The 55,851-nt window shown below is 63.9% G+C and carries 59 protein-coding genes and 1 tRNA gene (1 of these 60 only partly in view); 21 read left to right on the top strand and 39 right to left on the bottom strand.

The genetic code is table 11. The features are described from left to right. From ispE to hisC, 6 genes are all read left to right on the top strand, one after another. Positions 1-169 carry the end of a 4-(cytidine 5'-diphospho)-2-C-methyl-D-erythritol kinase gene (gene ispE / locus F3J17_RS28865; protein ID WP_167067379.1) on the top strand. 734 nt of this gene lie to the left of the window's left edge, so 169 of the gene's 903 nt are visible here — the last part of the coding sequence; the start codon falls outside the window, past its left edge; its stop codon occupies positions 167-169. A gap of 51 nt (positions 170-220) precedes the next feature. Beyond that, positions 221-297: transfer RNA gene (locus tag F3J17_RS28860), tRNA-Gln, on the top strand. A 64-nt stretch (positions 298-361) separates the two neighbouring features. Then, positions 362-1,318, top strand: a complete 957-nt coding sequence (locus F3J17_RS28855) for a ribose-phosphate pyrophosphokinase (RefSeq protein ID WP_167067566.1) — start codon at positions 362-364, stop codon at positions 1,316-1,318. A 175-nt stretch (positions 1,319-1,493) separates the two neighbouring features. After that, positions 1,494-2,099, top strand: a complete 606-nt coding sequence (locus tag F3J17_RS28850) for a 50S ribosomal protein L25/general stress protein Ctc (protein WP_167067376.1) — start codon at positions 1,494-1,496, stop codon at positions 2,097-2,099. A 163-nt stretch (positions 2,100-2,262) separates the two neighbouring features. Continuing rightward, positions 2,263-2,865: an aminoacyl-tRNA hydrolase gene (gene pth, locus F3J17_RS28845; RefSeq protein WP_167067373.1), complete on the top strand. Its 603-nt coding sequence runs from the start codon at positions 2,263-2,265 to the stop codon at positions 2,863-2,865. A 69-nt stretch (positions 2,866-2,934) separates the two neighbouring features. Further along, positions 2,935-4,020 carry a histidinol-phosphate transaminase gene (hisC, locus tag F3J17_RS28840; RefSeq protein WP_167067371.1) on the top strand — a complete coding sequence of 362 codons (1,086 nt, stop codon included), beginning with the start codon at positions 2,935-2,937 and terminating at the stop codon, positions 4,018-4,020. A gap of 80 nt (positions 4,021-4,100) precedes the next feature. Here the strand turns inward: hisC and F3J17_RS28835 are convergent, their stop codons facing one another. The 3 genes from F3J17_RS28835 to rsmD form a co-directional block, all read right to left on the bottom strand. Beyond that, complete coding sequence (locus F3J17_RS28835) at positions 4,101-4,358, bottom strand: YfhL family 4Fe-4S dicluster ferredoxin (RefSeq protein WP_167067368.1); 258 nt, start codon at positions 4,356-4,358, stop codon at positions 4,101-4,103. A gap of 76 nt (positions 4,359-4,434) precedes the next feature. Continuing rightward, a complete protein-coding gene (gene coaD / locus F3J17_RS28830) occupies positions 4,435-4,935 on the bottom strand; it encodes a pantetheine-phosphate adenylyltransferase (protein ID WP_167067365.1) in 501 nt (166 codons plus the stop codon). A 120-nt stretch (positions 4,936-5,055) separates the two neighbouring features. Next, on the bottom strand, positions 5,056-5,721 hold the full coding sequence (rsmD, locus tag F3J17_RS28825) for a 16S rRNA (guanine(966)-N(2))-methyltransferase RsmD (RefSeq protein ID WP_167067362.1): 666 nt from the start codon (positions 5,719-5,721) through the stop codon (positions 5,056-5,058). Between the two features lie 223 nt (positions 5,722-5,944). On the opposite strand from rsmD, the gene ftsY reads away from it, so the two are divergent. Beyond that, complete coding sequence (ftsY, locus tag F3J17_RS28820) at positions 5,945-7,087, top strand: signal recognition particle-docking protein FtsY (RefSeq protein ID WP_167067360.1); 1,143 nt, start codon at positions 5,945-5,947, stop codon at positions 7,085-7,087. A 90-nt stretch (positions 7,088-7,177) separates the two neighbouring features. Here ftsY and maiA read toward each other — a convergent pair whose 3' ends face one another. Together maiA and F3J17_RS28810 are read right to left on the bottom strand one after the other, a co-directional pair. Further along, positions 7,178-7,825: a maleylacetoacetate isomerase gene (gene maiA, locus F3J17_RS28815; protein ID WP_167067357.1), complete on the bottom strand. Its 648-nt coding sequence runs from the start codon at positions 7,823-7,825 to the stop codon at positions 7,178-7,180. Positions 7,826-7,855: 30 nt separating this feature from the next. Beyond that, positions 7,856-8,554, bottom strand: a complete 699-nt coding sequence (locus F3J17_RS28810) for a fumarylacetoacetate hydrolase family protein (protein ID WP_167067355.1) — start codon at positions 8,552-8,554, stop codon at positions 7,856-7,858. Positions 8,555-8,828: 274 nt separating this feature from the next. Between F3J17_RS28810 and ybiB the strand changes: the two genes are divergently transcribed. The 3 genes from ybiB (at position 8,829) to leuA (ending at position 12,045) form a co-directional block, all read left to right on the top strand. Continuing rightward, positions 8,829-9,809 carry a DNA-binding protein YbiB gene (gene ybiB, locus F3J17_RS28805; protein WP_167067352.1) on the top strand — a complete coding sequence of 327 codons (981 nt, stop codon included), beginning with the start codon at positions 8,829-8,831 and terminating at the stop codon, positions 9,807-9,809. 390 nt (positions 9,810-10,199) lie between these two features. Continuing rightward, the gene (locus F3J17_RS28800; RefSeq protein WP_167067350.1) at positions 10,200-10,403 is read left to right on the top strand and encodes a hypothetical protein; all 204 of its coding nucleotides are present in this window, start codon (positions 10,200-10,202) and stop codon (positions 10,401-10,403) included. Then, the gene (leuA, locus tag F3J17_RS28795; protein ID WP_167067347.1) at positions 10,393-12,045 is read left to right on the top strand and encodes a 2-isopropylmalate synthase; all 1,653 of its coding nucleotides are present in this window, start codon (positions 10,393-10,395) and stop codon (positions 12,043-12,045) included. Before F3J17_RS28800 ends, leuA begins: the two co-directional genes overlap by 11 nt. A gap of 192 nt (positions 12,046-12,237) precedes the next feature. On the opposite strand, the gene F3J17_RS28790 is transcribed toward leuA, so the two are convergent. Next, positions 12,238-12,621: a nuclear transport factor 2 family protein gene (locus tag F3J17_RS28790; RefSeq protein WP_167067344.1), complete on the bottom strand. Its 384-nt coding sequence runs from the start codon at positions 12,619-12,621 to the stop codon at positions 12,238-12,240. Between the two features lie 616 nt (positions 12,622-13,237). Here F3J17_RS28790 and rpoH point away from each other — a divergent pair. The 4 genes from rpoH to cydB all read left to right on the top strand — a co-directional run bounded on the left by rpoH (position 13,238) and on the right by cydB (position 17,577). Continuing rightward, the gene (gene rpoH, locus F3J17_RS28785; RefSeq protein ID WP_167067342.1) at positions 13,238-14,179 is read left to right on the top strand and encodes an RNA polymerase sigma factor RpoH; all 942 of its coding nucleotides are present in this window, start codon (positions 13,238-13,240) and stop codon (positions 14,177-14,179) included. A gap of 355 nt (positions 14,180-14,534) precedes the next feature. Continuing rightward, the gene (gene cydP / locus F3J17_RS28780) at positions 14,535-14,804 is read left to right on the top strand and encodes a cytochrome oxidase putative small subunit CydP (RefSeq protein ID WP_167067339.1); all 270 of its coding nucleotides are present in this window, start codon (positions 14,535-14,537) and stop codon (positions 14,802-14,804) included. Further along, entirely contained in the window at positions 14,794-16,380 is a 1,587-nt protein-coding gene (locus F3J17_RS28775; RefSeq protein WP_167067337.1) for a cytochrome ubiquinol oxidase subunit I, read from the top strand. Before cydP ends, F3J17_RS28775 begins: the two co-directional genes overlap by 11 nt. Before the next feature lie 60 nt (positions 16,381-16,440). Further along, entirely contained in the window at positions 16,441-17,577 is a 1,137-nt protein-coding gene (cydB, locus tag F3J17_RS28770; protein ID WP_167067334.1) for a cytochrome d ubiquinol oxidase subunit II, read from the top strand. An 8-nt stretch (positions 17,578-17,585) separates the two neighbouring features. Here the strand turns inward: cydB and F3J17_RS28765 are convergent, their stop codons facing one another. The 8 genes from F3J17_RS28765 to F3J17_RS28730 form a co-directional block, all read right to left on the bottom strand. Then, entirely contained in the window at positions 17,586-18,161 is a 576-nt protein-coding gene (locus tag F3J17_RS28765; protein ID WP_167067332.1) for a hypothetical protein, read from the bottom strand. Positions 18,162-18,389: 228 nt separating this feature from the next. Continuing rightward, complete coding sequence (gene nagE, locus F3J17_RS28760; protein WP_167067330.1) at positions 18,390-20,153, bottom strand: N-acetylglucosamine-specific PTS transporter subunit IIBC; 1,764 nt, start codon at positions 20,151-20,153, stop codon at positions 18,390-18,392. Positions 20,154-20,275: 122 nt separating this feature from the next. Further along, complete coding sequence (gene ptsP, locus F3J17_RS28755) at positions 20,276-22,900, bottom strand: phosphoenolpyruvate--protein phosphotransferase (RefSeq protein WP_240161195.1); 2,625 nt, start codon at positions 22,898-22,900, stop codon at positions 20,276-20,278. Between the two features lie 39 nt (positions 22,901-22,939). Beyond that, positions 22,940-23,947, bottom strand: coding sequence for an SIS domain-containing protein (locus F3J17_RS28750; RefSeq protein ID WP_167067563.1), 1,008 nt, complete (start codon positions 23,945-23,947; stop codon positions 22,940-22,942). Further along, positions 23,940-25,043, bottom strand: a complete 1,104-nt coding sequence (gene nagA, locus F3J17_RS28745; protein ID WP_167067324.1) for an N-acetylglucosamine-6-phosphate deacetylase — start codon at positions 25,041-25,043, stop codon at positions 23,940-23,942. The genes F3J17_RS28750 and nagA overlap by 8 nt, the downstream gene beginning before the upstream one ends. Then, positions 25,037-25,177, bottom strand: coding sequence for a hypothetical protein (locus F3J17_RS28740; protein ID WP_167067321.1), 141 nt, complete (start codon positions 25,175-25,177; stop codon positions 25,037-25,039). The genes nagA and F3J17_RS28740 overlap by 7 nt, the downstream gene beginning before the upstream one ends. Next, positions 25,174-25,908, bottom strand: coding sequence for a GntR family transcriptional regulator (locus tag F3J17_RS28735; protein ID WP_167067318.1), 735 nt, complete (start codon positions 25,906-25,908; stop codon positions 25,174-25,176). The genes F3J17_RS28740 and F3J17_RS28735 overlap by 4 nt, the downstream gene beginning before the upstream one ends. Before the next feature lie 104 nt (positions 25,909-26,012). Further along, positions 26,013-26,351 carry a hypothetical protein gene (locus F3J17_RS28730; RefSeq protein ID WP_167067315.1) on the bottom strand — a complete coding sequence of 113 codons (339 nt, stop codon included), beginning with the start codon at positions 26,349-26,351 and terminating at the stop codon, positions 26,013-26,015. Between F3J17_RS28730 and F3J17_RS28725 the strand changes: the two genes are divergently transcribed. After that, positions 26,332-26,769: a MarR family winged helix-turn-helix transcriptional regulator gene (locus F3J17_RS28725; RefSeq protein ID WP_275692930.1), complete on the top strand. Its 438-nt coding sequence runs from the start codon at positions 26,332-26,334 to the stop codon at positions 26,767-26,769. The two genes, F3J17_RS28730 and F3J17_RS28725, sit on opposite strands and share 20 nt — an antisense overlap. Positions 26,770-26,892: 123 nt before the next feature. On the opposite strand, the gene F3J17_RS28720 is transcribed toward F3J17_RS28725, so the two are convergent. The 6 genes from F3J17_RS28720 to F3J17_RS28695 form a co-directional block, all read right to left on the bottom strand. Then, entirely contained in the window at positions 26,893-27,705 is an 813-nt protein-coding gene (locus tag F3J17_RS28720) for a MetQ/NlpA family ABC transporter substrate-binding protein (protein ID WP_167067309.1), read from the bottom strand. A 183-nt stretch (positions 27,706-27,888) separates the two neighbouring features. After that, entirely contained in the window at positions 27,889-28,533 is a 645-nt protein-coding gene (locus F3J17_RS28715) for an SCO family protein (RefSeq protein ID WP_167067306.1), read from the bottom strand. A 4-nt stretch (positions 28,534-28,537) separates the two neighbouring features. Continuing rightward, positions 28,538-29,443 carry a heme o synthase gene (cyoE, locus tag F3J17_RS28710; RefSeq protein WP_167067303.1) on the bottom strand — a complete coding sequence of 302 codons (906 nt, stop codon included), beginning with the start codon at positions 29,441-29,443 and terminating at the stop codon, positions 28,538-28,540. Between the two features lie 9 nt (positions 29,444-29,452). Continuing rightward, a complete protein-coding gene (locus F3J17_RS28705) occupies positions 29,453-30,562 on the bottom strand; it encodes a COX15/CtaA family protein (RefSeq protein WP_167067300.1) in 1,110 nt (369 codons plus the stop codon). Between the two features lie 39 nt (positions 30,563-30,601). Further along, positions 30,602-31,159, bottom strand: coding sequence for a cytochrome C oxidase subunit I (locus tag F3J17_RS28700; protein ID WP_167067561.1), 558 nt, complete (start codon positions 31,157-31,159; stop codon positions 30,602-30,604). A 191-nt stretch (positions 31,160-31,350) separates the two neighbouring features. Beyond that, a complete protein-coding gene (locus F3J17_RS28695; RefSeq protein WP_167067297.1) occupies positions 31,351-32,139 on the bottom strand; it encodes an SURF1 family protein in 789 nt (262 codons plus the stop codon). 135 nt (positions 32,140-32,274) lie between these two features. Between F3J17_RS28695 and F3J17_RS28690 the strand changes: the two genes are divergently transcribed. Then, positions 32,275-32,484, top strand: coding sequence for a twin transmembrane helix small protein (locus F3J17_RS28690; protein WP_167067557.1), 210 nt, complete (start codon positions 32,275-32,277; stop codon positions 32,482-32,484). Positions 32,485-32,633: 149 nt separating this feature from the next. Here F3J17_RS28690 and F3J17_RS28685 read toward each other — a convergent pair whose 3' ends face one another. The 8 genes from F3J17_RS28685 to F3J17_RS28650 all read right to left on the bottom strand — a co-directional run bounded on the left by F3J17_RS28685 (position 32,634) and on the right by F3J17_RS28650 (position 39,947). Continuing rightward, a complete protein-coding gene (locus tag F3J17_RS28685; RefSeq protein WP_167067295.1) occupies positions 32,634-33,491 on the bottom strand; it encodes a cytochrome c oxidase subunit 3 in 858 nt (285 codons plus the stop codon). 64 nt (positions 33,492-33,555) lie between these two features. Then, on the bottom strand, positions 33,556-33,780 hold the full coding sequence (locus F3J17_RS28680) for a DUF2970 domain-containing protein (RefSeq protein WP_167067292.1): 225 nt from the start codon (positions 33,778-33,780) through the stop codon (positions 33,556-33,558). A gap of 28 nt (positions 33,781-33,808) precedes the next feature. Then, complete coding sequence (locus F3J17_RS28675) at positions 33,809-34,402, bottom strand: cytochrome c oxidase assembly protein (protein WP_167067289.1); 594 nt, start codon at positions 34,400-34,402, stop codon at positions 33,809-33,811. Between the two features lie 46 nt (positions 34,403-34,448). Beyond that, a complete protein-coding gene (locus F3J17_RS28670; protein WP_240161199.1) occupies positions 34,449-34,589 on the bottom strand; it encodes a cytochrome oxidase small assembly protein in 141 nt (46 codons plus the stop codon). A 109-nt stretch (positions 34,590-34,698) separates the two neighbouring features. Next, positions 34,699-36,312, bottom strand: coding sequence for a cytochrome c oxidase subunit I (ctaD, locus tag F3J17_RS28665; RefSeq protein ID WP_167067286.1), 1,614 nt, complete (start codon positions 36,310-36,312; stop codon positions 34,699-34,701). 165 nt (positions 36,313-36,477) lie between these two features. Further along, positions 36,478-38,115: a cytochrome c oxidase subunit II gene (gene coxB / locus F3J17_RS28660; protein ID WP_167067283.1), complete on the bottom strand. Its 1,638-nt coding sequence runs from the start codon at positions 38,113-38,115 to the stop codon at positions 36,478-36,480. Between the two features lie 94 nt (positions 38,116-38,209). Next, complete coding sequence (locus F3J17_RS28655) at positions 38,210-38,686, bottom strand: DUF2244 domain-containing protein (RefSeq protein WP_103702465.1); 477 nt, start codon at positions 38,684-38,686, stop codon at positions 38,210-38,212. Positions 38,687-38,960: 274 nt separating this feature from the next. Beyond that, positions 38,961-39,947: a methyltransferase domain-containing protein gene (locus tag F3J17_RS28650; protein WP_167067280.1), complete on the bottom strand. Its 987-nt coding sequence runs from the start codon at positions 39,945-39,947 to the stop codon at positions 38,961-38,963. A gap of 183 nt (positions 39,948-40,130) precedes the next feature. Here F3J17_RS28650 and F3J17_RS28645 point away from each other — a divergent pair, with 183 nt between their 5' ends. Beyond that, entirely contained in the window at positions 40,131-40,991 is an 861-nt protein-coding gene (locus F3J17_RS28645; protein WP_167067277.1) for a ComF family protein, read from the top strand. A gap of 44 nt (positions 40,992-41,035) precedes the next feature. After that, a complete protein-coding gene (trmL, locus tag F3J17_RS28640; RefSeq protein ID WP_167067274.1) occupies positions 41,036-41,506 on the top strand; it encodes a tRNA (uridine(34)/cytosine(34)/5-carboxymethylaminomethyluridine(34)-2'-O)-methyltransferase TrmL in 471 nt (156 codons plus the stop codon). A gap of 15 nt (positions 41,507-41,521) precedes the next feature. Here trmL and F3J17_RS28635 read toward each other — a convergent pair whose 3' ends face one another. From F3J17_RS28635 to F3J17_RS28615, 5 genes are all read right to left on the bottom strand, one after another. Continuing rightward, entirely contained in the window at positions 41,522-42,046 is a 525-nt protein-coding gene (locus tag F3J17_RS28635; RefSeq protein WP_167067271.1) for an O-acetyl-ADP-ribose deacetylase, read from the bottom strand. 45 nt (positions 42,047-42,091) lie between these two features. Then, complete coding sequence (locus F3J17_RS28630; RefSeq protein ID WP_167067268.1) at positions 42,092-43,090, bottom strand: NAD(P)H-dependent glycerol-3-phosphate dehydrogenase; 999 nt, start codon at positions 43,088-43,090, stop codon at positions 42,092-42,094. 50 nt (positions 43,091-43,140) lie between these two features. Next, a complete protein-coding gene (gene secB / locus F3J17_RS28625; protein ID WP_167067265.1) occupies positions 43,141-43,605 on the bottom strand; it encodes a protein-export chaperone SecB in 465 nt (154 codons plus the stop codon). Between the two features lie 206 nt (positions 43,606-43,811). Then, positions 43,812-44,075: a glutaredoxin 3 gene (gene grxC, locus F3J17_RS28620; protein ID WP_027815727.1), complete on the bottom strand. Its 264-nt coding sequence runs from the start codon at positions 44,073-44,075 to the stop codon at positions 43,812-43,814. Further along, on the bottom strand, positions 44,072-44,497 hold the full coding sequence (locus F3J17_RS28615; protein WP_167067262.1) for a rhodanese-like domain-containing protein: 426 nt from the start codon (positions 44,495-44,497) through the stop codon (positions 44,072-44,074). The genes grxC and F3J17_RS28615 overlap by 4 nt, the downstream gene beginning before the upstream one ends. Positions 44,498-44,712: 215 nt before the next feature. Here F3J17_RS28615 and gpmA point away from each other — a divergent pair, with 215 nt between their 5' ends. The 3 genes from gpmA to moeB all read left to right on the top strand — a co-directional run bounded on the left by gpmA (position 44,713) and on the right by moeB (position 48,276). Next, on the top strand, positions 44,713-45,459 hold the full coding sequence (gene gpmA / locus F3J17_RS28610; RefSeq protein WP_167067259.1) for a 2,3-diphosphoglycerate-dependent phosphoglycerate mutase: 747 nt from the start codon (positions 44,713-44,715) through the stop codon (positions 45,457-45,459). 362 nt (positions 45,460-45,821) lie between these two features. After that, positions 45,822-47,393, top strand: coding sequence for a S41 family peptidase (locus F3J17_RS28605; RefSeq protein ID WP_167067256.1), 1,572 nt, complete (start codon positions 45,822-45,824; stop codon positions 47,391-47,393). A gap of 115 nt (positions 47,394-47,508) precedes the next feature. After that, positions 47,509-48,276 carry a molybdopterin-synthase adenylyltransferase MoeB gene (gene moeB / locus F3J17_RS28600; protein ID WP_167067253.1) on the top strand — a complete coding sequence of 256 codons (768 nt, stop codon included), beginning with the start codon at positions 47,509-47,511 and terminating at the stop codon, positions 48,274-48,276. 57 nt (positions 48,277-48,333) lie between these two features. On the opposite strand, the gene ptsP (F3J17_RS28595) is transcribed toward moeB, so the two are convergent. The 6 genes from ptsP (F3J17_RS28595) to F3J17_RS28570 form a co-directional block, all read right to left on the bottom strand. After that, the gene (gene ptsP, locus F3J17_RS28595) at positions 48,334-50,073 is read right to left on the bottom strand and encodes a phosphoenolpyruvate--protein phosphotransferase (RefSeq protein WP_167067250.1); all 1,740 of its coding nucleotides are present in this window, start codon (positions 50,071-50,073) and stop codon (positions 48,334-48,336) included. 272 nt (positions 50,074-50,345) lie between these two features. Next, positions 50,346-50,615 (bottom strand): HPr family phosphocarrier protein, encoded by a 270-nt coding sequence (locus F3J17_RS28590; protein WP_167067247.1) that lies wholly within the window; start codon positions 50,613-50,615, stop codon positions 50,346-50,348. Positions 50,616-50,762: 147 nt separating this feature from the next. Beyond that, positions 50,763-51,350 (bottom strand): PTS sugar transporter subunit IIA, encoded by a 588-nt coding sequence (locus tag F3J17_RS28585; RefSeq protein WP_167067244.1) that lies wholly within the window; start codon positions 51,348-51,350, stop codon positions 50,763-50,765. Between the two features lie 407 nt (positions 51,351-51,757). Continuing rightward, complete coding sequence (gene gshB / locus F3J17_RS28580; RefSeq protein WP_167067241.1) at positions 51,758-52,711, bottom strand: glutathione synthase; 954 nt, start codon at positions 52,709-52,711, stop codon at positions 51,758-51,760. Between the two features lie 119 nt (positions 52,712-52,830). Continuing rightward, positions 52,831-54,120, bottom strand: coding sequence for a glutamate--cysteine ligase (gshA, locus tag F3J17_RS28575; RefSeq protein ID WP_167067238.1), 1,290 nt, complete (start codon positions 54,118-54,120; stop codon positions 52,831-52,833). Positions 54,121-54,579: 459 nt separating this feature from the next. Beyond that, the coding region (locus F3J17_RS28570) for an ammonium transporter (protein ID WP_167067235.1) at positions 54,580-55,851 on the bottom strand (1,272 nt) is incomplete at its 5' end.

Raw genomic sequence — 55,851 nt, 5'->3', positions numbered from 1 at the left:
TGTCGCGCCGGCGCGGATGACCGGATCGGGTGCAAGCGTATTTGCAGCATTCGCCAGTCGGAACGAAGCAGAATCGGCTCAGACCCGACTGCTTGCGGAACAGCCGAACTGGAGAAGCGCAGTCACCTCGAGTCTGGACAAGCATCCACTCTTCGCTTTCGCGTCATAAGTTTTGCATGGCTGATCGTCCTACCGGTCAGTCAGGCTAGAAGTTGAGTGTAGGGGAGTCGCCAAGTTGGTTAAGGCACCGGATTTTGATTCCGGCATGCGAGGGTTCGAGTCCTTCCTCCCCTGCCAAAAATTCTAAAGTAGTTCGCCCAAGTAGTTCCTCTCGCCCCCCCAAGTCCGCAGCAGGTGCATGATGAGCAGCCATGACGGCCTGATGGTTTTTACTGGCAACGCAAATCCCGCGCTTGCACAGGAAGTCGTCAAGATCCTCGGTATTCCCCTCGGTAAGGCTATGGTTAGCCGCTTCTCCGACGGTGAAATCCAGGTCGAAATCCAGGAAAACGTGCGCGGTAAGGACGTCTTCGTCCTTCAGTCGACTTGCGCACCGACCAACGACAACCTGATGGAACTGATGATCATGGTCGATGCGCTCAAGCGCGCATCCGCCGGCCGGATCACCGCAGCCATCCCCTACTTCGGCTATGCCCGTCAAGACCGCCGCCCCCGTTCGGCGCGCGTCGCCATCTCGGCGAAGGTCGTGGCGAACATGCTGGAAATCGCGGGCGTCGAGCGGATCATCACGATGGATCTGCACGCTGACCAGATCCAGGGCTTCTTCGATATTCCCGTCGACAACATCTACGCTACGCCCGTGCTGCTCGGCGATCTGCGCAAGCAGAATCACGAGAACCTGCTGGTCGTTTCGCCGGACGTCGGCGGCGTGGTGCGCGCCCGTGCGCTCGCCAAGCAACTGAATTGCGATCTCGCGATCATCGACAAGCGTCGTCCGAAGGCGAACGTCGCCGAAGTGATGAACATCATCGGTGAAGTCGAAGGCCGCACCTGCGTGATCATGGACGACATGGTCGACACCGCCGGCACGCTCTGCAAGGCAGCGCAAGTGCTCAAGCAACGCGGCGCGAAGAAGGTGTTCGCTTACGCTACGCACCCGGTTCTCTCGGGTGGCGCGGGCGAGCGCATCGCAGCCTCGGAGCTCGACGAACTGGTTGTGACCGACACGATTCCGCTGGGCGCAGAAGCCCGTGCCTGCTCGAAGATCCGCGCGCTCACCAGCGCCGGTCTGCTGGCAGAAACGTTCTCGCGCATCCGTCGCGGCGACTCGGTGATGTCGCTGTTCGCGGACAGCTAAAAAGATTCGCGCGAAAGGCGCGGCATTCGCAAGGATGCCGCGCCTTCGTGTAATCAGCGCAGGCGGACGAAGGTCTGCGCTGTTATCGTCGGGGGCCTTCTGGCAAGTGTTTGCCGAAAGGACCCCGTTTTACTTACTGCCTGGTCGCGGGCAGTGCATTGAAAAAGAGAACACCATGAAAGTCATCGCTTTCGAGCGTAACCTGCAAGGTACGGGTGCGAGCCGCCGCCTGCGCATCGCTGGCAAGACCCCTGGCATCGTTTACGGTGTCGGCGCTGAGCCGCAACTGATCGAAGTCGATCACAACGCGCTGTGGCACGCCCTGAAGAAAGAATCCTTCCACTCGTCGATCCTCGAGCTCGAAGTGGCAGGCAAGTCGCAACAGGTTCTGCTGCGCGACGTGCAATACCACCCGTTCCGTCAGCTCGTGCTGCACGTGGACTTCCAGCGCGTTGACTCGAGCAAGAAGATCCACACGAAGGTGCCCCTGCACTTCATGAACCAGGAAACGAACCCGGCTGTGAAGACGGGCGGCGCGATCATCTCGCACGTTCTGGCTGAACTCGAAGTCCAGTGCCTGCCGGGCCAACTGCCGGAATTCATCGAAGTCGACCTCGCAAAGATCGAAGCCGGTCAATCCGTGCACGCCAAGGACATCACCCTGCCCGCAGGCGTGACGCTGGTTCAGCACGTTGAAGTCGAAAACCCGGTCGTCGCTTCGGCACCGGTTCCGGCTGGCGCGCAAGCTGCTGCTGAAGGCGAAGAAGCCGCTGCTGAGTAATCAGCCGGCAAGAGCCGATCCTCTCGATCCGTTTGAATAAAACGGAACGACGTGACCCGCCGCGGTTCGCCCGGCGGGTTTTTTTTCGCACTCTTTTCTACTCTTCCGTACACTTGCGGATCGATCCAGCAATTCATCGATTCACGCAGGCGGAACACCCAACATGATCAGGTTGATCGTCGGGCTCGGCAATCCGGGCGCCGAATACACGGCGACGCGCCACAACGCGGGCTTCTGGCTCGTGGACCAGCTCGCGCGCGAAGCCGGCACCACGCTGCGCGACGAGCGCCGCTTCCACGGCCATTACGCGAAGGCGCGCCTCTACGGCGAGGAAGTGCATCTGCTCGAACCGCAGACGTATATGAACCGCTCGGGCCAGTCGGTCGTCGCGGTGGCGAACTTCTTCAAGATCCTGCCCGACGAGATCCTCGTCGCGCACGACGAACTCGATCTGTCGCCCGGCACCGTCAAGCTCAAGCTCGGCGGCGGCAGCGGCGGCCATAACGGTCTGAAGGACATTTCCGCGCATCTGTCGACGCAGAATTACTGGCGTCTGCGCATCGGCATCGGCCATCCGCGCGATCTGATTCCCGAAGGCGCGCGCGCCGGCGCCAAGCCGGATGTGGCGAACTTCGTGCTCAAACCGCCGCGCCGCGAAGAGCAGGATGTGATCGACGCGTCGATCGAACGCTCGCTCGCCATCATGCCCACCTTCGTCAAGGGCGAAACCGAACGCGCCGTGATGCTGCTGCACCGCAACGGCTGAAATCCGCGCGCGCTGCGTTGGGACTCGCGGCCGCGCGCCGCAAGTCTTATCGAAGCCAAGGAGAGCGTCTTGAGTCGTTTCTGGAGTGACATCGTCCACCGCCTCGTGCCCTACGTGCCCGGCGAACAGCCGGCGCTCGCGCACCCGGTGAAGCTGAACACCAACGAGAACCCCTACCCGCCCTCGCCGCGCGTGCTCGACGCGATCCGCGCGGAACTGGCCGGCACGGACGGCTCCGGCGAATCGTTGCGCCGCTATCCGGACCCGCTCGCCAAGGGCTTGCGCGCCACGGTGGCCGCGCATCATGGCCTGCGCCCGGAGCAGGTGTTCGTCGGCAACGGTTCCGATGAAGTGCTCGCGCACGCCTTCCAGGCGCTGCTCAAGCACGACAAGCCGATTCTCTTTCCGGACATCAGCTACAGCTTCTATCCGACCTACGCGCGCCTGTACGAAGTCGAATTCAACACGGTGCCGCTCGACGAGCGTTTCGAGATTCGCGCCGACGACTACCTCGCGCAGAACACGCCCAATGGCGGCGTGATTTTCCCGAATCCGAACGCGCCCACGGGCCACGTGCTGCCGCTCGCCGAAGTCGAGCGCATCGTCGCGGGCAATCCGGATTCGGTGGTGATCGTCGATGAAGCGTATGTGGATTTCGGCGCGCAATCGGCCATTGCGCTGATCGAGCGCTTCCCGAACCTGCTGGTCGTACACACCACGTCCAAGTCGCGCTCGCTTGCGGGCATGCGCGTGGGCTTCGCGTTCGGCCACGCCGATCTGATCCAGGCGCTCAATCGCGTGAAGGACAGCTTCAACTCGTACCCGCTCGACCGGCTCGCGCAGGCGGCCGCCACGGCGGCATATGAAGACAACGCGTATTTCGAGTCGACCTGCCAGCGCGTGATCGCAAGCCGCACGCGCCTGATCGCCTCGCTCGAAGCGCTGGGCTTCGAAGTCGTGCCGTCGGCGGCTAACTTCGTGTTCGCGAAACATCCGGCCCACGACGCGGCAGAGATGTCGGCGAAACTGCGCGCGCAGGAGATCTTCTTGCGCCACTTCAACGCGCCGCGCATCAACCAGCATCTGCGTATCTCGATCGGTACGGACGCCGAATGCGACACGCTCATCGCCGCGCTCAAGGCCATCGTCGCCTGACGCTCTCAGTAACCAGCGTCGAGCCATAAAAAAACGCGCCCTCGGGCGCGTTTTTTCTTTGTGCAGCAGGACAAATCGCTTCAGGCGTTCTTCGCCGCCGTCAGCGTCTCGTACTTCTGCATCAGTTGCTCTTGCGATTCGAGGTGCTCGGGATTCTTCGGGATGCACTCCACCGGACACACCTGGATGCACTGAGGCTCGTCGAAATGGCCGACGCACTCCGTGCACTTGTTCGGGTCGATCACGTAGATTTCCGGGCCCATCGAGATCGCGTCGTTCGGGCACTCGGGCTCGCAGACGTCGCAATTGATGCACTCGTCGGTAATCATCAGGGCCATACTTCTCTCGCTTTTCCCTTCAAAAACAACACATTATAGCGCCGCGGCCCTGCGATTTGCCTGACCCGCGAAGACGTCAGGGCTTTGCCGCACTGTTGAGCGCCGCCACCTTGTCCTGCAGGCGCTTTTCCACCGAAGGAAACACGAACTTGCTGACATCGCCGCCCAACTGGGCAATTTCGCGCACGATGGTGCCCGAAATGAACTGGTATTGATCCGACGGCGTCATGAACATCGTTTCGACGTCCGGCAGCAGGTAGCGGTTCATGCCCGCCATCTGGAACTCATACTCGAAGTCCGACACTGCGCGCAGGCCGCGCACGATCACGCGCGCGTTGTTGCTGCGCACAAAATCCTTCAGCAGGCCCTTGAAACTCATCACCTGCACATTCGGATAATGGCCGAGCACCTCGTGGGCAATTTCGAGCCGCTCGTCGAGCGTGAAGAACGGCTTCTTGTTGCGGCTGTCGGCCACGCCGACCACCAGCGTGTCGAAAATGCTCGATGCGCGTCGCACGAGATCTTCGTGACCGCGCGTGAGCGGATCGAACGTACCGGGGTACACGGCGACTACCATGAGGCTTCTCCTCTCAACAGAAATGGGGCGCATTGCCACGCCACTTTATGATCTGCGCGGCATGCGCGAGTGCCTGCGTGACGCCGGATGACGCCCGCCCGCTTCATTATCGAACGCGCATTATTCCTCATTTTCGCGCTGCAGCAAATGATAGCGGACCGCTCCCGCCTTGCCCTCGCGCACCACGCTCCAGCCCGCCAGCGCGGGCTGCGAAGCCGGATCAACCGGCTCACCGGATTCGACATAGAGCCAGCCGTCGGCGGCCACGAGCGGCGCGGCCAGTTCGAGCGAGCGAGTGAGCAGCGCCTCATCGCCAAACGGCGGATCGAGGAACACCACATCGAACGAGCCCGGCGCGAGATTGGCGGCCAGACGCAGCGCATCGGCTTCGGCGATTTCGATCGTCTTGGCGCCCAGACGCGCCTGATTGGCGCGCAATTGGGCGGCGGCGCGCGCGCTGCGCTCGACCATCACGACGCGCGCCGCGCCGCGCGAGGCGGCCTCGAAGCCCAGCGCGCCGCTGCCCGCGAACAGATCGAGACAGCGCTGGCCATCGAGTTGCTGGCCGAGCCAGTTGAACAGCGTCTCACGTACGCGATCGGGCGTGGGACGCAGGCCTTCGAGATTGAGCACCGGCAGCGGCGTGCGCTTCCACTCGCCGCCGATGATGCGGATCGAATGCGGCGCGTTGACGGGCGCCTTGACAGCAGGCTTCGCGGCGGGCTTCGCCTCGAGCCTTGCGGCGGCTTTGGCGCTTTGCGGGCGCAGGATAGATGAACGGGCCATACGGGTTCTACTGGATGAATGAGTACGATTGTCCGCGCGTGAGCGCGCCGACGTGCTATTGCGCGAACGTTACCACAGGGGCGCGCGCACGCTGCAGGCCCGTCGCGGCGACGCGCCCGGAGCCGCCTGATAAAATGCTGTGTTTTCCACGCGTTGCCCGCATCTTCGACGTCGATGACCGTCCCTCGGTCAGACCCGCAACGCGATCCCACCACACCAGATCATGTTCAGTTTCTTCAAACGACTCCGGGGCTCGAAGGGCGCCGGGAACGATGCAGCCGAAGCCGCACAGGACGAAGCGCACGAGGCCAACGAGGCGCTAGAAACGCCTGAAGCGCCCGCCGCAATCGAGCCGCATGCGCCGCAAGCCGCCGAAGCCAACGAAATCATCGCGGACGATGAAAGCAGCGAAGCCGAATTCGACGCCGTCGAAATCGTGCCGCCGCCCGCGCCTGACGCCGTCGCCAAGCAATCCTGGCTGTCGCGCCTGCGCTCGGGTCTGTCCAAGACCGGCTCGAACATCCAGAGCATCTTCGTCAACGCGAAGATCGACGACGATCTCTACGAAGAGCTCGAAACCGCGCTGCTGATGTCAGACGCGGGCGTGGACGCCACCGAATATCTGCTCGAAGCGCTGCGCCAGAAAGTGCGCGCCGAACGCCTGACCGAAGCGCAACAGGTGAAAACCGCGCTGCGCCAGTTGCTGATCGACCTGCTCAAGCCGCTCGAACGCTCGCTCATGCTGGGCCGCGCGCAACCGCTCGTGATGATGATCGCGGGCGTGAACGGCGCGGGTAAGACCACCAGCATCGGCAAGCTGGCCAAGCATCTGCAGAGCTTCGACCAGAGCGTGCTGCTGGCCGCCGGCGACACCTTCCGCGCCGCCGCGCGCGAGCAGCTGACGATCTGGGGCGAGCGCAACAACGTTACGGTCGTGCAGCAGGAAAGCGGCGACCCGGCCGCGGTGATCTTCGACGCCGTGAACGCGGCGCGCGCACGCGGCATCAATGTCGTGATGGCGGATACCGCCGGCCGTCTGCCGACGCAGCTGCACCTGATGGACGAGCTGAAGAAGGTCAAGCGCGTGATCGGCAAGGCTTTCGACGGCGCGCCGCACGAAGTGCTGCTCGTGATCGACGCCAACACGGGTCAGAACGCGCTCACGCAGGTGAAGGTTTTCGATGACGCGTTGGGCCTCACGGGCCTGATCGTGACCAAGCTCGACGGCACGGCCAAGGGCGGCATTCTGGCGGCGATTGCTCGCCAGCGCCCGGTGCCGGTGTATTTCATCGGCGTGGGCGAGAAGGTCGAAGATCTGCAGCCATTCGTGGCCGAGGAATTCGCGGACGCGCTGCTGGGTAGCTGATCCGCTTGCAGCCGCAGATGTGCTGAAAGTAAAAGGGCGCCGCTCTCACGAACGGCGCCCTTTTTGCATCTATCGACGCTTATCTTCGCGTCATTCCGCGTCCGGCTGCGCACCCGGCGCAGCGCGCACGAAGGCATCGAGTTGCCCGGCGTAGTCGCAGATGCGCTGGATCGTCGGATAGCGCGTCGTGTCGATCTTGAAGCGATGCGCGTTGAACACCTGCGGCACGAGGCACAGGTCGGCGATGGTCGGCGTATCGCCAAAGCAAAGCTTGCCCGTGCGCGGGTCGTTCGCGAGCCGTTCTTCCAGCGTCGCGAAACCGCTTTCGATCCAATGGCGATACCACGCGTCCTTGGCCGCATCGTCGACGCCCAGCGTGTGCTTGAGGTACTTCAGCACGCGCAGGTTGTCGATCGGATGGATTTCGCACGCCACCTGCAACGCGAGCGAGCGCACGTGTGCGCGGTCGGCAGGCGACTTCGGCAGCAGCGGCGGCTCAGGATGCGTTTCCTCGATGTATTCGATAATCGCGAGCGATTGCTGGATCGCGTGATTGTCGTCGTCGACGAGAGTCGGCACGATCGCATCGGGATTGATCTTGCGGTACTCGGGCTTGAGTTGTTCGCCGCCGTCGCGCACCAGATGCACCGGCACGTACTCGTAGGGCAGATTCTTCAGGTTAAGCGCAATACGCACGCGATACGACGCCGAACTGCGGAAATAGCTGTAAAGCTTCATGCTCCTCTCACGCTCCTCTTCTTAGTTCGTTCAGACCACGCGCACGGCGAATTCGCCCAGACCGTCTACGCCGCCCGTCATGACGTCGCCACGCTTGACCGCGCCCACGCCTTCGGGCGTGCCGGTGTAGATCAGATCGCCGGCCTTCAACTCGAATAGCGTCGAAAGGAATGCGATCGTGTCGGCAACTGGCCAGATCAGCTGCGAAATATCCGAACGCTGCTTTTCCTCACCGTTCACGTTCAGCCAGATCGCACCTTTGCCGATCTGCCCAACCTGCGCCACCGGATGAATCGGGCCGATGGGCGCCGAATGATCGAAGCCTTTCGCCGTATCCCACGGACGGCCGAGCTTTTTCGCTTCGGCTTGCAGGTCGCGGCGCGTCATATCGAGGCCCAGTGCATAGCCGAACACGTGATCCAGCGCGCTTTCGACGGGAATGTTCTTGCCGCCCTTGCCGATCGCCGCGACGAGTTCCATCTCGAAATGCACGTTCTGCGATTGATCGGGATACGGGAATTCGGCCTCAGCGCCCGGCGCAACATAGAGCACGGCATCGGCAGGCTTGGCGAAGAAGAACGGCGGCTCGCGGTTCGGATCGTGGCCCATCTCGCGTGCATGTGCCTCGTAATTGCGGCCAACACAGTAGATGCGGCGCACCGGAAAGCGCGCATCGCTGCCAGCGACCGGCACAGCGGCGAGCGGCGCCGGATCGAATACGTAAGTCATCGAAATCTCCGTCTTTTGGATGATGCCAGGACGCCGACACAGCAGTCGCGCGAGCGGCGAGGCCTGACGAACATAACGCACGAGTGTAACGCGCAGGGGCATGAGGGCGTCATCACGTTACGGCAACCGCGTATTACAGCGCACCCGCTGCGTCCATGGTTCCCGCCCCCACTGCGTCCGGTCTGGCTGCGCGGGTCGTGCGATACTTCCTGCATCCCCGATATCCCAAATTGAACGGAGCGGCGTGCGTCGCCGCTTCCGCACCCACGCCGCCATGAACGCCCCCGAATCCGCCGGTTCCACTGATTCCACCGACACTTTCTCCTGCGCCCGCTTCATCAAGGAGATTGGCCGCGGGCCGCACGGCGCGCGCTCGCTCTCGTCCGAAGACACGCACGCGCTGTATGCGGCCATGCTTGACGGCCGCGTCTCCGATCTCGAACTGGGCGCGGTGCTGCTCGCCTACCGCCTGAAGGGCGAAACCGCCGAGGAACTGGCCGCGATGCTTGCCGCCGCGCATGCGTCCTTTGCGCCGCTGGTGGTGGCCGAAGGCGACTATCGGCCGGTGTCGATCCCGAGCTACAACGGCGCGCGCAAGCAGCCGAATCTCGTGCCGCTGCTCGCGCTGCTGCTCGCGCGCGAAGGGGTGCCGACGCTCGTGCATGGCGTCGTCACCGATCCGGGTCGCGTCACCAGCGCGGAAATCTTCACTGCGCTGAACCGCCCCGCCGCGCAGGATCACGCGGAAATCGAGGCGCAGCTTGCCGAACGCAAAGTCGCATTTGCGCCGATCGAAACGCTCGCGCCGCAACTCGCGCGGCTGCTCTCGCTGCGTCGGCGTATGGGCGTGCGCAACTCCACGCATACGCTGGTGAAACTGCTGCAGCCGTTCGCGCAACCGGGCTTGCGACTGGTGAACTACACGCATCCGCCTTATCGCGAAAGCCTGAGCGCGCTGTTCGCGGCGCATCCCGATGCGGCTATCGGCGGCGCCCTGCTCGCGCGCGGCACCGAAGGCGAGGCTGTCGCCGATACGCGCCGCCAGGTGCAGGTGGACTGGCTGCACGACGGCATCTGCGAAACGCTGATCGAGCCGGAGCGCTCGTCGCCCGACGCGCCCGAAGTCGATCTTCCGGAAGGCCGCGACGCCGCGACCACGTCCGCATGGATCGAAGCGGTGCTGCGCGGCGAAGCACCGGTGCCCGACGCAATCGCGCGTCAGATCGAAACGATCAAGCGCATCGCCAGGCGTTAAGTCAGCCGCAACGAAGACATCGCCCGATCCGCCGAAAGCCACGCGGCGCGGGCGATGCGCGAAATACACACCATCGCTTCAGCGCGCTTCGTCGCCCATCTTCGCGCATCTTCCTGCGCGCAATCTGCAAATTCCCTGTTGACACACGCAAGCGCCCTGATTTACATTGGACGAATGCGTTCCTTCCCGAACACCCTCCGCATTGCCCACGGCCTACTATCGGCCCTATCGCTACGCCTAGCCTAAAGCTGGTGTAGCGCCGCAACGACCACCTCTCCGGTCACCGCGGTCCTCCCAAAGCAGTTCTCGCAGTACCCCAAATCCGCTGTATCTCTACAACCTGTCGTCTGCATTCGTCCGTCTACCGTCCGGACGAGTCGCGAGGTCAAAATGCACGTTGCATGGGCATCGTTCACGTCCGCTTTCGCCGCGCCGGCTACCGCCGTCACCGTGGCCGTCTTCCTTGCGTCCGCGGTTGCCGCCCGTACGCATGAAGTTTCGCGCATCGTGCTCCGTCGCCAGCCCGCCAGCCGCCCGCTGCCGACCGCCATCGCAAACGACACCATGAAGAACGAGGCTCGTCATGTTGCGTAATCCCGCTGAGAAGTACCGCCCCTTCCCCGCCATCCGTTTGAACGGCCGCAAATGGCCGACGCGCACCGTCGAGCGCGCGCCGATCTGGATGAGCACCGACCTGCGCGACGGCAACCAGTCGCTGATCGAGCCGATGAGCATCGAGCAGAAGACCGAATTCTTCGAAATGCTCGTCGCAATCGGCTTCAAGGAAATCGAAGTGGGCTTTCCGTCCGCCTCGCAGACCGACTTCGATTTCGTGCGCAAGCTGATCGACGAAAAGCGCATTCCCGACGACGTGACCATCGAAGTGCTCGTGCAATCGCGTGAAGAGCTGATCGCGCGCACATTCGAAGCACTCGAAGGCGTGCCGCGCGCCATCGTCCACCTCTACAACGCGATCTGCCCGTCGTTCCGCAAGATCGTGTTCAACCAGTCGAAGGACGAAGTGAAGGCGCTCGCGGTCGAAGGCACGCGCATCATCCGCGAACACGCCGACAAAAACCCGCAAACGCACTGGACTTACCAGTATTCGCCAGAAACCTTCAGCATGACCGAGCTGACGTTTGCACGCGAAGTCTGCGATGCGGTGGCCCAGACGTGGCGCCCGACGCGCGATCACAAGATGATCGTGAATCTTCCGGCGACCGTCGAGGCGGCCATGCCCAACGTCTTCGCCGACCAGATCGAGTGGATGGACCGCAACCTCGCGTATCGCGACAGCATCGTGCTTTCCGTGCATCCGCATAACGACCGCGGCACCGCCGTGGCCGCCGCCGAAATGGCGCTGCTCGCGGGCGCGGATCGCATCGAAGGCTGCCTGTTCGGCAATGGCGAGCGCACCGGCAATGTCGATATCGTCACGCTCGCGATGAACCTCTACACCCAGGGCATCGACCCGGGCCTCGATTTTTCGGATATCGATGCGGTGCGCCGCGTGGTCGAGCGCTGCAACCAGCTCCCCGTGCATCCGCGTCATCCGTATGCGGGCGATCTCGTCTTCACGGCGTTTTCGGGTTCGCATCAGGACGCGATCCGCAAGGGCTTCGCCGTGCAGCAGCCGGACGCCGTCTGGGAAGTGCCGTATCTCCCGATCGATCCCGCCGATCTCGGCCGCAGCTATGACGCCGTGATCCGCGTGAACAGCCAGTCGGGCAAGGGCGGCGCGACGTATCTGCTCGAACGCGGCATGGGTTTCACGCCGCCGCGCCGTGTGCAGATCGAGTTCAGCCACGCCGTGCAGACGGTCACCGACGCTTCCGGCGAAGAAATCACCGGCGACGCCATCTGCGCATTGTTCGCCAGCGAGTACTTCGAGACGCAAGGCCCGGCGGAACATGCAGGCGCGAACCGCGTGCGCTTCGAAGGCCGCGACGTGGCAATTCCCGCTGCGGCGGCAGCGTCGATTGACGGCACGCACGCCCAGGCAGTCGCCACGGCGATTGCGGCAGCGGCCGGTCAAGGCATTGAAATCACCTCGTTTGACTCGACGCGTACGGCGCAAGGCGGCACGGCGGTATTCGTCGGCGCGCGGGTGCGCGGTCAGTCGCTGCGCCACGGCGTGGGTGTCGCGGACGATGCAGCGCAGGCAGTCGTGGCGGCGGTGGTGAGCGCGGTCAATCGCTCGGCGTGGACGCAGATCGATCGCCGCGCGGCGGCCTGAGCGCGACGCTCAAGACCGATTATCGGAACAGGTTTGTAGAAGCAGTAAAGAAGGCGGCGCCGTTGAGCGCCGGCGGCATAACGGGCCGCTGGCGTGCGCCCGATCCGCTTACGCTCTGCGTGGGGCCAGAGTAAGCGCTGAAGCGCTAACTCTGGGCCGACATGCGGAATCGGCGAGTGGACTTACCGGTCGTCACTCGATTGCGCAACGCGTCGCCTGCCACGCAACCAGACGCCAGTGGCCATCCTCCTGAGTCTGGATTGCCGTGTAGGCAATGGGATAGAGCAGCGCGCCGTTGTTCGCTTCCATTTCGATCAGCGCGCGGCCCGAGATCAGACAGGTCTCGCGGCCGACGGGCAGCACGTCCTGCGACTGGATCTCGATCTGGCGATAGCGGCGACGCCCTGCCGTGATCGCATCGATGAACTGCTGCTTGGTCTCGCGCTTGCCGTTCGTATGCACGAAGGTCGCGCTATCCGAAAGCAGTTGATCCAGCGACGAGCCGTCGCCGTCCACCATCGCGCGGAAGCGCTCTCGCTCCAGCCCGCGAATCGCATCGATTACTTTTGCCGCCATTGCTCGAGCCCCTTGCGCACGAGCCGACGGCCATCCGCCTACCCGCACCGAAGATTTACCCCACGCGTCTCGCTGAAATTTATACCAGGATTTCGCGCAAGGATACTTGCGATCAAAGCGAGCGCCCCAATATGAGTTGGCAAACGCACACGCGCAAAACGAAAGCGCGCCCCAGTGTCGCAGCGCTGCACCTTCAGACGGCGCCAATGTCTCTGGGATACGTCTCTCGGCAACAATTCGGGTCGGATTATTCTCAAATTCAGGCCTGGATTTAAGTCCAGATTAAGACCGCCTGGCTACGATGAGAATCGTGGCAAACATCATCTTCAAGCGCTGTTATTCCAGCCCTTTTTCTGCATCGCTTCCTGCCGGAAGCGGCCTCGTTCTAGAGTATTTCTTCGGCCCGCCGGTGTGTGCGGGCTCGTCCGGGCCGCAAGCCCCGTCCAGCTTGCCTGCCGGCTTTTCACTGAAATCTATTGAAACAAGTTTTCGATAGGGTAGCCGGAACCATGAAGCCCCTACAGACTCCAAGTATTAGCACTCACTGATTCAGAGTGCTAACATCCACCGTGGAGTCGCAGTCTGACTTTTGCAAGATTCCTGAGGAGTTCGCTACGTGAGCAACGCAATGACCATGACCCTTCCGAATATGCTTAGCCCGTCGTCGGCCAAGGCCGGGGGTTCGGGTGTACTGGCGCTCGCGAACGCTTCCATGCTGCCCGGTCAGCTGGGCAACATCGACGCCTACATTCAGGCCGTGAACCGGATCCCGATGTTGACGCCGCAAGAGGAGCGCCAGTTCGCGACCGAGTTCCGCGAGCAAAACAATCTTGAAGGCGCGCGCCGCCTGGTGCTGTCGCACCTGCGTCTCGTTGTCTCGATTGCGCGCAATTACCTTGGCTACGGTCTGCCGCACGCCGACCTGATCCAGGAAGGCAACATCGGCCTGATGAAGGCCGTCAAGCGCTTCGACCCGGAGCAAAACGTTCGACTCGTGTCGTACGCCATGCACTGGATCAAGGCCGAAATCCATGAATACATCCTGCGCAACTGGCGCATGGTGAAGGTCGCGACGACCAAGGCGCAACGCAAGCTGTTCTTCAACCTGCGCAGCCACAAGCAAGGGTTGCAATCGTTCACGCCGGAAGAGATCGAAGGCCTGGCGCAAGAACTGAACGTCAAGCGCGAAGAAGTCGTCGAGATGGAAACGCGTCTGTCGGGTGCCGACATCGCGCTCGAAAGCCAGAATGACGACGGCGAAGAATCGTTCGCGCCGATCGCCTGGCTGGCCGACTCGCACAACGAGCCGAGCGCCGTGCTGGCCGCACGTTCGCGCGACCGTCTGCAGTCCGACGGCATCGCTAGCGCACTTGAAGCGCTCGACGCACGCAGCCGCCGCATCATCGAGGCGCGCTGGCTGAACGTCGAAGACGACGGTTCGGGCGGCTCGACGCTGCACGAACTGGCTGACGAATTTGGCGTGTCCGCCGAGCGTATCCGTCAGATCGAAGCCAGCGCGATGAAGAAAATGCGCACTGCGCTGGCCGAATATGCCTAATCGCGCCTGATCGCCGATCGGCTAAGCCATGCCCCGAAAGCCCCGCTCTTACAAGCGGGGCTTTTTCTTTTAGCGCGCACATTCGCGTCGCTCATTTCCGTTCCCTCATAAGATAAGTCCTACCCCGATATCGCCCGTCTGCCGCGCTGCTACGGGAAAGCGATCGGGGGAATCGACACATTTCCTGGCATTCGACCCTGTAAATCTGACCTATAACAATAGGGTTGCGATGCCTTCGTACTGCAAAATAATTATCAAAATAGTGCCTGATTAAAGGGAGCAACGGGTGTGGCGGAATTTGCCGTCGCATCCACGGAAACACGACCACGGACCAGCAAGGAGCCGCCTCGTCGCCATGATTTCCACTTCCGGACAGCCTGCACACGCGCCTCCTCACTTGCGTTCGCGCATGCGCCGCTGGGTGCGCGGCCCGACTTTCGCGCGCGACATCGTGCTCGTCCTCGTCATCAAGCTCGTGCTGCTGATGGCGCTGAAGTACGCATTCTTCAATCATCCGCAAGCCGAAAACATGTCCATGCGGCCCGCGGACGTCGCGCGGGCGATTCTTTCCGTGCCCGAAACGACTGCGCCGAAAGTGAATCAAGGGGACCACCATGCCCATTAGCGAAACCGTCGATCTGTCGCGCCTGCAGTTCGGCGTCACGGCGCTGTATCACTTTCTGTTTGTGCCGCTCACGCTCGGGCTGTCGTGGCTGCTCGTCATCATGGAGTCGGTCTACGTGATGACCGGCAAACCGATCTACAAGGACATGACGCAGTTCTGGGGCAAGCTCTTCGCGATCAACTTCGTGATGGGCGTCACCACGGGCCTGACGATGGAGTTCCAGTTCGGCACCAACTGGTCGTACTACTCGCACTACGTTGGCGATATTTTCGGCGTGCCGCTCGCCGTGGAAGGACTCGCGGCCTTCTTCCTCGAATCGACCTTCGTGGGGCTTTTCTTCTTCGGCTGGAACCGCATGACGAAGGGCGGCCATCTGATCACCACGTTCTTCGTCGCGCTCGGCTCGAATCTGTCAGCGCTGTGGATTTTGATCGCCAATGGATGGATGCAGAATCCCGTCGGCGCGTCGTTCAACTACGAAACCATGCGCATGGAGCTGACGAGCCTGTTCCAGGTGATCTTCAATCCGGTCGCGCAGGTGAAGTTCGTGCACACGGTGTCGGCGGGTTATGTGACGGCGTCGATGTTCGTGCTCGGCATTTCTTCGTGGTACATCCTGCGCCGCCGCGACACCGAATTCGCCCTGCGCTCGTTTGCCATCGCCGCAGGCTTCGGCCTGGCGTCCACGCTTTGCGTGATCGTGCTGGGCGACGAATCGGGCTATCGCACCGGCGAAGTGCAGCAGATCAAGCTCGCCGCCATCGAAGCCGAATGGGATACCGCGCCCGCCCCCGCGCCTTTCACACTATTCGGCATCCCTAACCAGCAGGAGGAGCGCACCGACTACGCGATCCGCATTCCGTATCTCATGGGCATCATCGCGACGCGCTCGATCGACGAGCCCGTCATCGGCCTGCGCGATCTGATGGGCCGCGCCGAGGTGCGCATCCAGAACGGCATGCTGGCCTACGCCGCGCTGCAAAAGATGAAACAGGGCGATGCCGACGACGACACCCGCGCCGTCTTCGAAGCGCACAAGGCGGACCTCGGCTACGGCCTGCTCGTGAAGCAGTTCGCCCCCCGGGTCGTGGACGCCACGCCCGAGCAGATCAAGGCCGCCGCAAAGCACTCGATTCCCCCCGTCGCGCCCGTGTTCTGGTCGTTCCGCGTGATGGTGGGGCTGGGCATGCTGTTCCTGCTGACCTTCGTGCTGGCGTTCTGGTTCTGCGCGCAGCGCTCGCTGCTGCAGGACAACCGTCGCTGGTTCCTGCGCTGGGTCGTATGGGCCATTCCGCTGCCGTGGCTGGCCGCCGAATTCGGCTGGGTCGTTGCTGAGGTGGGCCGCCAGCCGTGGACCATCGCCGAGGTGCTTCCGACCCACCTCTCCGCGTCGAGCCTCGCGCCCGGCGACGTCATGCTGAGCATCGCGGGCTTCGTCATTTTCTACACGGCGCTCTTCATCATCGAGATCACGCTGATGTTCAAGTACGCGCGCCTCGGGCCGTCCGCGCTGCATACGGGCCGCTATTTCCACGAGCAGACAGCGACGGTGACGAGCGGCAACCGCGTCGCCTGACTCGCGCGCTACAGAGACCCGGCAGAAACCCAGCAAAGACCCACGGCAAGGAACCGCACCATGGACTACGCAACGCTCAAAGTGATCTGGTGGGTGCTGATCGGCGGGCTGTTGATCGGCTTCTCGCTCACCGACGGCTTCGACATGGGCGCGGCCGTGCTGCTGCCCTTCATCGGCAAGACCGATGCCGAGCGCCGCATCGTCATCAATACCGTCGGCGCGACGTGGGAAGGCAATCAGGTCTGGCTCATCACGGCGGGCGGCGCGATGTTCGCCGCCTGGCCGCTCGTGTATGCGGCGTCGTTCTCGGGCTTTTACTTCGCGATGTTGCTGGTGCTGTTCGCGCTGTTCTTCCGGCCCGTGGGATTCGACTATCGCGGCAAACGCGACAATCCGACATGGCGCGGCGCATGGGACTGGGCGCTCTTTATCGGCGGCTTCGTGCCCGCGCTGGTGTTTGGCGTGGCGTTCGGCAATCTGCTGCAGGGCGTGCCGTTCCAGTACGACAGCGATCTACGCGTGACCTACTACGGCAGCTTCTGGGCGCTGCTCAATCCCTTCGCGCTGATCTGCGGCCTCGTGAGTCTGTCGATGCTCACCGCGCACGGCGCGGCGTTCGTCAAACTGAAAAGCGACGGCATCGTGGCCGCGCGCGCCTCGAAGGCGCTGCGACTCACGGCGGGCGTGGCGGTCGTGCTCTTCATCGTGGCGGGCGCGCTGGTGGCGACGCTGATCGGCGGCTTCGCGATCACCAATCCCGCGCCCTACGACGCCGTCGCCAATCCGCTGCTCAAGAGCGTCGAGCCGGGCGTGGGCCTGTGGATCGGCAATTACGTGCAGTATCCGTGGATGATGATCGCGCCGATTGTCGGCATTGCCGGCGGCGTGCTGGCGTTCGCGGTGGCTGGGTCGCGGCTGGAAAAGACCGCGTTTTTCGGCACCTCGTTGTTGATTATCGGCGTGATTCTGACGGCGGGATTTTCAATGTTTCCGTTCATCATGCCGTCGTCGCTCGACCCGCGTTCCAGCCTGACGGTGTGGGACGCCACCTCCAGCAAGATGACGCTCGAAATCATGCTGGTCGCCGTCGTCATCTTCCTGCCAATCGTGCTCGCCTATACGACATGGGCGTACCGCATCATGCGCGGCAAGGTGACGGTGGAAGCGGTCGAGGACAAACGCAATTCGTTGTACTGACCGCGTACTCACGCAGGCGGCGGAATCGCGACATCGACGAACACGAAACAAAGCGTGAGCGCGAAACTCAGCAGCGTTGCGATGGCGCACAGGCGTCGCCGGGCGAAGAAAGCGATGAGCGGCAGGACAATCAGCGCGACGTTGATCGCCATCCAGAAGCTTTCCGGCGACTCCCGCCAGAAGTACACGGTTTGCAGCAAGGACTGCAGATAGTAGACGCTGATTACAATCAGCGCCCAGCGGCCGTTGCGTCGAAAAAGGTCGATCTGACACTCGCTGACGTTGGCTTCGTGCAACGGCAACACGAGCGCCGCAGCGAAGAACAGCAGCAGCGGCGAAAACGTGAATAGCAGGAACAGGTTGAAGGTCCAGTCCTTGATGATGCTGCGCAGGTCGGCGATTGCCCACCAGAGTTCGAGTTGCAGCAGGAAGACGCACGCGGCCCAGACGAGCGGCACCCAGTCGGGCCGGGTGTTGTGCCGCGAGCGAAACGCAGCGACGACGCTGGTGAGAATGCGCGTGACGCTCAGGCCGAGAATCATGCCGAAAACGACCACGGCCCACTGGAATTGACTGGCGTTCATGTTGCCCCTTGCTTCGCACTCGCCGCCACGGCGACGGGTGTTACCGCGCGAATAAAGGGAAGAATTCTAGGGAGAGACCGCGCGTATTCGGTCGGCCAAAACAGCGTTTCTTGCGCGACACCCAAGCTGATTCGCAATATCGCAGGAACTCAGAGAACTCCGATTGCATAAAAAAAACCGGCCCGAAGGCCGGTTTTTTCGTTTCTGGCAGACGAAAGGCAGATGCGCTCAAGCGGACTGCAGCGAGAGCGTATCGGCGTAGCGCTGTGCGGCGCTGCCGACGACGATATGCAGCGTGTCGGTTGCCACCCACACCACATCCAGCGAGCCCAGACGCGCACGATCGACCGCCGACGGATCGCGCACGATCACGCGCAGGCGCGTGGCGGCAACGGCGTCGAGCGAGACGATGTTCGCCGAACCGCCCAGCACGGAGAGCCAGCGCGAAGGATCGGGGTCGAGCGGGCCGCTTTCGCCTGCCGTTGCCGCAGATGCCGCAGATGCCGCCGTGCTTGCGACAGCCGGCTGGGCAGCCGCCGACTGAGCGACCGGCGCAGCAGCAGCAGCCGCAGCCGGACGACCACTCGCCATCTCGCGACGGATTTCGTCGGCGATGATGTCCGCTTCCGGCCCGATGATGACCTGCACGCTTTCCCCGCCGCGCTTGAGCACGCCGCGCGCGCCAATCGCCTTGAGCGCCGGTTCCGAGACATGCGCCGGATCCACCACGTTCAGACGCAGACGCGTCGTGCAGGCATCGACCACCTTGAGATTGGCCGCGCCGCCAAGCGCATCGATATAACGCGTCGCGCGCGTCGCCGTTGCCGCACCGGCCACCGCCACGCCCGACATCGTCGAAGCGATTTCCGTGTCGCCCGCCGAAGCTTCACGGCCCGGCGTCGGCAGATTGAAGCGACGGATAAAGAAGCGGAACAGCCCGTAGTACACGACCGCGTAGACCAGACCCAGCGGAATCGCTTCCCAGCCGTGCGTCGACAGACCGTAATTCAGGAAGTAGTCGATCGCCCCCGCCGAGAACGTGAAGCCGAGCTTGATATTCAGCAGCGAGCAGATCGCCAGCGACAGGCCCGTGAGCACCGCGTGGATGCCATACAGCACCGGCGCGAGGAACATGAAGGTGAATTCGATCGGCTCGGTCACGCCCGTGAGGAAGGACGTGAGCGCCATCGACAACAGCAGGCCGCCCACCATCGCGCGCTTTTCCTTCGGCGCTTCGTGCAGCATCGCCAGACACGCGGCGGGCAGGCCGAACATCATCACCGGGAAGAAGCCGGCCATGAAGCCACCCGCGGTGGGGTCGCCCGCGAAGAAGCGGTGCAGATCGCCCGTCACCGGCGCGCCGCCTGCGGGCGTGAAGGTGCCGAACACGAACCACACGAGCGAGTTGAGGATGTGATGCAGGCCCGTCACGAGCAGCAGACGGTTCAGCAGACCATAGACGAAGGTGCCGATCGCGCCCGCCGTGGTGAGCCAATGGCCGGCCGAATCGATCACGGCCTGCACGGGTCCCCACGCGTAGCCGAATATCACCCCGAGCAACAGACACACGAGCCCGGTGATGATCGGCACGAAACGCTTGCCGCCGAAGAACGCGAGGAACTCGGGCAGCTTGATGTCCTTGAAGCGGTTGTACAGCATCCCCGCCACCACGCCGGCCACCACGCCCGACAGCACGCCCATGTTGAGCTTGTCGTTGATGTCCTTCATCACGGCGATTTCGACCAGATAGCCGAGCGCGCCCGCGAGCGCCGCCACACCGTTGTTGTCCTTCGCGAAACCCACGGCAATGCCGATCGCGAACAGCAGCGGAAGGTTGTCGAAGATCGCGCCACCCGCATCGGCGATGATCTTGATATTGAGCATGTCGCTCTGGCCGAAGCGCAGCAGAATGCCCGCAACGGGCAGCACTGCGATCGGGAGCATCAGCGCGCGGCCGAGGCTCTGAATTTTAAGAAACGGATTGCCATCCATCGAACTGCCTCCAGTCCCTGTCTCTAGCGTGACGTATTAAGGTGAGAGAAACCGGCGCACGATCGCTGCGCACGCCGGCGTGTTGACGACTTTTAATGAGGATATTTAACGATCGGTTGTGCTCAATCGAGCGGCCAGTGCGCGCGGCTCGCAGCGCGCACGGCTTGCGCCGACTCAAGCGCGAGAATGTCGAACACTCGCTCGCGGCACTGGTTGTAGTCGAGATTGCGCACACGCGCCTTGATCGACGGCACGGAAACCGGATCCACCGAAAGCTCGGTGATGCCCAGGCCCACGAGCAGCGGCACCGCAAGCGGATCGCCCGCCAGCGCACCGCACACGCCCACCCATTTGCCATGCTTGCTCGCACCTTCCACTGCCACGGCGATCAGGCGCAGCACGGCCGGATGCAGGCCATCCGCCTGAGCGGCGAGATCGGGCTGGCAGCGGTCCATCGCCAGCGTGTACTGCGTGAGATCGTTGGTGCCCACCGAAAGGAAATCGGCGTGGCGCGCAAGTTGATCCGCCAGCAGCGCGGCAGACGGTACCTCGATCATCACACCCACTTCGACGCGGCCCGTGCGGCCCGCTTCTTTCGCGAACAGATCGATGCGCTCGCGCAGGCGGATCAGTTCGCCGACGTCGGTGACCATCGGCAGCAGGATGCGGATCGCGCTCAACGGTTCGACCGCGAGCAGGCCGCGCAACTGGTCGTCGAGCAGATCCGGACGCACCTGCGCAAGGCGGATGCCACGCAGACCCAGCGCGGGATTCGGCTCGGGCGGCAGCGTGAGGTAATCGACTTCCTTGTCCGCGCCCACGTCGAGCGTACGGATGATCGCCGTGCGGCCATCCAGCGCCTCGGCAATCGCCTGATAGCTTTGACGGTGCTCTTCGACCGTCGGTGCGGCCTGACGGTGGATGAACATCAGTTCGGTGCGCAGCAGGCCGACGGCGTCCGCGCCGTTCTCGACCGCAGTGCGCGCATCGTCGAGCGTCGCGATATTCGCGGCGACTTCGATGGCGTGGCCGTCACGCGTGGCAGCGGCCTGTTGCGAGGTCAGACGGTTCGCTTCACGCACGCCAGCGAGGCGCTGCTTTTCGGCGCGCGCGCGTTCGATGTCCTGCGCGCTGGGCGCATGCAACAGGCGGCCCGCGCCTGCGTCCACCACCACTTCCGTGCCTTCGGCAATCTTGTGCAGCGAATCGCCGAGCGCGACGATCGCCGGAATACCGGCCTGGCGCGCAATGATCGCGGCGTGCGAGGTCGCACCGCCGCGCGCCATCACGAGCGCGGTGACGCGCTTGCGATCGAGCGTGGCGAGGTCGGACGGCGTGAATTCGTCGGCGGCCAGCACGGCTTCGTCGGGCAGTTCGCGCGGCGCGCTGTTGGCGGCGCCACTGGTGAGCGCGAGCGCACGCAGCACGCGCTTTTCGAGATCGCGCAGATCGGCGGCGCGCTCCGCAAGCAGCGGATCGTCAACCTTGCCGAGCACGGCAATCTGCGCACGGATCGACTCGCGCCACGCAAAGCCGGCGCTCTTGCCAAGGCTGATGAGGTCGCGCGCCGCGTCGATCAGCGTCGGATCTTCGAGCAGCACGCGATGCATCTGGAAGATGCCCGCTTCGCCGATCGCACCGCGCTGCGACGCCGCCCGCACTGACGTATCGAGTTCCGCATCGACGGCTGCGACCGCCTTGTCGAGCAGACGGCTTTCCGCTGCCGAAGGGCCGCTCGCGAGTTCCACCGGCGCGATTTCGGCATCGTCCCAGCGCACCAGTTTGCCGACTGCCACGCCAGGCGCTGCGCACACGCCCGAAAGCGTGCCCTGCGGGGCGTTCGCAGCAGCGGGTGCACTTGCAGCCGTCGCAGGCGCAGCCACCGGCGCAGGCGACAACGCGCGCGCGGGCGCTTCGTGACCCTCACCGGGCGCTTCGCGCTGCAGTTCATTGGCGACCGCATCCACGGCCTTCTGCGCCTCGCGTCCCATGCCGACGAGTTCGATGGTCGCGCCCTCGCCCGCCCCCAGCGCCAGCAGGCCGACCACGCTTTCGATCGCCGCCTTGCGCTCGCCGAAGCGCACTTCCACGCGCGCCTCGATGCCGCGCACCGCTTCGCGCGCCCGCGCGGCGGGGCGTGCATGCAGACCGCCCGCATGCGTGAGCTTCACGCTGCGGCGCACTTCATCCATCACCAGATTCGCGCTGCCAGCCGCCCCCACCGTGTGGGCCGCGCCTTCACGCGCGCGCAGCACCAGCAGCGGCGTCTTGCCCGCCTCGACGTTGCCCGCGCCGGCGCGCTGGATCACTTCGAACGCATCGGAGTTCGCCACCGCGATCACCGAAACGAGGCTCGGCGCCTCGCACGCCACGACATCGAGATCGAATTCGATCAGCAGGTCGCCGCGACGCACCTTTGCGCCCTGCTCGACCTTGGGCGAAAAACCCTTGCCATTCAGTTCGACCGTATCGATGCCGATGTGCACGAGCACCTGTGCGCCCTCGGCGGTCTCAAGCGTGACGGCGTGGCCGGTGCGCGCAAGGTGCATGACGGTGCCGTCGCAAGGCGAGAGCAGTTTGCCCGCGAGCGGATCGATACCGATGCCGTCGCCGAACATGCCTTCCGAAAACACCGGATCGGGCACTGCCGAAAGCGGCACGACCGGGCCGGTGAGCGGCGCGACCAGCGTGAAGTTGCCCACGCTCGTGCGGCCTTCGCCCTGATCGGCGGAATTTTCCGGGTTCATCAGGCGGGACTCCTGGATGCGTTCCATCAGCTTTCCAATCTAGTGGGTTTCGGTGACTTTGTTCAGGTAACGCGGCTCATCCGGATTGCGGCCGCGCGCGGCCGCAAGACCTGCCGCCATCACGTAGAACGAAAGAATCGCGGCGATTGGATCGAGCGCCGCATCGGCGGCTTCGACCAGCGGCAGCGTCGCCTCCGGCACGTTCGCGGGCGCGGCCAGCAGCACGCGCGCGCCGCGCTTTTGCATGTCGCGCGCGAGTTCGATCAGGCCGGCCTGTTCCGGACCGCGCGGCGCGAACACCAGCAGCGGGTAGTCGTTGCCGATCAATTCCATCGGGCCGTGACGCACTTCGGCGCTCGAAAACGCTTCGGCCTGGATGCCCGAGGTTTCCTTGAGCTTGAGCGCCGCTTCCTGGGCGATGGCCAGACCCGCGCCGCGGCCGATCACGATCATCTGCTTGACGTCGCGCAGCTCATCAACGGCCTTCGACCAGTCGAGCTGGCCTGCGCGCTCCAGCGCATCGGGCAACGCGCGCACGGCGTCGAGGAACGCGGCGTCGCGCTGCCAGAACGCGACCAGTTGCGCCGACATCGCCAGCATCGCGATATAGCTCTTGGTGGCGGCCACGCTCAGTTCGGGACCGGCGAGCAGCGGCAGTTCCGTGCCCGCGGCCTCGGCCAGCGGCGAATCGGCCACGTTGACCATCGCGGCGGTCAGCGCGCCTGCGTCGCGCAGCGCCTTGATGGTCGCCACGAGATCAGGACTCCTGCCTGATTGGGAGAAAGCAAGGGCAAACTGGCCGCTTACACGTAAGGGCGCCTGTTGCAGCGTGGCGATCGACATCGGCAGCGAAGCGACTGGCACGCCCAGGCGGCTCATGGTGAGCGCGGCAAAATAGCTCGCGGCGTGGTCGGAACTGCCGCGCGCGACGGTGAGCGCGACGTGGCGCGGCGACGCTTCGAGGGCGCTGGCAAGCGCCTCGACGCGCGAGGTGTCCGCGAGCTGCGCGGCGACGACGCTGGCCGAGGCCAGCGCTTCTTTAAGCATATTCGACAAGCGATTCTCCTTCGACATAGGTCGCGGTAAGCGCCAGATCGCGGTCGAACACGTTGACATCGGCCCAGGCGCCGCGCTGCAGGCGGCCCCGGTCTTCGATGCCGAGGTAGTCGGCCGCGTAGCGCGACAGGCGAGCGGACACGTCCGCGATCGGCAAGCCGAGCGAGACGAGATTGCGCAAGGCCTGATCCATGGTGAGCGTGCTGCCCGCGAGCGTGCCGTCCGCGAGACGCACGCCGCCGAGGCATTTGGTGACGTGCTGGCTGCCGAGGCGGTATTCGCCGTCGGGCATGCCGGTCGCCGAGGTGCTGTCCGTCACCACGTAGAGGCGCGGAATCGCGCGCAGTGCGGCGCGGATCGCGCCCGGGTGGACGTGCAGCAGGTCGGGGATGATTTCGGCGTATTCGGCATGCGCGAGCGCTGCGCCGACTACGCCGGGATTGCGGTGATGCAACGGCGACATCGCGTTGAACAGGTGCGTGAAACCGCATGCGCCGTGCTTGAGCGCGTTCACCGCGTCGTCGTAAGTGGCGAGCGTATGGCCGATCTGCACGCGCACGCCGCGCGCCGCCATCTCGCCGATGATCTCGATATGCCCCGCGATTTCGGGCGCGACGGTGACCACGCGGATCGGCGCGATCGACAGGTACTTGAGCACTTCGTCGAGCACGGCGGACACCGCTGCGTCGGGCTGCGCGCCCAGTTTGCCCGGGTTGATGTACGGCCCTTCCAGATGCACGCCCAGCACGCGCGCGCCGCCTGGCGTGCGCTTGCGCGCGACGTCGCCCAGACCCGTGACGACGTTCATCAGCTCGTCGCGCGGCGCGGTCATGGTGGTCGCCAGCAGGCTCGTGGTGCCGAAGCGCGCATGCGTGCGGGCGATGGTTTCGATTGCGTTGCCGGCTTCCATCACGTCCGCGCCGCCGCCGCCGTGCACATGCAGGTCGATGAAGCCCGGCAGGATGTAGGGCGCGTCGTTCTTCGCCGGATCGGCGGCCTCGCCCTCGATCGACGTGATGCGTCCGTTTTCGAACGTCAGCGTGCCGTTGATCCAGCCATCAGGGGTGAGAATATTTCCGCTCAGCATGAGATTTTTCCGATATTGCGCGCGGCAACGGCCTGCGCGCGGTCAGTCTTGACGGTGACGTGCATGAGAGAGTCGTGGCGCGCGCGAGTGTTCCCGTGCGCGGTGAAGGGGGTCGCCTGCACTGCGAGTTTCATTGGCGCAGCTCCGCGACGAAGTCGTAGTAACCATCGCGGCAATACGTGTCGGTCAGCTCGATGGCGTGCTGGTCGCGCGAGAACCCCACACGCGTAATCACCAGCAGCGCCGCACGCGGCTCCACGCCCATCAGTTCGGCGATCTCGCCGGTCGCATTCACGGCGCGAAAGTGTTGCAGCGCGCGCACCACCGGCATGTCGCGCGCTTCCAGATACGCATAGAGCGAGCCGTCGAAGCCTTGCGGGTCCGGCACGATCGACACCGGCAGCGCCGAGTGCTCGACCGCCATCACGATGCCGTCCGCGCGGCGCAAGCGCCGCAGGCTCGACACCGAAGCGCCCGGCGACAGGCCAAGCTGGACAATCTCTTCGCGATGCGCGGGGCGCACGCCCCGTTCGAGCCACACTGAATCGGCGGTGAAACCGCGCTGCTCCATCTTCTTCGTGAAGCCGGTCAAACGCGAAAGCGGATCTTCCACGCGCGGCGTGATGAAGCTGCCCGCGCCGCGCGCGCGCCGGATCAGGCCCTGTTCGACGAGCAGTTCGATCGCCTTACGCGCCGTGATGCGCGATACGCCGATCGCATCCGACAGCGTGCGCTCCGAAGGCAGCGCCTCGCCCGCCGACCAGACGCCGCAATGGATGGCCGTGGCAAGGTTGCGCGCCAGCTGCAGATAGAGCGGCGTGACGTTGCGCGCATCGGGCATCAGGGCAGACCAACGGGTTTCCATGGAACTCCGGCCAGCGGTTTGACGGATCGTGGGGCGCCCGGACAGATCGTGAAATAAACGCGACAAAAACAGCGTGGCGTCGGTCCGGTGCGAAAGCGAGCCCATTATATAACCACAATAATACCAGTCAACATAGGCGAAACCGCTTGCTCACGCAAGATAAATTCCTTATAAATCAATGCATTGAGATTTTTTATAAGGCTTGATGGGCGACCCAGGATGCATTGGTATTTTCCCTGGCGTAGCCCATTTTGGCTCTTTGGTCGCAACCACTCGCGTTCCAGCGATCCCGCTTTGGAATCCCAGCTTGATACCGGCGTAGAACCAATGCGAAGATTCAGAAAGTGAACGATATCGCGCGCCTCTGACATCCCATATAGTGGCATCTGACCAATATCAACGAACTGACCACGGGTACCCAGTTTGTCGAATGATTCCGACACGAGACGGCGTGCAGAAGCCGTCCTGCAGTTCAATCGCTTTTATCGAACGTTCCTCGGGGCACAACAGGACGATCAGCCCAGTTCGCCGTTTTCGCTGACCGAAATCCGCGTGCTGCGCGAGCTGGACAGCGGAGGCACGCAGACCTCCGCAACGCTCGCCCGCACCCTGGCGCTCGATTCAGGCTACTTGAGCCGCATTCTTGCGAGCTTTGCTCGCCGTCATCTGATTGCGCGCGCCGCCTCGCAGGCCGACGCACGCCGCACCTTTATCTATCTGACCGACACCGGCCACAGCACCTATGCAACGCTCAGGGACGCCGCGATCGGCGGCCTGGCCGACCGGCTCGGCAAGCTTTCCATCGCAGAACAGGAAGAACTGATCAAGGCGATGGAAGTCGTCCAGCGCCTGCTCGGCTAGACGCCGGCAATCTGGAGCGCAAACGAAAAAAGCCGCTGCACGTGGATCGTGCAGCGGCTTTTTTACTTGCGAGGACAACTAACGCGGCGCTGAGGTAGCACTCAGGCCGCGCATCGTCAGCGCTTAGAACGACGGGATCATCGAACCCTTGAACTGGTTCTTGATGTACACGCGCACGTCTTCCGACTGGTACGCGGCCACCAGCTTCTTCACCCACGGCTTGTCCTTGTCCTGGGCGCGCACGGCGATCAGGTTGGCGTACGGGCTGTGCGTGTCTTCCAGGGCGATGGCGTCCTTGGTCGGCTGCAGGCCGGCGGCCAGCGCGTAGTTGGTGTTGATGACGGCGGCGTCGACGTCGCCCAGCGCGCGCGGCAGTTGCGCGGCGTCGAGTTCGACCAGCTTCACCTTCTTCGGGTTTTCTGCGACGTCGAGCGGCGTAGCGTTGTTGCCGTTCGTGCCCGCGCCAGCGCGCAACTTGATCACGCCCTTGCTTTGCAGCACGAGCAGCGCACGGTTTTCATTCGACGGATCGTTCGGCACTGCGACCTTCGCGCCTTGCGGCAGATCGTTCAGCGACTTCAGCTTCTTCGAGTACACGCCGATCGGCGAGATGTACGTGAGGCCGGCGTTGACGATCTTGTAGCCGCGCTGCTTGATCTGGCTGTCGAGGTACGGGCCGGTCTGGAAGCTGTTGGCGTCGAGGTCGCCCGAATCGAGCGCCGCGTTCGGCTGCACGTAGTCGTTGAATTCGATGACCTTGACGTTCAGGCCTTCGCGCTTGGCGACCTTCTGAACCACGGCCCACACCTGGGCGTCCGGACCTGCGACGGTGCCGACCTTGATGACCTGGTCGTCAGCGCGTGCGCCGAAGCTGGCTGCGAGGGTGGTGGCGGCGACGCCGGCGAGGAGTACTTTGATCAGATTTCTGCGCTGCATGGATGGGTAGTTCCGCTTGTTGCCTGTTTATTACGTTGTTGAGCTGCCGGGCCGCATTGTGTGCCGCCCGCTGCCAGACAGAAATCGTCTCATATCGCACCGATGGCGCGAAAGACAGAAATCGCATAGCGGTATGCCCGCAGCGCATAGCTGCGGCGCATGCAGGCGCGTGAATCGCTTGAATCAGTTGTTGTCGTTCGAGCCGAGCAGGATCTTCAGATCGTGCACCCAGGGCGTGACGCCCTGCCCGTCGCGCGCGAACAGGCGCAGCTTGCCGGTGGTGTCGAACACATAGCTCGCGGCCGTGTGATCCATCGTGTAGCCGTCCGGCGTCTTGCCCGGAACCTTGGCGTAGTACACGCGGAAGTCCTTCGTCACCTGCTTGAGCTGCGCGTCGTCGGCCGGGCGCAGTGCGATGAAGGTGGGATTGAAGGCGCTCACGTACTGACCGAGGATCTGCGGCGTGTCGCGTTCGGGATCGACGCTCACGAAGATCACCTGCACGCGCTTGTCGGCATCGGGGCCCAGTTGCTGCAGCGCCTGCGAAAGCTCGGCCATGGTGGTCGGGCAGACGTCCGGGCAATGCGTGTAGCCGAAGAACAGCACCACGACCTTGCCCTTGAAGTCGGCCATCGTGCGCGTCTTGCCGTTCGAATCGGGCAACGAGAAGTTGTTGCCGAACTGCGTGTTGCCGGTGATATCGAGATTCGAGAACGACGGCGGCTGCTGGCCGCAGCCTTCGAGTCCGAGCGTCGCGCCCACCGCACCCGCGGCGGCCAGCGCAATCACCGTCGCGCGCGCCAGGCGCGCAAGCGTGCGTCGAGTCATGGTCTTACGCTCCGATGAGCGCATGCACGTAGTGATCGACGAGCAAGGCCACGAACAGCAGCGAGAGGTAGATGATCGAGTAACGGAACATCGCGCGGGCGAGCTGATCCGAATATTCGAGGTAAATCTTCCAGGCGTAAGCCAGGAAGATCGCGCCGAGCAGCACGCTCGACACGAGATACAGCAGGCCGCTCATACCCGAGATATAGGGCATCAGCGCAACCGCGAAGAGGATCAGCGAATACAGCAGGATATGCAGGCGCGTGTACTTTTCGCCGTGCGTGTTGGGCAGCATCGGCAGGCCGGCTGCTTCGTAGTCCTTGCGGCGATAGAGCGCCAGCGCCCAGAAGTGCGGCGGCGTCCACACGAAGATGATCAGCACGAGAATCCAGGCGTCGCCGGGCACGTGGCCGGTGACGGCCGCCCAGCCCAGCGCCGGGGGCATCGCGCCCGACGCACCGCCGATCACGATGTTCTGCGGCGTGGCCGGCTTGAGCAGCAGCGTGTAGATGATCGCGTAGCCGATGAACGTGGCGACCGTGAGCCACATCGTCAGCGGATTGGCGAAGGTGTACAGCACCCACATCCCCAGACCGCCGATCACCGCCGAGAAAATCAGGATCTGCACGCTGGTGATCTCGCCGCGCGCCGAAGGACGCCACGAGGTGCGACGCATGCGCGCATCCACCTTTTGCTCGACCAGACAGTTGATCGCGAACGCCGCGCCTGCCGTCAGCCAGATGCCGACGGTGCCGCCGATCAGCTGCTTCCAGGGCACCATGCCCGGCACGGCGAGGAACATGCCGATGACCGCGCAGAACACGGCCAGTTGGGTCACGCGGGGCTTGGTGAGCGCGAGATACTGCGAAATCCGGCTACCGGGTGACTGGGGGAGGGTTGTACTTTCCATAGGGCGGGATCACACCGCAGCGGTGTCGCGCGCAGGGAGAACGGCGCGGCCGGGGCGGCTACAAGCAATTCGAAAGTTTAGCACGACGAGCAAAAGCAGCAGGATCGCCGCGCCACCGTTATGGGCCACCGCAATGGGCAGCGGCCACTGCAGGACGATGTTGGAAAGTCCTGTCAGAAACTGGATCGCAATCACGATCAGAACCCAGTTTGCGGGGCGGCGCAACGAGGCATAGCGCCGCATTTTGAGGCCGAACCATACCAGATATGCGATCACGGCGAAGGCAAACGTGCGGTGCGTCCAGTGAATCGCCACCAGCGCGTCCTGCGTAATCACATCGCCGTTACCATCCATGCCGAGCGCGCGCCACAGGTGAAATCCGTGATGGAAATCCATCGGCGGAATCCACGCGCCGTTGCAGGTCGGGAAGTCGGTGCAGGCGAGTACGGCGTAGTTCGTACTGACCCAGCCGCCCAGCGCGATCTGCACGATCAGCAGCACGAGCGCCGCGAGCGCGGCCACGCGCCAGCGCGCGGCGTCGGGCTCATAGGCGGGCAACGGCGTCATGCGCGCGCCGAGCCACGCGAGCGTGCCGAGCAGCGTGAGCCCCAGCAGCAGGTGCGTGGTGACGATCACCGGCTGCAGCTTCATCGTCACGGTCCACGCGCCGAAGATGCCCTGCACGAGAATCAGGCCGAGCAGCGAAGTCGGCCACCACGGCGACACATGCAGCGGCAGGCGCTTGATGCGCGCGCGCCAGGCAATCGCCATCTGCGCAATGATGAGGACACCGATCGCCATGGCGAAATAACGGTGAATCATCTCGATCCACGCCTTCGACATGCTCACGGGACCGCTCGGCATGGCCAGATGCGCGGCGGCAATCTGCACGTGCGCGATGAACGGCGACGACGTGCCGTAGCAGCCCGGCCAGTCAGGGCACCCAAGCCCCGAATCGGTCAGGCGCGTGAAGCCGCCGAACATGACCAGGTCGAGCGTCATGAAGGTCGTGAGCCACACGAGCTTGCGGAATTTGTTGTCGTCGGCTTTGACCCACACCCACGAAAGCGGCAGCAACGCGATGCACAGGCCAATCAGGCCCAGCTCCAGGATAAACATCTCTCTTACTCTTTTCTGTCAGAACTCGCGCTGCGCACCTTAACCGATGCTGGACCACTTGAGGAGCTTAGTCACGTCTTGTTTGATCTTTGACGGATCCGGATGGTCGGGGAAACGCATCATCAGGTTGCCGTTCGGATCGACCAGGTAGATGTGGTCGGTGTCTTTGGTCGTGTCGGTGGCGGGCAGCCACGCAGCCACGGCGGCCGGATCGGCGCGCAGCATGCGGGTGTCGGGATAGGCGCTCTTCACCACGTCGGGCACATTCGCGTCGTCGGTGCGCAGCCAGAGCGTGAGCACACGTTCGCGCTCAGCGCCCTGCGTGGCGCGCACCTGGCGCATGAAATACAGCTTGTGCACACAGGCTTCGTCGCACGCGCTTCCATCAACGGAAATCATCAGCCAGCGCCCGCGCAGCGAGTCCAGCGGCACGGCGCGGCCGTCGTCGCCGGTCACCATCAGCGCCGGAGGAATCGTGCGCTGCGGCTCGATCAGCGTGCCGTAGCTGGTGCTGCCGCCCTTCGGCTTGATCACGTAGTACGTGAAATACGAGATGGCGATGGGCGCGCCGCAGATCAGCGCGATCAGGAACAACATCCAGCGGCCGCGCCGCCACGAACCCTTGGGCTGTGCGCCGCCCTGTTGCGCCGCGTTGCGGGAAACCTGCGTGTGATGGGTGGTATCGGGAGATTGCGTCGACACTGCGTGAACCTCGTTTCTGTCGCTTCCTGTTGACCATGCGCTGCGCCTGTCGCAACGCGCTGATTTGCGCTGACGATGATCGATCGTCAGGCGTCCTTCGCGCCATGAACCGGCCCCTGTTCCTGCGGACCGTGTTCTTCGCCGGCCTGCATGCGCTCTTTTGTCGCAGCTCGACGAGCCGCATAAAGACCGAATCCGAGCGCGGCGGCCGCCATGCCCCACCACTGGAACATGTAGCCGATGTTGCGTTCGACGTCCGTGCTGGGCGCGGGCCAGTCGCGCACGAGACCGTCCTTGAAGGCCGGCGCCGAAGGCGATACGAAGCCCGTCTGCTGGATCACGAACGGTTGCAGCGGCAGACCGGTTTCCGCTGCGTAGGAAGCGACGCCGAGATTCTGCCGGATCTTCTGGTGCGCTGCAGAGCCGCCCGCACCCAGTTCGAACGCGCGCGAGGCATCCGCGCGCGCGATGCCCTCCACTTCCACCGATCCTGCGGGCGTCTCATAGGGCGCGATCCGCTCGCGGTTATCGATGCTGCGCGGCAGCCAGCCACGGTTGACCAGCACGTAACCGCCGTCGTCCAGTTTAAGCGGCATCACCACGTAAAAGCCTGGCTGGTCGTTATAGGGACGATTGTCGAGATACACCACGCGAGCCGGCTCGAACGTGCCCTTCGCACGCACGCGATGGAACTCGATGCGCTTGAGCGCGACGGGCGCGGCGCTCACCGTTTGCGGCGTGGCGTTTTCGTATTGCGTGATCTGCGCCTGCAAGGCTTCCTTCTGATGCGCGCGATCGCGCTGCCAGAAGCCGAGCCGTATCGTCACGGCCATCACGATCAGGATAAGCAGCGCGGGAACGAGGCGGATCTTCATCGGGCACGACCAATGCGGCACATACGGATGATCGAACCCCGCACGCCAGGGCGCGGTGCGATAATGAGACAGGCTTTATCCGACATACAAAAGACCCGAGACAAGCGAGATTTCGCAAATTCCGCCGTGAACTTCCTGCACATACTCGTCCCTATTGCCTTCGCGCTGATCATCGCGAGCATGATCTCGGCGCTCTATTTCATGATGCACGATCGGGGCCGCACCAAGCGCATGGTCTGGTCGCTCGCCACGCGCGTGGGCTTCTCCATTTCGCTGTTTCTGTTCATTCTGTTCGCGCACTGGATGGGCTGGATCCAGCCGACGGGCATTCCCATCGGTCGCTGATCCGCGCACGAAACTCACACGTCGCACGCGTCGCACACTTCGCGCCCACGTCGATCCCGCAAAAACCAAGGCGCCGCGCCGACCATGTCGGAGCGGCGCCTTCGTGTTTTCAGGCGCGCTTTCCAGGCAAGCAAAGCGCGCCGCGCGCGTCACAGCCAGTACACCACCACGTAGAGACCGAGCCACACCACGTCCACGAAGTGCCAGTACCACGCCGCGCCTTCGAACGCGAAGTGATGCTCCGGCGTGAAGTGCCCGCGAATCAGACGGATCATCACGACGGCGAGCATCGTGCCGCCGAGGAACACGTGAAAACCGTGAAAGCCCGTCAGCAGGAAGAACGTCGAACCGTAGATGCCCGACGCGAGCGTCAGATTCAGTTCGTTGTACGCATGGATGTATTCGAAGGCTTGCAGGCAGAGGAAGCAGATCCCCAGCACCAGCGTGCCCGCGAGCCAGGCGATGGCCTTGCGGCGATGGTTGTCGCGCAGCGCGTGGTGCGAGACCGTGAGCGTCGCGCCCGAGGACAGCAGCAGCGCCGTATTGATGGTCGGCACGGGCCACGGCGTCATCGAGCGGAAGTGCGAGACCAGTCCCGCCGGGCCGTTGTTGGGCCACACCGCCGCGAAGTCCGGCCAGATCAGCTTGAAGTCGAGGCTGCCGAGCTGATGCAGGGCGATCTGGCGCGCGTAGAACAAGGCGCCGAAGAACGCGCCGAAGAACATCACTTCGGAGAAGATGAACCAGCTCATGCTCCAGCGGTACGACACGTCCACGCGCTTGCCGTACATGCCGCCTTCGGATTCGGAGATCGCGTCGCCGAACCAGTGCCAGAGCGTGAAGAGCAACCACAAGAGACCGACGACCACGCCGATCGGCGCCCACGAGTCGCCATTGATCCACGACGCGAGCGACGACAGCATGACCAGCAGCCCAATGGCCGCGCTGATCGGATGCCGCGACGGATGCGGTACGAAGTAGTACGGGCTATCGTTTTGACCGCTCATGCCTGTTTCTCCAGTTTCCAGTTGCGCCCGAACATGGTCGGGGTCTCTACATTATTCGTTTGGACTACTTGCCGACGACCGCATGCACGATCAGCAGCAACACGACGATAAACAGAATCGCGCCGATGATCCCCGCCGCGATCAGCGCCGCGGGATGCAACTGCGCGGCGTCGGATTCGAGATCAGCGCGTTTGCGCACGCCCAGGAACGACCACGCCACGGCCTTCACCAGTTGCAGCACGCTGCCCTTCTTCGCTTTCGCCGATCCTGCGCCGCTGTCGTCGCTCATCGCTCGCGCCTCATGAACCTCATAAGCCTCACGCGCCGGCCGCCTGCTTCGGCGCCGCCGGAACCGCCGGCTTGTTCAGCTCGAAGAAGGTGTATGACAGCGTGATCGTCTTCACGTCCTTCGGCAGTTTCGGATCGATCACGAACACCACCGGCATGCGCTTCGTCTCATTCGCCTTCAAGGTCTGTTGCGTGAAGCAGAAACACTCGATCTTGCGGAAGTACTCGGTGGCCTGCTTCGGCGCGTAGCTCGGAATCGCCTGCGCGTCGATCGTGCGTCCTTCGTTGTTCGAAATGTCGTACATCACCGTCATGACTTCGCCGGGATGCACGTCGATGCTGTTCTGCTCCGGCCTGAAACCCAGCAATCCGCGCGCGTTCGCGTCCAGTTCGACCGAAATCGTGCGCGTCATGTCGACCTGCGTGTTGCGCGCCTCGCGCGCCGTGGTGTCGCGCTGCACCAGATTGTTGACGCCGGTGACTTCGCAGATCGCGCGATACATCGGCACCAGCGCCCAGCCAAAGCCGAACATCAGGAGCGCCACCACCACGAGCTTGATCAGCATCGAGCGGTTGAAAGCACGGTCGGTTTTCCGGTCGCTCACGGTGTGCTGCGTGGACATCAGACGTCCTCTTCAGTGCCGGCCCGACGCGCAAAACGGCGGCGCGTCAGTGCCCGGCGAAGTACACCTGCTTCACGACTGCGCCCAGAAAGAACGCAGCGGCGACCGCCAGCATAATCAGGCCGAGCCGAAGGTTGCCCGCGCGAATCTGCTCGGGCGTGCGTTGTTTCTGTGAGTTGCGGGTCATGCTGGCAGTACGGTTGGCCGCGGCTTCATCATCCATCGCGATCGGCGTCATTCCCTGCATCGTGAATCGCTCCTGCGTGAATACCGCGGCTGCGTTGCGTGTACGGTCTTTATTCGACCGTCGGCGGATTTTCGAAGGTGTGGAACGGCGCCGGGCTCGGCACGGTCCATTCGAGACCGGTTGCGCCATCCCAGGGCTTGTCGCCGGCCTTTTCCAGTTCGCCGCCGCCGCGATAGGCGGGCAGCGCGACGAAGAACAGGAAGTACACCTGCGACAGACCGAAACCGAATGCGCCGATCGTGATGACCTGGTTCCAGTCGGTGAACTGGGCCGGATAGTCGGCGTAACGACGCGGCATCCCGGCAAGGCCGACAAAGTGCATCGGCAGGAACGCGACGTTGAAGAACACCAGCGAGCACCAGAAGTGGATCTTGCCGCGCATCTCGTTGTACATCCAGCCGGTCCATTTCGGCGACCAGTAGTACCACCCTGAGAACAGCGCGAATAAGGATCCCGCCACCAGCACGTAGTGGAAGTGCGCCACCACGAAATAAGTCCCGTGATACTGGATGTCGAGCGGCGCCATCGCCAGCATCAGGCCCGACAGACCGCCGAACGTGAACACGATCAGGAAGCCCACGGACCACAGCATCGGCGTCTCGAACGTGAGCGAGCCGCGCCACATGGTGGCCACCCAGTTGAACACCTTCACGCCCGTCGGCACCGCGATCAGCATGGTCGCGTACATGAAGAACAGCTGACCCGTGACTGGCATGCCCGTGGCGAACATGTGGTGCGCCCAGACCATGAACGAGAGAATCGCGATCGACGCCGTGGCGTACACCATCGAGCTATAGCCGAACAGCGGCTTGCGCGAAAACGCCGGAATCACCTGCGACACGATCCCGAACGCCGGCAAGATCATGATGTAGACCTCGGGGTGGCCGAAGAACCAGAAAATATGCTGGTACATGACCGGGTCGCCGCCGCCTGCCGCATTGAAGAAGCTCGTGCCGAAGTGGCGATCGAACAGCAGCATGGTGATCGCGCCTGCCAGAACCGGCATCACGGCGATCAGCAGATAGGCGGTGATGAGCCACGTCCACGCGAACATCGGCATCTTCATGAGCGTCATGCCCGGTGCGCGCATGTTCAGGATCGTGACGACGATGTTGATGCCGCCCATGATCGACGAGGCGCCCATCATGTGGACCGCGAAAATCGCGAGGTCCATGCCGGGGCCCATCTGCGTGGAAAGCGGTGCGTAGAGCGTCCAGCCCGCGGCGGTTGCGCCGCCCGGTGCGAAGAACGAACCCACCAGCAGGCAGGCCGCTGCGGGCAGCAGCCAGAAGCTGAAGTTGTTCATGCGCGCGAAGGCCATGTCCGATGCGCCGATCTGCAGCGGCACCATCCAGTTCGCGAAGCCCACGAAGGCCGGCATGATCGCGCCGAACACCATGATCAGGCCGTGCATCGTGGTGAGCTGGTTGAAGAACTCGGGGCGCATGATCTGCAGGCCCGGTTCGAACAGTTCGGCGCGGATGCCCAGGGCCATCACGCCGCCCGACAGGAACATCACGAACGAGAACAGCAGATACAGCGTTCCGATGTCCTTGTGGTTGGTGGCCATCAGCCAGCGGCGCCAGCCGTGTGGCGTCGCGTGGGCGTGGTCGCCATGCACGTGACCGTGCCCCCCAGCTACATCGTGTCCGATGCTAGACATGACTCTCTCCTGAAGCGAATTGCTTTGTGTCTCTACTGCAGTGTTGGCCGGCGCGGCAGTCCGCGACTCGTGCCCGCTTTTTTACAGCGTACTGAGTGTTTCTTGTTATCGAATTCGTTATGTACTGCTTGTGGACCCGCCAGATTGCACGCTCGTGATGGCGTTTTATGCAGCCGGGCTGATTTCCACGCGGCGCGCTTCCTTCGCGTCCGCTCCGCCGGTGACCGTCTCCGGCTTCTTCAGAATGATGTGATCCTCGGCGATGCCCGCAGCCTTGAGCGCATCGCGCACGGCTTGTGCGCGGTGCTTGGCCAGTTCCGCATTGGCGTCAGCCTTGCCGCTCGCGTCGGTGTAACCCGACAGCGTGAACTTCGCGTCCGGATGCGCCTTCGCGTAATCCGCCGCCGCCTGGATCGCGTCCTTGGCGTCGCTGGGCAGCGTGCTCTTGCCCACTTCGAAATACACGCTGGCCGGTAGCGACGCGCTGCTTTGCGCCGCGCCCGAAGCTTGATCCGCGCCGCTGGCTGCCGCAGCCGGTGCGCTGGCTTCAGCCGCACCGCTTGCCGCTGCCTGGTCTGCACCCGCCGCACCCGCCGCCGCCGTTGTGCCGCCGCCTTCGGGCATCTTGCCGTTGCGCGCATCCGCCACCTGACGCGGCTGCAGGATGTCGCCCGTGTGGTTGCCCCACGCGTTGCGCTCGAAAGTGATGACCGAAGCGATTTCGACATCGTTGAGCGTCGGCGCCCAGGACGGCATCGCTGCCTTGCCCTTGAGCACGATGCTCACGTGTTCGGCGATCGGACCGTTGGCGACCTTGCTGCCGTCGAGCGCCGGGAACGCGCCCGCGCCCTTGCCCGTGGGCTGGTGGCACACCGCGCAGTTCGACGCGTAGACCTTCTCGCCGCGCTCCCTGAGTTCGGCCATCGTGTAGGTCTTGTTCGGGTCGTCGTTGGCCGCGGCCATCTTCGCCTTCTGCGTCTGCACCCACTTGGCGTAGTCGTCGTCGGACAGCACTTCGACCACCACCGGCATATAAGCGTGTTCCTTGCCGCAAAGCTCGGTACAGAAGCCGCGATAGGTGCCCACCTTCTCCGCCTTGAACCAGGTGTCGCGCACGAAGCCAGGAATTGCGTCCTGCTTCACGCCGAACGCCGGCACGTACCACGAGTGCACCACGTCGTTGGCCGTCGTGATCACGCGAATCTTCTTGTTGACCGGCACGACGAGCGGGTTGTCGACTTCCTGCAGATAGGTATCCGTGATCGGCGCGAGGCCGTTCACTTCGCTGCGCGGCGTGGTGAGCGTGGAGAAAAAGTTGATCCCCTCGCCTTCGCCCTTCACGTAGTCGTAGGCCCACTTCCACTGATAGCCCGTCACCTTGACGGTGATATCGGCGTTGGAGGTGTCCTTCATGGCCACCACAGCCTTGGTGGCCGGCAGCGCCATCAGCACGACGATGATGAACGGCACGATCGTCCAGATGATTTCGACGGTCGTACTTTCGTGGAAATGCGAAGCCTGATGGCCCTTCGATTTGCGATGCGCAAAGATCGAATAGAACATGACGCCGAATACGCCGATGAAAATCACCGTGCATAGGATCAGCATCATCGTATGAAGGTTGTAAAGCTCTTCTGCGATGCGCGTAACGGGCGGTTGGAGATTGATCTCGTTGACCGCTGGGCCGCCCGGACTGTCTCCGACTGCGAGTGCCGCGCCGGCGAATACGAGTCCGCTGCACGCCAGCACGCCCTGTAGGGCTCGCTTGATTGTTTTCATAGCTTCCTTACCCATAAATTCCATTCAAACCCTCGACCCCGCAGGAAGGTTTTGCAACCAGGTCGCGCCCTGGGGGCGCACACGCCGCGTCGTGATTCACTCACGCCGCGCATAACATTCAAATCGCGCGCGCAAGCCACGAGCGCAGTTCCCGCGCGAACTGCGCACGCCGATACTGCGGCAAATGCAACCCGACAGCGACCGCCTGGCCGCGGGACACGAGACGCACCGGGTCGCGTGGGGTGGCGCCCGGCTCGACCCGGACCCAGCGGGGATTGAATTCGAACTGCGTGAGCGCGTCGGCGCTCATCTGCTCGATCACCAGCCGGTTCGGATAAAGCCTGATTCGTTCGTAATCGACAGCATGGCGCGCATAGATGGCGAAGGCGCCCCCAACGACCAACAGATCGATGCCAGTGAACGGCAAAACCAGCCAGGCGCCGTGGATCAACAGCAGAACGGCGATCGCGATGGAGACCAGCGCCAGCGACAAATAGAACAACACGAATTGCCTGGGCGAAACCGAACAATTGCGCTTCATCGTCCAGTCCTTGAGGACCGGCTCCGGGCTCGCCAGCAGATCAGATGTCTGCATCGCTCGTTTCCCCCACTGCAACATCCTCAGACTATCGCCGCTTTGCGCCTTGCACAACTGCGGGAGAATCTGGAGGCGCCGCGGCGTTGCACGGAAATGAATCCCGCCCCACCGCCTGCAGACCGACGCATTATAGGCGCGATCCCAAGCCCCCACAAGCAAGCCACAATCGGCCGCAAACCCAATACTGACGGGACTTCCAGCGATTTTTCAATAAAATTTCGAGGGCTTTTCAGGCGCTAATTTCAGGCATAACGAAAGCCCCCTTATTACGTCACCGATTCCTTGCCGAACCTCGGCCGATATCTTCGATCCGCACGATGCCGTGGCCTTCCGCAGTGGTGCGCGGCACGGCTTTCCACGCATGTCCGTAAATGATCTCGAAGGTCAGCGGGATGGTGCCGGCGTTCGGCCCGTCGCTCAGGCGGCGCGCTTCGAGCGCAGCCAGCAGCGCGCGATGCAGGCGGCGCGATGCGCCCGGTTCATCCTCAGCACCCAGGCTGCGCGAGAACGGATAGGCGCCCCAGCGACGCACATCGGCGAGCAGCTTTTCGGGCGTCTTGTAGGTGACGGTGAGCGTTTCCTGATCCATCACCGGAATCTCGAAACCGTTCTCGACCAGCATGTCGCCGAGATCGTGCATATCGACGAAATCGATCACATGCGGCTGCATCGGCACGCCGTGCGCAGCCTCGACTTCGGCGTAGGCGCCGCGCAGTTCCTTGAGCGTATCGGGCCCGAGCGTGCTGAACATCAGCAGGCCGTTCACCTTGAGCACGCGCTGCCATTCGCCGAACACGAGGTCCGGGCGCGGATGCCAGTGCAGCGCGAGATTCGACCACAGCAGCTCGAACGCGCCGTGCGCGAACGGCAGCGCGGCGAAATCGGCCTGCGCGAAACGTGGCCCGCGCGAACCGAGCGCGCGTCCAATGGATGCCGGGAGGAAGCGCCGCCAGCTCGTGTCGCCCGCGTCGTGCGCGCGGGCGCGCTCCAGCATGGCGAAGGAGAGATCGGCGCCGAACACGGGCGCTTCCGGGAAGCGTTCGCGCAGCGCGGGGAGATCGTCACCGGGGCCGCAGCCCAGGTCGAGCACGCACGAGGGGCTTACCTTGATGTATTCGAGGCGCTCGCGCATGCGGTCAGCAATTTCGCGCGGCAGGAACGCGACCTGATCGAAGGTCGCCGCACGGCGGTCGAAAATCCGCTGCAGATAGCGCGGATCATAGGCCGGACGGCCGGGTCTGGGGTGAGACGGGGACATGTCGGTCGTATTGGCGAAGTCTGCGAAGTATACTCGCTCACTCCTGTCCTTTCAGTTCACTCGCCCGCTTCGGGCCGTCCTACGATGCCGCCGCCGACCGAATTGCCGTCCGATGTACCGCAATCGACGACGTCTTCAGCGACGTCCAACCCGTCGCCTGTCCCGCGACGCGCCTGCCAGAACATGGCGATGCGCGCTTATCGGAACGGGCAGGCGCGTTGGCCGCGGCTCGTCCAGTTAGTGCTGTCGGATCTGCTACCGAACTACTTACCCACTTTGTTACCCAGTGCGTGCCCATTATGCGGCAATTTGCCGCGACGCTCGCTCGGGGTGCGCAGCCCGGCGGCACGCCCGCGCGGCGGCCTTCGGCAGTGGGATTCGGTGCTCTGCGCGGCCTGCGATGCGGCGTACTGGAACGAGGCGCGGCTGCGCTGCGCGGTCTGCGCGCTGCCGCTTTCCGGCAGTCGCAGCCATCAAGGGCGGCATCGCGGACAACTTCGGTGTGACGTTTGCACGAAAGCACCGCCCGCCTTCGACGCGACCGTCGCGCTGGCCGACTACCGCGCGCCGCTCGACGCGCTGGCGCGCGGGCTGAAGTTCGGGGCGCGCCTCGGGCTGGGGGAGGAATTCGCGCGCCGCCTCGCCCGTGCGGCCGACGACGCGCTCGACCCGGCCGATGCGCCCGTGCTGATCGTGCCGGTGCCGCTCTCGCGCGAGCGCCTGATCGCGCGCGGCTATAACCAGGCGTGGCAGATCGCGAAACCTCTGGCCCGGGCGCTCGGGACGCGCGCCGACGCCACGCTGGTGCGCCGCACGCTGCACACCGCAGCGCAGTCGCGGCTCGACCGGGATACGCGCCGTCGCAACGTGGGCCGTGCGTTCGCGCTAAAGGATGACGGCGACGCGCTGAGCGGTCTGCATATCGGCGTAGTCGACGATGTGATGACCTCGGGCGCGACGCTCGACGCGCTCGCGCATCTGCTCAAGACCGCAGGCGCGCGGCGCGTGACGAATTTCGTCGCCTTGCGCACGCCGAAAGACTGACGCGCCTTTTTCGTTTTTAAGCTCTCTTTACTGTTTTTATCGTCATGTTTAACGTCGTTCTCGTCGAACCGGAAATTCCGCCGAACACCGGCAACGTCATCCGCCTGTGCGCCAACACGGGCGCGCGGCTGCATCTGATCGAGCCGCTTGGCTTCCCGCTCGACGACACGAAGCTGCGCCGCGCCGGCCTCGACTATCACGAATACGCGCAGATGAATGTCCATGCCGACTGGGACGCGTTCCTCGCTAAGGAAACGCCCGATCCGGCGCGCATGTTCGCGTTCACCACGCGCGGCTCGGGCCGCTTTCACGATCACGCCTTCCTGCCGGGTGACTGGTTCGTGTTCGGCGCGGAAACGCGCGGTCTGCCGGATGCGGTGCTCGATCGTTTCGCGCCCGAACAGCGCGTGCGCCTGCCGATGCGGCCTGACAACCGCAGTCTGAATCTGTCCAACACCGTCGCAGTGGTGGTGTTTGAGGCGTGGCGTCAGGCGGGGTTTGAAGGCGGCGAATAATCTCTGCGGCTGGCGTCAGAGCGCGGCGATCTCGCGCTCGTAACGCGTCAGCATCGCATCGTCGAAACACGCAAAGATCACGCGTTCGAGCGTCGGATAAGCGGCCAATCCGTCGACGACCGTTGCGAGCGCAATCTTCACCGCCTCATCGGGCGGAAAGCGATAAACGCCGCAACTGATCGCCGGAAACGCGATGCTTCTGACGCCCGCGTCGCGCGCCACTTCCAGCGAACGCCGGTAGCACGAAGCGAGCAGCAAGGCTTCGTCGCGCCCGCCCCCGTTCCAGACGGGGCCGACGGTGTGGATCACATGTTTTGCAGGGAGTTGATAGCCGGCGGTGGATTTGGCGTCGCCGGTCGGGCAGCCATTGAGGGCGCGGCACTCGCGCAGCAGATCAGGGCCCGCCGCGCGGTGGATCGCGCCATCCACGCCACCGCCGCCGAGCAGCGACGTATTGGCGGCATTCACGATTGCATCGACGTGCAGCGTGGTGATGTCCACCACTTGCGCTTCGATGCGGCAGTTTCCGATGGTCAGCATGCTGGCACTCCTTGCATAGTCAGGCTGGGAGCGCCAACCGGGACGCTACTCCGCCTTCGCGTCGCGCCTGAGCAGCGCGCTCACTGCATCGCGCGGCGCGACGCCCGCGAACAGCACATCGCACACCGCCTCGGTGATCGGCATGTCGATCTGATGCGCACGCGCAATCGCCGCCACGGCGCGCGCGCAGCGCACGCCTTCGGCCACATGGCCCAGCGCGCCAAGAATATCGTCGAGCGTACGCCCGCTCGCGAGCTGCTTGCCCACGGTGCGGTTGCGCGACAGATCGCCCGTCGCGGTGAGAATCAGGTCGCCGAGTCCCGTGAGACCGGTGAAGGTTTCCGCGCGGCCGCCCAGCGCCGCGCCCAGCCGCGTCATTTCCGCGAGGCCGCGCGTGATGAGCGCCGCGCGCGCATTCAGGCCCAGGCCCAGTCCGTCGGAGATGCCCGTGGCAATCGCCAGCACGTTCTTGACCGCGCCGCCCACTTCCACGCCGACGACGTCGTCGCCGGTATAGATGCGCATCGCGCGATGGTGGAAGGCGGCGAGCGTGCGCTCGCGGCAGTCGGCGCTGCTGCTCGCCACCGTCAGCGCGACGGGCAGACCGTCGCCCACTTCGCGCGCGAAGCTCGGGCCGGACAGCACGCCGTTGCTCGCGTGATCGGGCAATTCGGCGGCCACGACCTGATGCGGCATGAGTTGAGAATCGGCTTCGAAGCCCTTGCAGAGCCAGACGAAGTGCGCCGGCACGCGGCCCATGTCGCGCATGGTGCGCAGCATGTCGCGCAGACCCGCGACCGGGGTGCCGAGCACGACCAGATCCGCCTCGCCCGAAGCGTGTTCGAGCGCGGTGGCGAGATCGGTTTCGTACTTGAGGGATTGCGGCAGCGAGACGCCCGCGAGATAGCGGGCGTTCTCGTGCGTCTTGCGCAATGTGTCGACGAGCGCGCCATCGCGCGCCCACAACAATGTGTCGTGCGCCTGGGCGAGATGCCCTGCCAGCGCGGTGCCCCACGCTCCGGCGCCGAGAACGGCGACTTTCATTCCAGTACTCCGCACCGGTTGTGAGGTTTCAGCTGTCAATCAACGACCACTCAATGCGTGGCGTTGCTCGTGCCTTGTTGCTGCGCGAGCTGCTGCAGGCGTTGCTCGTAGAGCGCCTGGAAGTTGATTTCGGCCAGATGGATCGGGGGGAAGCCGGCACGCGTGATCGCGTCGGCGATGTTCGAGCGCAGGTACGGGAACAGGATCGTCGGGCAGGCGATGCCAACCAGCGGGTCGACCTGTTCAGCCGGGATGTTGCGGATGTCGAAAATGCCAGCTTGCTTGGCTTCGATCAGGAAAGCGACCTTTTCCTTGACCTTGGCGGTGACGGTGCCGGTCACGAGGATTTCGAACACCGATTCCGCGAGGCGCTCGGCCTTGACGTCGACTTCCACTTCCACGGAAGGCATGTCCTGCTCGAGGAAGATGGCCGGCGAGTTCGGCTGCTCCAGCGAAAGGTCCTTGAGGTAGATGCGCTGGATGTTGAAGAACGGCTGGTTATTCTCGTCAGACATGGTGTTTGGCTTCCTGATTAAATGGAGTTGCAGTTGCACAGTATTGCGACGCTTCGCGTTGCCGGAAATCGGACAATCTCGAAACACCGCTGCGCAGCCGCAATGAGCAGCAATGACAGCAACAAGCGACAACAAGCCCGCGCGCGCCTGGCTGGCCCGCACGGGCGAAAAACGTGGCGACGCGCGAGAGCGCCGCCTGGGGGCCTTTATGCTGCCGCTTCGAGCAGCGGCATCAGGCCGCCGGCGCGGTCGAGCGCGGAAAGGTCATCGTAACCGCCCACATGCGTCTCGCCGATGAAAACCTGCGGCACGGTGCGACGGCCGGTGCGCGTCATCATTTCTTCGCGCCGCGCCGGGTCCCGGTCGATCAGCACTTTCTCGATATGTTCGACGCCGCGCGACTTTAAAAGACGTTCGGCCATCTGGCAATACGGGCACACCTGGGTGCTGTACATGACAACCTTGCTCACTTCGAACCTCCTTGTTTCACGACCGGCATACCGGCCTGCTGCCAGGCGTTGACGCCGCCGTCCAGCACATGGACTTCGGCAAAACCGGCTTCTTTCACGAGGCTCGCGGCCTTGTGCGACTGCTGGCCCGTCTGGCAGACCAGCAACACCGGGTTGCTCTTGTTCTTGACGAACTGCGCGACCTTGCCCTGCAACTCGCCAAACGGCAGGTGGCGGGCAGCGGGCAGATGGCCCTTGGCGAATTCGTCGGCCGAACGCACGTCGATCACCACCGCGTTGCGGCGGTTGATCATCTGCGTCGCTTCGGCAGCGGAAATACCGCCGCGGCCACCGCGCTTAAGCGTCGGCCACAGGAGCAACCCTCCTGAGATGAGGACGATCGCGATGAGTACAAGGTTGATGTAATTGGTAAAGAACGTCACGGATGAGCCGCCGGAAAAAAGAGAAATCGAGGGAAATCCAGTTCAGACAATCCGCTCATTATAAAATAACCGTTTGTCGCAGGGTTGCCGCCCCAAGAGCCCAGGCCGCAACCCGCTGGACCGGGCAGCGTTCGCCAGGTAGTTGTACGCCGGCGCGTATCACCGACGTTCCCCGTCCCCGATTACCGCTTCCCTCACTACCGACCGTCATCCACATGTACAAACTCGTACTCATCCGCCACGGCGAATCGACCTGGAACAAGGAAAACCGCTTCACCGGCTGGGTGGACGTCGACCTGACCGAACAGGGCAACCGCGAAGCCCAGCAGGCCGGCCAGCTGCTCAAGGCATCGGGCTACTCGTTCGACATCGCCTACACCTCGGTGCTCAAGCGCGCGATCCGCACGCTCTGGCACGTTCAGGATCAGATGGACCAGATGTACCTGCCCGTGGTCCACTCGTGGCGCCTGAACGAGCGCCACTATGGCGCGCTTTCGGGTCTGAACAAGGCCGAAACCGCCGCCAAATACGGCGACGAACAGGTTCTGGTCTGGCGCCGCAGCTACGACACGCCGCCGCCCGCACTGGAGCCGACCGACGACCGCACGGCCTACAACGACCCGCGCTACGCCAAGGTGCCGCGCGAGGAGCTGCCGCTCACGGAATGCCTGAAGGACACCGTGGCGCGCGTGCTGCCGCTGTGGAACGAGTCGATCGCACCGGCCATCAAGGCAGGCAAGAAGATCGTGATCGCCGCGCACGGCAACTCGATCCGCGCACTCGTGAAGTACCTCGACGGCATTTCGGACACCGACATCGTCGGCCTGAACATTCCGAACGGCGTGCCGCTCGTCTATGAACTGGACGAGAACCTCAAACCCATCACGCATTACTACCTGGGCGACGCCGACGCCATCGCCGCAGCGCAAGCCGCCGTGGCGAACCAGGGCAAGAAGGCGTAAGCCCATCTTTTCCTGTCGTCCGTCGACTTCACCGGCCCTGAGCTTTGCTGCCCGGGGCCGGTCGTATACCCGCGCGATACCCGCGCGCAACGGCCCGTCGCGCGCATCCCGTCTTCCTCCGCATTTTTGCGCCTCTGTCTGGCAGACCTGCCAGCCTCCCGTCACGCTCCCGCCAGTCCCGCGCCCAGCAAGGCTTTGCGGCACGCGACTTGCGAACTGGCTCGCGTTCAGACTGTCGAACCCGCAACGTTCGTCCCTTCATCGCGCCTTATACACAGGGCGGCCGAGTGTGCAGTTATACTTGTCCGTCGCTTTTCCATTAGACGCTGCCACGCGCCTTTCGACCGCACGCAACAACCTCTATGCGAAAGAACCTTAAAAATATCGGCCTGATCGCCGCTGGCCTCGCGACCGGCGTCTTTGCCACCCTGCAAATTTCCGCCTCGGCGCAGCAGACCCAGCAAACCGTGATCGAGCCGTTGCCGCTCGACCAGCTCCGGCTCTTCGCCGAAGTGTTCGGCCAGATCAAGCATGAGTACGTCACGCCGGTCGACGACAAGAAGCTCCTCACCGCTGCCATCAAGGGCATGGTGTCGAGCCTCGACCCGCACTCGTCGTATCTCGACAAGACCGACTACCAGGAACTCCAGGAACAGACCAAGGGCCGCTTCGCGGGCCTCGGCATCGAGATCTCCTCGGAAGACGGCCTGATCAAGGTCATCTCGCCCATCGAAGACACGCCCGCATTCCGCGCCGGCATCCGTCCGGGCGACCTGATCACGCGCATCAACGACAAGCCCGTGCGCGGCATGACGCTCGACCAGGCGGTCAAGCAGATGCGCGGCGACCCGGGCACCAAGGTCACGCTGACGATCTTCCGCAAGACCGACGACCGCACCTTCCCGCTCACGATTACGCGCGCCATCATCAAGGTGCAGAGCGTGAAGTCGAAGATCCTCGCGCCGGGCTACGCGTACATCCGCATCACGAGCTTCCAGGAACGCACCACGCCTGACCTCGCGGCCAAGCTGCAGGACATCGCGCGTCAGGAGCCGAACCTCAAGGGCCTCATCCTCGACCTGCGCAACAACGGCGGCGGTCTGCTGCAGAGCGCGGTCGGCGTTGCGGGCGCGTTCCTGCCGGCGGATTCGGTGGTCGTGTCCACCAACGGCCAGATCCCGGATTCCAAGCAGGTCTATCGCGACAACTACGAGAACTACCGCCTGCCGTCGTTCGATGGCGATCCGCTCAAGGGCGAAGCGGCCGAGTTCAAGACCGTGCCGATGATCGTGCTGACCAACGCCTACTCGGCGTCGGCATCGGAAATCGTCGCGGGCGCGCTGCAGGACCAGAAGCGTGCGCTCATCATCGGCAAGACCACGTTCGGCAAGGGTTCGGTGCAGACGGTGCGTCCGATGACGGCCGACACGGCACTGCGTCTGACCACGGCGTACTACTACACGCCGAGCGGCCGTTCGATCCAGAACAAGGGCATCCGTCCTGACGTTGCGGTCGATCAATACGCCGATGGCGATCCGGACGACGCACTCGTCACGCGCGAAGTCGACTACTCGAACCACCTTGCGAACACGCAGGATCCGGACGAGAAGAAGGAGCAGGATCTGCGCGAGCAGGAGCGCATGGACATGCTGCGTCAGCTTGAAGAGCAGAACGACAAGAAGACGCCGGAACAGCGCCAGAAGGATCGCGACCGCAAGCCGGTCGAGTTCGGTTCGACCGACGACTTCATGCTCCAGCAGGCGCTCAACAAGCTGCAAGGCAAGCCGGTGACGGAATCGAAGTCGCCGATGGAGCGCCGCCTCGCGCAAGCGAAGCCGCCTGCATCCGCTTCGGCGCCGATCGCGGTGAAGCCGTCGGCTTCGGCCGTGCCGGGCGCATCGACGCCGGTTCCGGCCTCGGCTCCGGCGAAGTAAGCCACGCTCCGTAGTACCTGCCTCGCGGCCCCTCGCGCTCAATGCGCCAGGGGCCGCGAGGCCGTTTACCGCAGCGCCGTTACAATGACGGCCTGAACTTCCGGCGTGCGCATCGATGAACGACGACCAACTCCTCCGCTATTCCCGCCATATTCTCGTCGACGAGATCGGCATCGAGGCGCAGCAGCGCTTTCTCGACGCGCATGCGCTCGTGATCGGCGCGGGCGGCCTGGGCTCGCCAGCAGCCATGTATCTGGCGGCGTCGGGCGTGGGCACGCTCACCCTCGTCGACAACGACACGGTCGATCTCACCAATCTGCAGCGGCAGATCATGCACGAGACGGCCTCGGTCGGCCGCGCAAAAGTGGAGTCGGGCCGCGACGCCATCGCGCGCCTGAATCCCGAAGTGAAGGTGAACGCCGTCGCCGCGCGCATCGACGACGCATGGCTCGACGAACACGTGCCGAAGATGAACGTGGTGCTCGACTGCACCGACAACTTCGCCACGCGCCACGCGATCAACCGCGCCTGCGTGAAGCATGGCGTGCCGCTCGTATCGGGCGCGGCGCTGCGCTTCGACGGCCAGATCAGCACCTTCGATTTCCGCGACGAAACTTCGCCCTGCTACGCCTGCGTGTTCCCTGAAGATCAGCCCTTCGAGGAAGTCGCGTGCTCGACCATGGGCGTGTTCGCGCCGACGGTGGGCATCATCGGCGCGATGCAGGCAGCGGAAGCGCTGCGCGTGATCGGCGAAATCGGCACGCCGCTGGTGGGGCGGCTGATGATGCTCGACTCGCTGCGCATGGAATGGAACACGATGCGCATCGCGCGTCAGCCCGATTGCCCGGTTTGCGCAGAACGAAACGTCAAGCGGCACGCATAAAGAAAAAGCCCCGGCACGCCGGGGCTTTTCACTTCGCAACGCTTTGATTCACCGCGCTCAGGCTTGCGTCAAACGCCCAAGCGCCGCTTCAAGCTCCTCAGGCTCATAGGCCGCGAGCACATCGGCCACCGGCTTCTCCAGCGCCTTCAACTGCGAGCGCAGAATCTCCTGCTTCACCACCAGCAACTGGCTGGGATGCATCGAGAACTCGGTGAGTCCCATGCCCAGCAGCAAACGCGTGAGCTGCGGATCGCCCGCCATCTCCCCGCACACCGACACCGGCACGCCCGCGCGCTTGGCCTCGCGCAGCGTGTGCGAAATGAGCTGCAGCACGGCCGGATGCAACGGATCGTAGAGATCGGCCACGGCGTTATCGGCGCGATCGATGGCGAGCGTGTACTGGATCAGATCGTTGGTACCGATCGAGAGGAAGTCCAGCCGCCGCAGGAACATCGGCAACGCCAGCGCCGCCGCCGGAATCTCGATCATCGCGCCCACCTGGATGTTGGGATCGTAGGCGAGCCCCGCATCGTCGAGCTGACGCTTCGCTTCGCGGATCAGATCGAGCGTCTGGTCGATCTGCTGTGCGTGCGCAAGCATCGGAATCAGGATCTTGACCGTGCCGAACGCCGAGGCGCGCAGGATCGCGCGCAACTGCGTGAGGAACATCTGCGGCTCTGACAGACTCCAGCGGATCGCGCGTAGTCCCAGCGCCGGGTTCGCGGCGGTCTCGTAGCCGTCGGCGGCGGTCATGGCGTCGAGCGGCTTGTCCGCGCCCACGTCGATGGTGCGGATCGTCACGGGCAGGCCGTTCATTAGCTGGGCCGCGCGCTTGTAGGCTTCGAACTGCTCGTCCTCTTCCGGCAACTGGTCCTTGTGATTCATGAAGAGGAATTCAGTGCGGAACAGGCCCACGCCGGTCGCGCCCGAATCGAGCGCGGCCTGCGCATCTTCGGGTAACTCGATGTTGGCGTAGAGCTGGATCTTGGCGCCGCACAGCGTCTGCGTGGGGGAGAACTTGAGGCGCTGCAGCTTGCGCCGCTCAAGCGCCATCTCGCTCTGGCGGTAGGTGTACTCCTCCAGCACGATGGGCGCGGGATCGACGATCACCACACCGTGATCGCCGTCGACGATGATGAGATCGTCCTGACGAATCAGCGAACTGGCCTGCTGGACGCCCACGGCCGCCGGAATGCCCAGGCTGCGCGCGACGATCGCCGTATGCGAGGTGCGCCCGCCCAGATCGGTGACGAAGCCCTGGAACGTTTGCCCCTTGAACTGCAGCATGTCGGCGGGCGCGATGTCGTGCGCCACCACGATCATCTCGTCGCAGCTGCCGTGCAGCGTCGGCGGCGACGCGCCCGCGAGCGCCTTGAGCACGCGCTCGACCACCTGCTCGATGTCGGCCTTGCGCTCGCGCAGGTATTCGTCTTCGACATCGTCGAAGTGACGCGACAGGCGTTCGAGCTGTTCGGTGAGCGCCCACTCCACGTTGAAGCGGCGCGTGCGGATGAGGTCGATGGTCTCCTGCACGAGCATCACGTCGTTCAGGATCATGAGGTGGACGCCGATGAACGCGCCCATTTCGCTGGGAGCGTCGGCGGCGAGGTCGGCGCGCAGCGTGTCGAGCTCCTGCTCGACGAGCTTGAGCGCGGCCCGGAAGCGCCCGATTTCGTCTTCGATCTGCGCGAGTTCCACCAGATAGTGGTCGACGTCGAGCGCAGCCGGCGCGATCAGATACGCCCGCCCGATGGCGATACCGCGTGATACGGGAATTCCATGCAGCGTGAACGGCACGCGCACCTCCTCTGGTTATGTGATGCCGCGGCAAACCGCTGCAATGCGCTCTCTCTGACCCCGGCGCTCATTATAAATTCCGTCGCGTGCAGATGTTCTATCGAACCCATCTGAAAACCCTGAAAATCGCCGTCTGGCAAGGTTTTGCGGCGCACCATGAAGTCCGGCGCAGGCGTCGACCTGCGTGGGTTCGCGCTAGCCGTGGCGGCAACGAAAAACGCCGCGTCGAAACGCGGCGTTGGGCATAACAGGGAAGGCTGCGCAGGAAGCGCTTACTGGCCTTCGCCGAACTTATCGGCGATCAGCTTGAGCAGTGCGCTCATGGCGTCGGACTCGTCCGGGCCTTCGGTCTCGATCAGCACCGTACTGCCGATGCCCGCCGCCAGCATCATCACGCCCATGATGCTCTTGGCGTTGATCCGGCGGCCATTGCGGCTCATCCAGATTTCCGACTGGTAATTGCCCGCCAGTTGCGTCAGCTTCGCCGACGCGCGCGCATGCAGGCCAAGTTTGTTCACGATGGTCGTTTCTTGTTGAAGCATAGGTCGATCCAGGCGCAGTGTGTTGGAGTGGTGCGGTGAGATTGTGCGTCGCGCGCGCAAGAAACGCGCGCTGCGCGTCCGGGCACGCGCGTGAGCGTGCGCCGGGGGCTTGCTGATTGTGGTGCGCCCAAGCCGCGTTGATCCGGCTCAGGCCGTGCCGGCAGGCTTGAACGCCATCGCCGGTGCTGCGGACGCAGCGCTCGTGGTGCTGGCCGTGCTTGCAGCGCTCGCCGCCTGGGCCGCGCTGCTTGCCGCAGCGGCGCTCACTGCCGCCTTCGCCACGGCTTCGGATGCGGCTTCCGCGCAGGGCGTCGGCGCGCAGCCGCAGTCGTTACTGGGCGGCGGCGTGCTCGGGCCGATGGGCTGGACGCCCTTGCTCGCACCCGCCAGCGCCTTTTCGACCAGCGTGTCGAGCGGCGTCGCGCGGTAGCAGACCGCGCGCACCAGCATCGGCAGATTGACGCCCGCCAGCACCCTCACCTGAGGCACCGTCGCAAGCCGCGCGGCGATGTTGGAAGGTGTGGCGCCGAACATGTCGGTCAGCACGAGCGCCCCGTTTTCCTCGCGCAGGCGCTCGATTTCGGCGTTCGCCTGGGCGACGACCACAGCGGGGTCGCTGTCGGGCAGCACGTCCAGAGCGCCGATGCGCGCCGGACAGCCGCCGTAGATATGGGCAATACATTCGCGCAGCGCAGTAGCGAGCGGTGCGTGAGCGATGATCAGAATCCCTGCCATGTCAGCGTGACTACAAATAACGGCTTCGGTTGATGCCTTGGGCCGATCTCCGAAGATCGCGTCCGACAGCGCCGACCTGCGGCCAGCCGTGGGCCATCAGGGTCGGAACATGCGCTGGAGTTTGCTGTAGCGCAAAAACCAGTCGCGGGCTCGCGGCATTGTAGCAGGGTCATTTTCGTGCCGACCATGCGGTTTTGCACGCGGTTCACGCCCGCATTTTCCTCTCGTTTCCTCTTACCGATGCGCAGGTTTTGTGCCTCGCAGCACGCCAAGGCGCATCCACAACAGGAAGATGCTGCCGCGGCGGCGGGAATCAAGCGCCTGAAGCGCCCCGCCGCCGCCGTTCGAGGAAGTCCTCAACCGATTTATAGCCGTTTTTGGTCGCGATGGCGTGAGCGTGGCCGCGCTCAGGCCGCCGCGCGCTCCAGCGCGTCGATGAACATCGCCGCCACGTCGAAGCCGGTCTGCTCCATGATTTCGCGGAAGCACGTCGGGCTGGTCACGTTGACCTCGGTGAGCCAGTCGCCGATTGCATCGAGCCCCACCAGCAGCAGCCCGCGTTCGAGCAGCTTCGGGCCCAGCGTCTTCGCGATCTCCAGATCGCGCGCCGTCAGCGGTTGCGCCACGCCCAGACCGCCCGCCGCCAGGTTGCCGCGCACCTCGTTGCCCTGCGGAATGCGCGCGAGCGAATACGGCACCGGCTCGCCGCCAATCAGCAGAATGCGCTTGTCGCCGGCCTTGATTTCGGGGATGAATTTCTGCGCCATCACGCTGCGCGCGCCGTCGTGGCTCAGCATTTCGATGATCGAGCCGAGGTTCATGCCGTCCGCCTTGACGCGGAACACGCCCATGCCGCCCATGCCGTCGAGCGGCTTGAGGATCACGTCCTGGTGCTCTTCGTGGAATTTGCGCAGGCGTGCGGCGTCGCGCGTCACCAGCGTGGGCGCGACGAACTGCGCGAATTCGCCGATGGCGAGCTTTTCCGAATGGTCGCGGATCGCCTGCGGCTTGTTGAAGATCTTCGCGCCCGCGCGCTCGGCGATTTCCAGCAGCCACGTCGACGTGACGTACTCCATGTCGAACGGCGGGTCCTTGCGCATGATGACGGCGTCGAAGCCGGTCAGCGCGCGGGAATCGGGCGAGTCCTTGAACCAGGTCTCGCGATGCAGGTCCGCCGTATCGCCGACGATCTCGAAGCGCCGCACATCGGCTTCGACCTGGCCGTTCACCCAGGCGAGGTGCTGCGGCTCGCACGCGTAGAGCGTGTGACCGCGCTTCGCGGCCTCGGCCATCATCGCGTAGGTCGAATCCTTGTAGATCTTGAACCGCTCAAGCGGATCGGCGATGAAGAGAATGTCCATGTCGTCCCTGCAGCAAATTGGATGTTGTGCCGGAAATCTCCGGCCTTGATGACGACTGCGCCCGCTCGGGGCGGGCGCAGCATGAAGTTTTTATCGGCTTGATGCCAGCGTTGCCAGCATCAAACCTGGATCGCCTCGGGGTCGGTCTTTTCCAGCTCGACCGACGCCGCCAGCAGCCCAAGACGCGCCACCACGCCGTACATGTAGAAGCGGTTCGGCGGCGCGGCGCCCGGCTTCGCGCGCGTGTCCGGCAACGCGGTGTGCTCGAAGCCCAGCGGCACGAAGTGCATGCCCGGCGCATTCAGGTTCTGGTCGCGCTCGCGGCTGCCGTGCGCGCGGTAGAAGCCGCCCACCACGTAGCGGTCGATCATGTAGACGACCGGTTCCGCCACTTCGTCGCCGATGTGCTCGAACGTGTACACGCCTTCCTGCACGATGACGTCGCGCACTTCCAGCCCGTCCTTCGTGGCCGACATCTTCGCACGTTCGCGCTTGGTGAGTGCGGCGACCTCGGAGGCGTCGTGCACCGTCATCACGCCGCGGCCGTCGGTGCCGGCGTCGGACTTGATGACCACGTAGGGCTTTTCGGTGATGCCGTATTCGCGATACTTCTTCGCGATCTTCTTGAGCACCGCGTCAATCGACGTCGCCAGTTGCTCCTCGCCCGTGCGCGCCTCGAAATCGACGTTTTCCACGTGCGCGAAGTACGGGTTGATCATCCACGGATCGACGCCGACCATCTTGGCGAACTTCTTCGCCACGTCGTCATAGCAGGAGAAGTGCGTCGACTTGCGGCGCACGGCCCAGGCGGCGTGCAGCGGCGGCAGCAGGTATTGCTCGTGCAGATTTTCGAGCACCGGCGGAATGCCGCCCGACAGATCGTTGTTCAGCAGAATCGAACACGGATCGAAATTCTTCAGGCCGAGACGGCGCTGCGAGCGCTCAAGCGGCTCCAGCACGATCTTCTGGCCGTCCGCCAGCGAGATCGTGACCGGCCCTGCGATGTTTTCATCGAAGGTGCCGAAGCGCACGTTCAGGCCGGCCTGACGCATGATGGTCGCCAGCCGCGCGACGTTTTCGAGGTAGAAGGCGTTGCGCGTGTGCTGCTCGGGAATCACGAGCAGATTCTTGGCGTCCGGGCAGATCTTCTCGACGGCGGCCATGGCGGCCTGCACGGCGAGCGGCAGCACTTCCATCGGCAGGCAATGGAAGGCGCCAGGAAAGAGGTTGGTGTCGACCGGCGCGAGCTTGAAGCCCGCATTGCGCAGGTCCACCGACGCGTAGAACGGCGGCGTGTGCTCCTGCCATTCGAGGCGGAACCAGCGCTCGATGGCCGGCGTCGCGTCGAGGATGCGCTGCTCCAGCTCAAGGAGCGGGCCGTTCAACGCCGTAACCAGATGCGGGACCATAAGGTATTACTCGCGGACAAAAGCTGATTGATTGTAGGAAAACCGGGAGCTTAACTGGGGACGATTGCGCCGGTTACAAGATGTTTCCCCTTACATTCCATAGGGTTACTCGCGGTTATCTCGCAGTTATCTTGCAGTTAGTCGCGAATCCGGCCGTCGGCCACCCCGTTCTGGCCGGAACTGCCCCCGTTATCCACATCGAATAACCATTCTGAACCGCGCGCACCATCGAATGCAATGGCGCCGTACGGAATGAAGGGTCAACCTGGCCATAACAGCTGGGTAACGCATGAGCGCCCGTCTTATTCCCGCTTCGCAAGGCGCACGCCCAAAAAGAAAGGGCCCGCCGGTAAAGGCGGGCCCAAGTCGCTGTGCTCCAGGTAATGCCACTTCGCTTGCTGCTACTGCATTACTGCATTACTGCGTTGCTGCTTCCCCGTGCCAACTCACACTCTTGATTTATTCGACGCGCTCGCCGTGGAGGATCACGTCGAGACCTTCGCGTTCTTCTTCTTCCGTCACGCGCAGGCCCATCACCATGTCGATCACCTTCAGCAGGACGAAGCTCACCACGCCGCTGTAGATGAGGGTCGTGAGCACGCCCTTGACCTGCAGGATCACGCTGCCGTCCGCGCCGCCGATGTCCTTGACCGCGAACACGCCGGTCAGGATGGCGCCGATGATGCCGCCGATGCCGTGCACGCCGAATGCGTCGAGCGAGTCGTCATAGCCGAACTTGTGCTTGAGCCACGTCGCCGACCAGAAGCAGACCACGCCGGCCACCACGCCAATCACGATCGCGCCCATCACGCCGACGAAACCCGAAGCCGGCGTCACTGCAACCAGACCTGCCACTGCGCCCGAAGCGATACCGAGCACCGACGGCTTGCCCTTGGCGATCCACTCCGCGAACATCCAGCCAAGCGCCGCGCATGCCGTGGCGACTTGCGTCGTGAGCATGGCGAAACCGGCACGGCCATCAGCCGCGACTGCCGAACCTGCGTTGAAGCCGAACCAGCCCACCCACAGCATGGCCGCGCCGATCAGCGTGAGGACCAGGTTGTGCGGCGCCATGACTTCGCGGCCATAACCGATACGCTTGCCGAGCACCAGGCAGCACACCAGACCGGCGATACCGGCGTTGATGTGCACCACCGTGCCGCCTGCGAAGTCGAGGATGCCTGCGCTTGCCAGCCAGCCGGTCGGCTCCCAGACCATGTGGGCGATCGGCGAGTAGACGATGATCGACCAGAGCGACATGAACACCAGCATCGCCGAGAACTTCATGCGGTCAGCGAACGCACCGGTGATGAGCGCCGGCGTGATGATCGCGAACGTCATCTGATAGACGAAGTACACGGTCTCCGGAATCGTCGTGGCCAGATGGCTCACGGTCAGCGTGGTCGCCTTGTCGCCCTTGATGTAGTTCATGCCTTCAAGGAAGACGCGCGAGAAGCCGCCGATGAACGAATTGCCCGGCGTGAAGGCCAGCGAGTAGCCCACCACCGTCCAGATCACCGTGACGACGCAGGTGATGGCGAAGCTCTGCATGAGCGTCGCGAGCACGTTCTTCTTGCGGACCATGCCACCGTAGAAGAGCGCGAGGCCCGGGATCGTCATGAACAGCACGAGCGCGGTGGAGGTCAGCATCCACGCGGTGTCGCCCGAATTGATCTTCGACGAATCGACCGAGAACGGCGCGGTCGGTGCAGCGGGCGCGGCCGCAGCGGC

Source organism: Burkholderia sp. Ax-1719, assembly GCF_011753055.1.
In the GTDB taxonomy this organism is placed as follows: domain Bacteria; phylum Pseudomonadota; class Gammaproteobacteria; order Burkholderiales; family Burkholderiaceae; genus Paraburkholderia.
The sequence above is the reverse complement of the archived record's forward strand: the minus strand, read 5'-3'. Positions and strand labels throughout refer to the sequence as shown.

Bases quoted from the DNA above. Each gene is read 5' to 3' on its own strand.
- F3J17_RS28635 (WP_167067271.1), bottom strand. From the start codon at position 42,046: ATGCTGACCATCGGAAACTGCCGCATCGAAGCGCAAGTGGTGGACATC.
- coxB (WP_167067283.1), bottom strand. From the start codon at position 38,115: ATGGAATTTATGGGTAAGGAAGCTATGAAAACAATCAAGCGAGCCCTA.
- rsmD (WP_167067362.1), bottom strand. From the start codon at position 5,721: ATGGCCCGTTCATCTATCCTGCGCCCGCAAAGCGCCAAAGCCGCCGCA.
- F3J17_RS28775 (WP_167067337.1), top strand. From the start codon at position 14,794: ATGCCCATTAGCGAAACCGTCGATCTGTCGCGCCTGCAGTTCGGCGTC.
- F3J17_RS28700 (WP_167067561.1), bottom strand. From the start codon at position 31,159: ATGTTGTTCCTGATCGCGCTGATCTGCGGCGCGCCCATCGCCATCTCG.
- F3J17_RS28650 (WP_167067280.1), bottom strand. From the start codon at position 39,947: ATGTCCCCGTCTCACCCCAGACCCGGCCGTCCGGCCTATGATCCGCGC.
- F3J17_RS28855 (WP_167067566.1), top strand. From the start codon at position 362: ATGAGCAGCCATGACGGCCTGATGGTTTTTACTGGCAACGCAAATCCC.
- cydB (WP_167067334.1), top strand. From the start codon at position 16,441: ATGGACTACGCAACGCTCAAAGTGATCTGGTGGGTGCTGATCGGCGGG.
- ybiB (WP_167067352.1), top strand. From the start codon at position 8,829: ATGAACGCCCCCGAATCCGCCGGTTCCACTGATTCCACCGACACTTTC.
- leuA (WP_167067347.1), top strand. From the start codon at position 10,393: ATGTTGCGTAATCCCGCTGAGAAGTACCGCCCCTTCCCCGCCATCCGT.
- F3J17_RS28590 (WP_167067247.1), bottom strand. From the start codon at position 50,615: ATGCTTCAACAAGAAACGACCATCGTGAACAAACTTGGCCTGCATGCG.
- F3J17_RS28735 (WP_167067318.1), bottom strand. From the start codon at position 25,908: ATGGAAACCCGTTGGTCTGCCCTGATGCCCGATGCGCGCAACGTCACG.
- F3J17_RS28740 (WP_167067321.1), bottom strand. From the start codon at position 25,177: ATGAAACTCGCAGTGCAGGCGACCCCCTTCACCGCGCACGGGAACACT.
- gshB (WP_167067241.1), bottom strand. From the start codon at position 52,711: ATGGACATTCTCTTCATCGCCGATCCGCTTGAGCGGTTCAAGATCTAC.
- coaD (WP_167067365.1), bottom strand. From the start codon at position 4,935: ATGGTAGTCGCCGTGTACCCCGGTACGTTCGATCCGCTCACGCGCGGT.
- F3J17_RS28810 (WP_167067355.1), bottom strand. From the start codon at position 8,554: ATGACTTACGTATTCGATCCGGCGCCGCTCGCCGCTGTGCCGGTCGCT.
- trmL (WP_167067274.1), top strand. From the start codon at position 41,036: ATGTTTAACGTCGTTCTCGTCGAACCGGAAATTCCGCCGAACACCGGC.
- F3J17_RS28695 (WP_167067297.1), bottom strand. From the start codon at position 32,139: ATGAAGATCCGCCTCGTTCCCGCGCTGCTTATCCTGATCGTGATGGCC.
- gpmA (WP_167067259.1), top strand. From the start codon at position 44,713: ATGTACAAACTCGTACTCATCCGCCACGGCGAATCGACCTGGAACAAG.
- F3J17_RS28675 (WP_167067289.1), bottom strand. From the start codon at position 34,402: ATGTCCACGCAGCACACCGTGAGCGACCGGAAAACCGACCGTGCTTTC.
- nagA (WP_167067324.1), bottom strand. From the start codon at position 25,043: ATGCTGAGCGGAAATATTCTCACCCCTGATGGCTGGATCAACGGCACG.
- F3J17_RS28750 (WP_167067563.1), bottom strand. From the start codon at position 23,947: ATGCTTAAAGAAGCGCTGGCCTCGGCCAGCGTCGTCGCCGCGCAGCTC.
- F3J17_RS28800 (WP_167067350.1), top strand. From the start codon at position 10,200: ATGCACGTTGCATGGGCATCGTTCACGTCCGCTTTCGCCGCGCCGGCT.
- F3J17_RS28715 (WP_167067306.1), bottom strand. From the start codon at position 28,533: ATGACTCGACGCACGCTTGCGCGCCTGGCGCGCGCGACGGTGATTGCG.
- F3J17_RS28645 (WP_167067277.1), top strand. From the start codon at position 40,131: ATGGCGATGCGCGCTTATCGGAACGGGCAGGCGCGTTGGCCGCGGCTC.
- F3J17_RS28670 (WP_240161199.1), bottom strand. From the start codon at position 34,589: ATGACCCGCAACTCACAGAAACAACGCACGCCCGAGCAGATTCGCGCG.
- F3J17_RS28605 (WP_167067256.1), top strand. From the start codon at position 45,822: ATGCGAAAGAACCTTAAAAATATCGGCCTGATCGCCGCTGGCCTCGCG.
- gshA (WP_167067238.1), bottom strand. From the start codon at position 54,120: ATGGTCCCGCATCTGGTTACGGCGTTGAACGGCCCGCTCCTTGAGCTG.
- moeB (WP_167067253.1), top strand. From the start codon at position 47,509: ATGAACGACGACCAACTCCTCCGCTATTCCCGCCATATTCTCGTCGAC.
- cyoE (WP_167067303.1), bottom strand. From the start codon at position 29,443: ATGGAAAGTACAACCCTCCCCCAGTCACCCGGTAGCCGGATTTCGCAG.
- F3J17_RS28790 (WP_167067344.1), bottom strand. From the start codon at position 12,621: ATGGCGGCAAAAGTAATCGATGCGATTCGCGGGCTGGAGCGAGAGCGC.
- F3J17_RS28655 (WP_103702465.1), bottom strand. From the start codon at position 38,686: ATGCAGACATCTGATCTGCTGGCGAGCCCGGAGCCGGTCCTCAAGGAC.
- ptsP (WP_240161195.1), bottom strand. From the start codon at position 22,900: ATGAACCCGGAAAATTCCGCCGATCAGGGCGAAGGCCGCACGAGCGTG.
- F3J17_RS28585 (WP_167067244.1), bottom strand. From the start codon at position 51,350: ATGGCAGGGATTCTGATCATCGCTCACGCACCGCTCGCTACTGCGCTG.
- cydP (WP_167067339.1), top strand. From the start codon at position 14,535: ATGATTTCCACTTCCGGACAGCCTGCACACGCGCCTCCTCACTTGCGT.
- ftsY (WP_167067360.1), top strand. From the start codon at position 5,945: ATGTTCAGTTTCTTCAAACGACTCCGGGGCTCGAAGGGCGCCGGGAAC.
- F3J17_RS28720 (WP_167067309.1), bottom strand. From the start codon at position 27,705: ATGCAGCGCAGAAATCTGATCAAAGTACTCCTCGCCGGCGTCGCCGCC.
- maiA (WP_167067357.1), bottom strand. From the start codon at position 7,825: ATGAAGCTTTACAGCTATTTCCGCAGTTCGGCGTCGTATCGCGTGCGT.
- ctaD (WP_167067286.1), bottom strand. From the start codon at position 36,312: ATGTCTAGCATCGGACACGATGTAGCTGGGGGGCACGGTCACGTGCAT.
- F3J17_RS28705 (WP_167067300.1), bottom strand. From the start codon at position 30,562: ATGTTTATCCTGGAGCTGGGCCTGATTGGCCTGTGCATCGCGTTGCTG.
- secB (WP_167067265.1), bottom strand. From the start codon at position 43,605: ATGTCTGACGAGAATAACCAGCCGTTCTTCAACATCCAGCGCATCTAC.
- F3J17_RS28680 (WP_167067292.1), bottom strand. From the start codon at position 33,780: ATGAGCGACGACAGCGGCGCAGGATCGGCGAAAGCGAAGAAGGGCAGC.
- F3J17_RS28850 (WP_167067376.1), top strand. From the start codon at position 1,494: ATGAAAGTCATCGCTTTCGAGCGTAACCTGCAAGGTACGGGTGCGAGC.
- F3J17_RS28835 (WP_167067368.1), bottom strand. From the start codon at position 4,358: ATGGCCCTGATGATTACCGACGAGTGCATCAATTGCGACGTCTGCGAG.
- F3J17_RS28765 (WP_167067332.1), bottom strand. From the start codon at position 18,161: ATGAACGCCAGTCAATTCCAGTGGGCCGTGGTCGTTTTCGGCATGATT.
- F3J17_RS28685 (WP_167067295.1), bottom strand. From the start codon at position 33,491: ATGAGCGGTCAAAACGATAGCCCGTACTACTTCGTACCGCATCCGTCG.
- pth (WP_167067373.1), top strand. From the start codon at position 2,263: ATGATCAGGTTGATCGTCGGGCTCGGCAATCCGGGCGCCGAATACACG.
- nagE (WP_167067330.1), bottom strand. From the start codon at position 20,153: ATGGATGGCAATCCGTTTCTTAAAATTCAGAGCCTCGGCCGCGCGCTG.
- F3J17_RS28630 (WP_167067268.1), bottom strand. From the start codon at position 43,090: ATGAAAGTCGCCGTTCTCGGCGCCGGAGCGTGGGGCACCGCGCTGGCA.